The organism is Brevibacterium sp. HMSC07C04, assembly GCF_001815905.1.
In the GTDB taxonomy this organism is placed as follows: Bacteria; Actinomycetota; Actinomycetes; order Actinomycetales; family Brevibacteriaceae; genus Brevibacterium.
Window position 1 is genome coordinate 60,971 of sequence record NZ_KV823280.1, and the last position, 57,121, is coordinate 118,091.

Below are 57,121 nucleotides of genomic sequence, written 5' to 3' on the forward strand. Positions count from 1 at the left end.
CCACGTCAACGGCGATGACCCCGAAGCCGTCTTCCGTGCGGCCCGCCTGGCATTCGAATTCCGCCAGACGTTCCACCGCGACATCTTCATCGACCTCGTGTGCTACCGCCGCCGCGGGCACAACGAAGGCGACGACCCGTCGATGACCCAGCCGGTCATGTACTCGCTCATCGACAAGAAGGCCTCGGTGCGCAAGCTCTACACCGAATCCCTTGTCGGAAGGAAGTTCATCAGCGACGAACAGGTCTCCGAAGTCGTCAAGGACTACCAGAACAAACTCGAAGCCGCCTTCGAAGAGACGAAGGAAGCCGAGAAGTCCGCAGGTGCCGACGCCGGATTCCCGCAGAAGATCGACATCGCGCCAACCGACTTCGGCACGGAGATCGAAACCGCTGTGTCCAGCGACGTCATCGAAAAGATCGGCGACGCCCACGTCGACGTCCCCGAAGACTTCGAAGTTCACAAGAAGCTGCGCAGCCTTCTGAAGAAGCGTCAGGAAATGTCGCGTTCCGGCGGCATCGACTGGGGCTTCGCTGAGCTGCTGGCCTTCGGTTCGGTGCTCATGGAGGGCATCCCGGTCCGCATTGCCGGTCAGGACTCCCGCCGCGGGACCTTCACCCAGCGCCACGCTGTGCTGATCGACCACGACAACGGCAACGAATGGACTCCGCTTGCCAACCTCACCGATGATCAGGCTCGCTTCTGGGTCTACAACTCGCTGCTGAGCGAATATGCCGCCATGGGCTTCGAGTACGGCTACGCCGTTGAGAACAAGAAGGCCCTTGTGCTGTGGGAAGCTCAGTTCGGCGACTTCGCTCAGGGCGCGCAGTCGATCATCGACGAATACATCGCGTCTTCTGAACAGAAGTGGGAACAGCTCTCCGGTCTCGTTCTTCTTCTGCCCCACGGCTACGAAGGCCAGGGCCCGGACCACTCCTCGGCCCGCATTGAGCGCTTCCTCCAGCTGTGTGCAGAGAACAACATGACGGTTGCAAACCCGTCGAACGGCGCATCGCACTTCCACCTGCTGCGCCGCCACGCACACACCGAGAACAAGCGCCCCCTGGTGGTCTTCACGCCGAAGTCCATGCTGCGCCTCAAGGCTGCCGCAACAGATGTCGAGCAGTTCACCTCGGGCCGTTTCGAACCGGTCATTGCCGACACGACCGTCGATGCTTCGAAGGTCAACCGGGTGGTTCTTGTCTCCGGCAAGTTCTACTGGGACCTCGTGGCTGAGCGCTCCAAGCGCAACGACGAAACCACGGCTATTGTCCGCATGGAGCAGCTGTACCCGCTCGACACCGACGCGGTCAAGGAAGCACTCAGCGCCTACCCGGCCGATGCAGAAATCGTCTGGGCGCAGGAAGAGCCCGAAAACCAGGGCGCTTACCCGTTCATGGCCCTGCACTTGGACCCCGCGCTCGACGGTCGCACGCTGCGCCCCGTCGGCCGCGCATCGTCTGCAGCACCGGCTACCGGCCTGAAGAAGGTTCACGACTTCGAACAGGCCGAAGTCATCAAGCGGGTCTTCGATAAGTGACTCCGCACAGGAGCACATCGATCGTCGTGGCCGGTGACCATCTGGTTGCCGGCCACGGCGATGGTCGTGCCCTGGGATGGGTTGGCCGTGTGGCTGTCCGCACGCACCCAGTGCTCGAGGGGGCCAGATTCTATACTCTGGCTGCCCCGGGCGAAGATTCCGCGAAGTTTGCAGACCGCTGCATGGCCGAAGCCCCACTGCGCTTCGACGATGACGGTGACAATCGGCTGGTGCTCGCTCCAGGCTGCGGCGATATCGCCGCCGGAACTTCCACGGCGCGTTCCCGGCTGAATCTGGCTAATCTTCTCGACCAGGCTCTCAGCCGCGGGTACTCGGCTTTTGTCGTCGGCCCAACCCCCGCACGCGACCACGCCGACAACCGCAGGATTGAAGAACTCAACCGCGGATTTTCAGAAGTTGCCCTGCGCCGCAGCATCCCCTACGTGGATTGCTTCACTCCCCTGGCAGACCACGCTGTCTGGCAGCGGGAACTGGCGGCGTCAAACGACGGTCTGCCGCGCCAGGAGGGCTACGGACTGCTGTCGTGGCTCGTGCTCAACCGAGGATGGTTTGAATGGTTGGGCGTGGAGGACGCCGTCGTCTGATTCGAGGCGCTGCTCACTCTATTTGGCGTGGGAGCGGCAGTGTGAAAGAATACCGTAGTTGACCAGGAGGAGATCATTATGAGCAAGCGCGGACGTAAGCGCAAGGACCGCAGGAATAAGCCCGCTAACCACGGCAAGCGCCCCAACGCAGGTCGCTGATCCTCGGTCTCTACAGACGCAAGGGCGTGATGGTGTTCTTCACCATCACGCCCTTCTTTGTCTGCTTCAGGCTTTTATGAAACGCGAAGCCTGGTTCAGCTGTCTGATGCTCCGAGGTTCCCTGTCAAACCGCAGCATCACCCGGCACATCTCAGCTTTGCCAGCGTATCTGGGTGCTCTCGACTGTGATCCTGGCCCGGATTCGCTCGACGAGTCCTTCAGGTGCGACATCGCAGTTGCACGAACGGCGCACAAGCTTCTTCAGCATTGATTCGATCTGGTATTCATCCGAACATTCTTCACAGTCACGCAGATGAGCTTCGATTGCCCGACAGGCTTCGGGGCTGAGTTCACCGTCGAGGTACCCGTAGATGCGTTCCAGGCTTTCCATGCGACACGAACTCCAGCGGTTTGTCTCAGTCATTTCTTGACCTCCGTCTTCGCAGTGCCGATGCCTCGCTCAGCTGCGTAGTCGGTGAGCTTTTCACGCAGCTGGCGGCGTCCGCGGTGCAGTCGTGACATCACCGTGCCGATGGGCGTATCCATGATTTCGGCGATTTCTTTGTACGGGAGTCCCTCGACGTCCGCGTAGTAGACCACCATGCGGAAGTCGTCCTGCAGGCTGGCCAGCGCCTCTTTGACGTCGGAGTCAGGCATCTGGTCGAGCGCTTCGAGTTCTGCAGAACGGCCCTGATCCGAGGTGTGGCTGGCCGCTCGGTGCAGCTGCCAGTCCTGTATGTCGTCATCACTGGATTCCAGCGGCTGACGCTGCTTTTTCCTGTAGTTGTTGATGAACGTGTTCGTCAGGATCCGGTAGAGCCATGCTTTGAGATTGGTTCCCGGCTTGTACTGGTGGAAGGCCGCGTATGCCTTCAGATACGCCTCCTGCACGAGGTCTTCGGCATCTGCCGGATTGCGCGCCATGCGCATGGCGGCTGCATACAGCTGGTTGACATACTGCAGGGCGTCGGCTTCAAAGCGCGCTGCGCGCTCTTCGTCCGTTTCGCGTTCGAGGTCAATCGGTTCACTCATCACGGTCAATGCTACGTCCCCGCGATGTGCGCGCTCTGGGAAGCCATCCGCGGAAGCACCAGCGGAGCCTGTCGCTTCGGTTTGAGCTGGCGACCGTCGCTCCTGGCACAGCACCATGCGATCTCCTCTCGGTCTGTTCACTGGGCACAACGGCCGGTGCCGGGCAACTATTCCGCGGCAGCCTGACCGCAGGTTCGGCCGACTCTGCCGTTCGCGGTCGTGGGCGATATGCTTGAACTGCTCTCGAAAGAAAGGACGCAGCTTTGTCTCTTGTACGGCTTATTGCCCGCCCAATGCTTGCCACGTCGTTCATCGCCAACGGCGTCAGCCGGGCACGCCGCCCCCAGTCCGCTTCTATCGCCCCTCTGACCCGACTGCTGGACGAAAAGTTCGACGTCCAGGTCAGCCCCGAACTCGTTGCCCGCGGTGCCGGTGCTGCACAGATCGCAGCCGGCAGCCTGCTTGCCATTGGCAAAATGCCGCGCCTGTCGGCCGGTCTGCTGGTGAGCACCTACCTCATCGATGTCGTTGCCGAACAGCTCGACAGTGAGGCTGAGAAGAAGACCTCCCTGGTCACCAAGACTTCGCTGCTGGGCGGAGCCCTGCTGGCCGCTGTCGACACCGCCGGCCGCCCCAGCCTGGCATGGCGTGCCCGCCACGCTGCCGAGAGCGCGTGGGACAGCATTGAAAAGCAGTCCGCTAAGGCAATGGACGCAATTTCGCCGACATCCTGATGACTGACACCCGCACCACTTGGCCCGCACCCGCTGTTTCTCAGCCGGTGCGGGCTCGTGTTTCTGTCCCCGGTTCGAAATCTCTCACCAACCGTCTGCTTGTGCTGGCAGCCCTCGCCGAGGCGCCCTCAACTCTTCGGGCACCGCTGATCTCTCGCGATACCCAGCTGATGCTCGATGCGGTCACCGCTCTCGGCGGCTCTGCTGAGCTCGACGGCGACTCCGTGCGCATCACACCCATCCCGGGTGTTTCCAGCAGTGCTCCTGTCGAGGTCGCGTGCGGTCTGGCCGGGACTGTCATGCGCTTTGTTCCTTTTACGAGTGCTGCCGCCGGTGTTTCCGCCCGCTTTGACGGAGACGAACAGGCTCGCGTTCGCCCCATGGGCACCGTGATCACGGCACTGCGCGACCTCGGTGTTGCTGTCAGCTCCGATAACGAGGCCCTGCCGTTCACCATGACGGTCGACTCTGTGCCCCGGGGCGGATCCATCGACATCGACGCCAGCCGATCCAGCCAGTTCGTCTCCGGCCTGCTGCTGGCCGCACCGCGTTTTGCCAATGGCCTCACCGTGCGCCATACGGGCGCGTCCCTGCCTTCTGTTCCGCACATCGACATGACGATCGAAACGCTTCGCTTAGCCGGTGTCGCGGTCGACACCCCAAAGCCCAATGTGTGGAGCGTTCGCCCCGGCCCCATTGCGCCGCTGGACGTTACGGTGGAACCCGATCTGTCGAACGCCGCGACATTCCTCGCTGCCGCGCTGGTCACCGGCGGCGAAGTGACAGTGCCCCACTGGCCGGATCGCACAACGCAGGCAGGCGATGAGTTCCGCCGCATTGCGCAGGCATTCGGCGGTGAATGTGAACTCACCGGCGGCGAACTCACAGTCCGCGGCCCCAGGCAGCTGACACCCGTGGACCTCGATCTGTCCTCCGTCGGCGAACTCACCCCGGTGACAGCAGCAGTGGCAGCTGCAGTCGGCGGCACCTCGCGAATCACCGGAATCGGGCACCTGCGCGGGCACGAAACCGACAGGCTCAGCGCACTGGCGACCGAACTTTCGGGCTTAGGCGTCAAAGTAGAGGAAAGTGAGGATTCCCTTACGATCACCGGCCAGCCCTCCCACTCCGTCAGCCCACGCACAGACCGGGGCTGGAACACCTACGCGGATCACCGCATGGTCATGGCCGGAGCGGTCCTCGGGATGGTCACCCCGGGGCTTGTCATCAACGACCCCGACACCGTCGGCAAAACACTGCCCGCATTCACCCGAATGTGGGACGAGGCTTTCGGCTGATGGCGGGCCGCTACGCGCACTTCACAGAAGAGGACTATCGTCCTCGCCCCAACCGCAAGGGCAAAAGGCGGAGGACAAAAGAGCTGCCCAGCTATGACGGAGCGATAGGCGGGATGATCACATCGGTCGACCGGGGCCGCTACAGGGTTCAGCTCGACACGGGTGTTGACGTTACGGGCGTGCGCGCCTCGCACCTGCGGCGCACTCCCCTGGTACCGGGCGACCGTGTACGGCTGGTGGGCGATACTTCGGGAACCGAGGGAACTTTGGCCCGCATTGTCGTACTCGACGACCGCAAGACGATTCTGCGGCGCAGCGCAGACGACAATGACGACTCCGAACGGGTGATCGTCGCCAACGCCGACCAACTGGTCATTGTCACGGCGGCAGCTGACCCAGCTCCCTCGGAAGGGCTGATCGACCGGGCGATTGCTGCGGCCTTCAATGCGTCCATCGAACCGATCCTCGCGGTCACCAAGCTCGACCTTGCGCCGATTGACTCTCTGTGTGAACGATTCGCGGACACGGGCGTCCCCATCATCGCGTGCGGTTTCGATTCTTCTGGCAAGCCGAAGACGACTGAGCTGGCTGCCCGTCTGCACGGCAGAATCAGCGTTCTGCTGGGACATTCCGGGGTGGGCAAATCAACACTCATGAATGCGCTCGTCCCCGAGGCCGACCGTGCTGTCGGGCACGTCAACCAGGTGACCGGACGCGGCCGGCACACCAGCTCATCGGCCCTCGCCCTTCCGCTGCCCGACGGCGGATGGGTCATCGACACTCCCGGAGTGCGCTCCTTCGGCCTTGCCCACGTTGATGTTGACACTGTGATCACAGCATTTTCCGACCTCGCACCGGCGACCGCACACTGTCCGCGCGGGTGCGAACACCGGGCGGACTCCCCCGGCTGTGCGCTGGACAGGTGGGTCGCCGATGGCCGCGCCGGCCAAGGAGGGGCCGCGCGGCTGGACTCGCTTCGCCGCCTTCTGGACAGTCTCGGCACTGCTTAGGCCATTCGACTAGCCTGGTGGGCATGGACGACCTCGAACTTGCCCACTATTTGGCAGACAAGGCTGACGCGCTTTCGCTGCCGGCGTTCCGCGCTCAGGATTTCAGCGTCGCACAGAAACCGGACATGACCCCCGTAACTGATGTCGACCGCGCTGTTGAACACGCCCTGCGCGAAATCATCGTCGACAACCGCCCCGACGATTCGCTGTACGGGGAGGAATTCGGCGCATCTGGAGAAAGCTCGCGTCGTTGGATCATCGACCCCATCGACGGAACCAAGAACTTTGTCCGCGGAGTTCCCGTCTACGCAACACTCATCGGCCTGTACGAAGGTGCCACTCCCCTTCTGGGCATGGTGAGCGCTCCGGCACTCGGCCGCCGCTGGTGGGGTACTCCCGAAGGTGGGGCATTCTTGAGGTTCGACGGTGATGACCGCAGGATTTCGGTCTCCGAAGTCAGTGAACTGGCCGATGCGTCGCTGGCGTTCTCATCGCTGTCCGGTTGGCGCAACCTGGGCCGCCGCGACGCATTTATTTCATTGACGGACCAGGTGTGGCGCCTGCGCGGCTATGGTGACTTTTGGTCGTACATGCTCGTAGCAGAAGGGGCCGTCGACATTGCAGCGGAACCTGAGCTCGAACTGTACGATATGGCCGCCCTTGTTCCCATTGTGCAGGCTGCCGGCGGCGTCTTCACTGACGTCGACGGTCGTCCCGGGCCGTTTGGGCCCAACGCGGTCGCATCAAACGGACACCTGCACCGAGCCGCCTTGGAGAAACTCGCATGACACCTGAGCTCAGCCCGCTGCCCGAAGAGGTCAACCGCGCTGCCGGACTGCTGGATGCTAACGGCAATCCCACCGAAACGATCTTCGGCGTCATGACGAAGTTCGCGGCCGAACACGGTGCCGTCAACCTCGGGCAGGGAGCCCCTGGAATCCCCGCGCCGGAACGGCTGCTCGACGCGGTCGACCGCGCTATGCGCGGCGGCGACAACCAGTACCCGCCCGGGCAGGGCCGCCCTGATCTCATTGAAGCGGTGTGCGCGCAGCGGCAACGCGAATACGATCACAGGATTGAGCCCGATCAGGTGCTCATCACTGTGGGTGCCACTCAGGGACTGACGAGCGCGATCATGGCGCTGCTGCCCCGCGGTGGCAAACTTGTCACCTTTGAACCGTTCTTCGACTCCTACCCTGCGGCTGTTGCAATGGCCGGGGGCGCATTCGCCACAGTGCCGCTCCTGCCCGCTGAAGGCAGCTGGCAGCCGGACTGGGATGCTTTCGAACGCGAGGTCGAGGGTGCCTCGATCATTCTGGTCAATTCGCCCCACAACCCCACCGGCACCGTGTTCTCCGCTGAGGCTCTCGATCGCATCTATGACGCGGCGGAGCGCGCGGGCGCGTGGATCCTCACAGACGAGGTCTACGAGCACCTGGTGTTCGACGAACACGAATATCAGCCGTTTGCCGCCCGCTTCCCGGATTCTGAACGCATCGTCTCAGTGTCCTCTGCCGGAAAGGCGTTCAACATCACCGGCTGGAAGATCGGCTGGCTCATTGCAGCACCTCGCGTGCGTGCCGCTTGCCAGGCAATTCAGCAGTACATGACGTTCGCCGCGGGCAATCCGCTGCAGGCAGCACTTGCGCAGGCAATCGGCGAAGGCTGGTCCTTCCCACAGGAGAACCGCGACACTCTGCAGCACAACCGCGAAATCATCGTCAGAGCACTCGAAGATGTTCCCGGTCTGCGTGTCCACGCACCGCAGGCCGGCTACTTCCTGCTGGCTGACTTCTCGCAGCTGACGGACAAGGATGCGACGGAGGTCAATGACACACTCACCCGAAAGGTGGGCGTGACGGGCATTCCCGCACCCGCGCTGTGCCGCAAGGGCTCGGAAACCGCGAAGCGCTTCCGCAGCTTCATTCGCTTCAGCTTCTGCAAGTCAACCGAAGAGGTCGAAGACGCCGCCCAGCGCATTCGCAGCAACCTCGATGTGTTCCAAAATCTCTGAGGTTTGAAGTGGGCGCGGGTACGAGCTGCGCGGGCTTCTCCCCTCACCGCAGATGTACGCCTAAGCCGCGTACGTCCCGGCTCGTAGACCAGACTCACGCTGTAATGCAGATTTGCGCGCTAATCCAGCGCATTAACGCGCGAACCTGCATTACAGCGTGAGAACAGCTCGCCATGGCGATGACCAGGAACGTCTAGGGCCCCGGCACTTCTGTGCCGGGGCCCGGTCTGCTCACCCCTGCCGAGGTGCCACGCTCCCCTGCCTTCCACCTCGGGCGTTTTCCGGTGGCTGTGGGGGCAGGACGCGGTGTCGGTCAGACTGCGTCTGTTCCCCGCTCGCCTGTGCGCACGCGGATCACATCTTCAACTGGTGTGACCCAGACTTTTCCGTCCCCGATTTCTCCGGTGTGGGCCGTAGAGACGATTGCTTCGACAGCAGAATCCAGTAGTGGATCATCAACCAGCACTTCGATGCGGACCTTGTCTACGAAGTCGACTTCGTACTCAGCGCCGCGATACATCTCGGTGTGTCCCTGTTGCTGTCCGTAGCCCCGAACCTGCCAGGCCGTCATTCCGTGTATCCCCTGGGCTTCGAGCGCCTGTTTGATTTCAGATGCCTTGAACGGCTTTACGACTGCCGTGATGAGCTTCATGTGAACTCCCTACTGTGCTTTTCGATCCGTGGTGTTTGCCGCTCAAACGCTGCGCTCATAAGCGGATTCACCGTGACAGGTGATGTCAATGCCGGTGAACTCCTGCTTCGGCTGCACGCGCCAGCCCATGGTCGCCTTCAGAACCCAGGCGATGAGCGCAGTGAAGATGGCCGAAACCAGCATTGCGACGACCGCAATGAGGATCTGAACAGCGAACAGCTTGAGGCCTTCAACGCCACCTCCTGTCAGCAGTCCTCGATCGGTTGCAAGCAGTCCGACGCCGACTGTTCCCCACAGCGCGGCCACCAAGTGCACACCGACGACGTCAAGCGAATCGTCGAATCCGAACTTGAACTTCAAGCCGACTCCCCAAGCTCCCAGCAGACCGCCGATGAAGCCCAGAACGATTGCCGTCAGAGGTGTGAGGTCTCCCGCTGCCGGGGTGATTGTGACGAGACCCCGCAACAACACCGGAGGCCGCACCGAGTGAAGTCGGCTGACCTTCCGTGACTTTCTCGTAAGCGAGCCACCCGAGCATCGCCGCGCCGGTTGCGACAGTCGTGTTGATCCACGCCAGTCCAGCCGAACCACAGCAGCGCCGAGCCGAGCATGACAAACGGAACATTGTGTGGCCGGTGCGGAGACTTCATGAAGTTGTCGCGCTTACCCACGATGAGCGCAAGCACCAACGCGACAGTTCCCGCTGAGATATGAACAACCGTGCCGCCCGCGAAATCGATGGGTGCGACCGATGCCTCCTCACTCGCTGTTCCGAACAGCGCTGCCGACAGGCCGGATGCCGAATGCGACAGGAACCCTCCGCCCCACACCATGTGAGCAAGTGGAAAGTAGACGAAGGTGGCCCAAAGCGCCGCGAATGCTAACCAAGTGCCGAACTTCACGCGCTCCGCGAGAGCACCGGATATTAGAGAAACCGAAATAGCCGCAAATGTCAGCTGAAACCCAACGTCAACAATGTTGGCATATCCATTAGCACCTTCAATATAGTTTCCGCGCGAATCCAGAATAGAATCATTCAGACCAAAGAATTCGAATGGGTTTGCAAACAGACCGCCTATTGACTGGGAACCGTAGGACATCGACCAGCCCCACAGCACGTACACGATGCTCACGACGGCGACCGCACCGAAGCTCATGAGCATCATGTTCAAAACGGACTTCTGCCTTGACATACCGCCGTAGAACAGCGCCAATGCGGGAGTCATCAATAATACGAGAGAGGCTGCGATCAGCATCCAACTCGCGTTGCCCGATGCCGCCGCTGCCTGATCCGGAGTCATTGTTCTTCCTTCCTGTGCCGTCGACCGTCTTTCTGATCTCTCTGACCTCTTTCCCGGCGATCGACGGATTAACGCTACAACACATAACTCGGATATGTAATGGATTGCTGGCTTTACGGAGAGGCGTGAAGCTGTGAGCGGGCGCCCACTCCAACTGCTTTCACAAAGCTAGCTGAAATGTCCATTGAATATTTGAAGCCGGGTGATAGAATCCAAAAGATGCTTTCACCCCTCCGAGGGGTTCCGCGAATTGCGCAGGGATGCGCAGCCTTACGATCCACAGATCCCCACGCACCGACACTTCCCCTAAAAGACGCGGCTCACCAACCCATTCCGGCACAGCAGCGAGCTGCATAAGTGCCATTCGCTCAAAGATCCACGCGCCCACTATTCAAGATGCGCATATAAACAGGTATGCACATTTTGGCGGAGCCTCCCAACCCCAACAATCTTTGTATTTGCACACCCGCATTTGTCCGCGATTTCGGAACTCCTTCATGGCTCCCCTGGCTCAACCCCTCCCGGGACCACGCCTTATGCAGTACAGCAAACTGCATCTCGCCCTGTATCTCGGCACGGGCCTGTCACGTGCTTCCGCGGCGCAGCGGTCACGCCGGCGACGGAATTTCAGACGGCGACGCCGACAAATCGGACTGCCCCCCCCTGGCGACCATCCGCAGTAGGCTTCTCCAACAGAACAATCTTCTAGTCAGCTCGCTCGTCGACTCGCGGAGGACCACGATGCCCACCCCCTCATCTCAGCCCCTGCACGTACTCCTCGTAGCTGATCCAGGGCTGCCCAGCAGACGAGCGGCGTCTATCCAGGCCTCGTTGGAACGCTGCCTGCGCGAGGCGTATGGGGCCGCAACGACGCTGCAGACCTGCACCGATACGGTCTATCTGACGCCCGAAAGCGAGCTGGATTTAGACGCAGCTGAAGACCTTCGTGCTGACTACCCCGATGTCAGCGTCATCCTCATCCTCACAGAGATCCCCCGACACACCCAGGGTGCCCCTCTCATTGCCGAGGCCTACTCCGACCGCAGCCTCGCAGTTGTTTCCTGCCCCACACTCGGAGCGTGGGCCACCAAGCGTCGCATCATCAAAGTCATGATGGGCTCAGTCAACAAACTGGTTCCTTGGGGTCCCGAAACCACAACGCCCAGATTTTCTCTCCGATGGTCGAACTGGTCCCATAATGAAGATTCCGGCCATCAGTCCCTGCATGCCCACACCCTCACCGGAGGCCCGCGGCTGATCTTGGGAATGACGATTTCCAACGAACCCTGGCGCACAGCGCCAAAACTCTCAGGAGCTCTCGCCGCAGCATCTGCAACCGGAGCTTTCGGCATCTTCTACAGTTCGATCTGGCAGATGTCGACCTACCTGTCCACGCTCCGCCTGCTCTCAATCGGCGCTCTCGCCATCGTGGTAATGGTCGCCTGGTTGATCATCAGTCACAGACTCTGGGACCAACCGATCAACGAACGACTGGCCACAGTGGTCATGTACTACAACCTCTCCACCGTGCTCACACTCCTGGTCACTGTGTTCGCACTCTTCGCGACATTGGTCGTCCTCATTCTCCTGGGCGGCCTCGTCGTGATCGATCCGGAGTTTATGACCCAGCAGATTCAGCAAGACGCATCGTTGACCAACTATCTCGATATCGCATGGCTCAGCGCAGCCATGGGTGTGGTGGCCGGCGGCATCGGCGCCAATTTCGACACTGACACCGACGTGCGAAGGCTGACTCATGGTCAGCGGATGCGGCAGCGAATCTATACAGACAACAGCACAGACGACACGGTCGAGAACAGCTGAGCGATATCTGGCTGGGGCTGCGCGCCAGCTTGGGCGGCCCCGCCCTTGTTCCCGCTAAGACGACTGCCGTCCGCTGCCCAGCGCAACCCAGCCTCGCGCTCTAATGCAGATCCACGCGCAAATGCGCTGCATTAAAGCGTGAAAGCACATTAAAGCGAGCACCCATCGCAACGAACATCGGCGGGAAGCCAACACGGCCGCCGCGCCGCACTTCGTCCCGACAAGCACCGACGGCGGCGAACATATAGAGCCTTCAGCGCAGGAACCATGACCCGACGCATATGCAGCCCAAACACAAAAAATCCCGGGATACCTGTGCTAGGTATCCCGGGATTTTTACGTGGTGGCGGGGGAGGGATTCGAACCCTCGACCTCCGGGTTATGAGCCCGGCGAGCTACCGAACTGCTCCACCCCGCGGTGCGTGTTCAACTATACGGAACATTGCGGTGAACACCAAATTACAGGCATGTGATGTGCATCGCACCACCCTCGCTGAAGCGAGCGGGGCCACCGCGCCCGCTCCGACCACCTCACGGTCGCCGGAGCGAACGGAACGGACGCCGCTGAGGTCAATCCCCTGCGCCCTGTCCCGCACCGGCGTCTGCACCGTCAGCCTTCATGGCTTTGTCCAGTGCGTCACGCAGGCGATCCTGAGCCTTGCCGTACTCGTCCCAGTTGCCTTCCTTCATAGCATCGTCCGAGTCCTTCATGGCCTTGTCAGCTTCCTTCAGAGCCGCGTCAAGTCCGGAACCGCCTCCAGAGGCGTTCTTGTCGCCTCCATCCGAACCGTCAGCGGTGACGGACCCCTTTTCTTCGTCTGAAGCCTGACCGGACTGACCGTGGTCGCCTGCGGACACACCGGAGTCGCCCCCGAACACCTGGTCGAGCGCTTCGTCAAGAGTGGGCGCAAAGCCGATCTGCTCGCCGAATGCCACAAGGACTCGCTGCAGAACCGGATAGGAGGTTTCACCCTGCGAACGCACATAGACCGGCTGCACATAGAGCAGGCCACCGCCGATTGGCAGTGTGAGCAGGTTGCCGTTCTCCACCTTCGATTCGCCCTGACGCAGCAGGTTGAGGTTCTGCTGAATGGCCGGTTCGGTGTTGAAGTTGTTCTGCGCCTGACCGGGACCGGGCACGGTGGTGTTGCGCGGCAACTGCAGCAGGCGCAGCCGGCCGTACTCCTCGCTGACCTTGCCCTTTTCGCTGCCCGCGTCACCGCTGGCGGCGAAGTAGCCGGTGAGGTTGTTGCGCGTCTGCCCCTCAATGGGACGCGGAATGAAGCTCGAGGTCAACGAGAACGTGGGTTGATCCTGACCCGGCATCTGCAGGGTCATGTAGTACGGCGGCTGCATGAGCCGTTCCTCGCGGTCAACCGTCGGGTCGAGCGGAGTGGTCCAGAAGTCCTGCTTGGTGTAGAACGAGTTCGCATCCGGCACGTGGTACTGCGTGAGCAGCTGACGCTGAACCTTGAAGAGGTCTTCCGGGTAGCGGACGTGGCTCATGAGGTCACCGCTGATCTCCGAAATCGGCTTGAGCGCGTTCGGGAAGATCTTCGACCATGACTGCAGAAGCGGATCTTCTTCATCCCAGGCGTACATGTCAATAGAACCGTCGTACGCATCGACAGCAACCTTGACTGAGTTGCGAATGTAGTTGACCTTCTGCGGCGGAAGCGCAGCCACAGAACCCTGCCGCTGGGTGTTGGAGTCTTCCGTCACATTCTGGAGAACCTGCGGTGTTGAATACGGGTAGTTCGAGCTCGTGGTGTAGGCGTCGACGATCCACTTGATGCGGCCGTCGACCACGGTCGGATACGGATCGCCGTCCACTTCGAGGAACGGTGCGATCTTCTTGACGCGTTCGCGTGGCTGTCGGTTGAACAGAATCTGCGATTCCGGATTGACGGCATCCGAGAGGACGATCTGCTCGTCCTGGAACTTCACCGCGAAGGCCAGACGGTTGAACAGGCTGCCCACGTTCGGTCCGCCCTCACCCTGGAAGGTCGTGTAGACCTGAGCGCCGCCGTCCTTTTCATCGTCGGTCGGGTAGTCGATTTCGCGCTTCTCACCGTCCTCGGGTCCGCCGACAATCGAGTAGGTGGGCGACTGTTCGCCGAAGTAGACGCGCGGTTCGTATTCGCCGAGCTCGCCGGTTGGCGGGATGTTGGACTCAAGGAACGCCGGACGCCCGTCGGCTCCCTGTTTGTTGCCGTAGGCGGCAACAATTCCGAAGCCGTGCGTGTAGACAACCGCCTGGTTGAGCCACGAAGCAGAAGCCTGTGATTCCGGATTGAGTTCACGCACCGAAATCACGGTGTCCTGCTGTTTGCCGTCGATTTCATAGCGGTCGACGTCCAGCTGCTCGGGGAAGGAATAGAACGACCGCTGCTGCTGCAGCTGTCGGAACGTGTCCGACACCAGGTTCGGGTCCAGGAGTCGAATAGAAGCCGCAGTTTCGGCGTCAGCCCGAAGGGCACCTCGTTCGCCTTCTGTGGAGGGCTTGTACTGCTGCACTTCGACATCGTCAATGCCGTAGGCATCCCGCGTGGCATCAATGTTGCGCTGCAGGTAGTCCTTCTCAAGGCTCTGCTCACTCGGCTGCACCATGAACTGCTGCACTGCCGCGGGCAGGCCGATGATGGAAACAGCGCCGAGCACCAGCAGCATGACGACTGACACCACCGAAAGCTTCCACATGTCTCGGAAGGCATTGGCAGCAAGCAGGGCCGCAACGACCACGCCGGCAATGGCGATGATGAGCAGTGCCGGAATCGTGATGTTCACGGCGGTGTAGGTGGCACCGGCCATGAGACCGGATTCGTCCATCAGCCGAGTGTAGCGCTGCAGGAAGATGCGGCCAGCCTGAATAAGAACCAGGATCGCTGCCGTCACCGCCAGCTGCACGCGAGCTGCGCGGGTCAGCTGAATGCCCTTCTCTTCGCCGGGTCGGATCCCGCCGAAAAGGTAGTGGGCGACAGCTGCAGCGACAAGCGACAGCAGCGCCGCCATCGCCAGGAAGTCACCAACCACTTTCAGCATCGGCAAGGTGAACACGTAGAACGAAATGTCCAGACCGAATTCCGGGTCTGCTTTGCCAAACGGCGTGGGATTGAGGAAAAGGAGGACCTCTTTCCACGCACCACTCAACGACACTCCGCCGATACCGCCGATGACCAGGGGCATGACAATCGTCATGAGACGGCGCAGCGGTTCAATGGCTTCCCGATAGCGGTCGAGGTTTTCCTGCTGCGGAGTCTGCGGCACATAGACCGGACGCTTGCGGTACGCCAGCGTCAGCGGAAGAAAGACAGCAAGACCCATGACGATGAGTCCGACTGCGAACAGTGCAATCCGGGTGATCCACTCCTTGGTGAACACCGCCAGGTAGTCAACCTGGGAGAACCACAGGACATCCGTATAGATCTGCGCAAAGAGCACGTAGAGCGCCAGCAGGGCAATGACCGCGGCTATCGTCAGCACGAGGGGCGATGGGCCCTTTCGCTTCGCTGTTTCCTGACTGTTGGACACTGGGTTCCTTTCGAAGGCTCTCACTTGTCGGCGCTGCACGAAGGCAGGTCGGATGTTCGGTCTTCTGCAATGTCCTCCAGCGCGGTCCTCGCCGCGTGGAGATTGTCAATTCCTATGACCGTGATTTCACGGTTCTCGGCGGCTTCAAGCGCTTCGGGGCAGTTGCCGCGCGGAGACAGGAAATACTCGCTGCCCGCGTCGTCAGCGGCAGCTACCTTCTGGCGCGCTCCCCCAATGGGCTGGACTGTGCCGTCGGCCGTGATCGCTCCGGTTCCGGCGACCTTCTTGTCGCCTGCGAGCGGGCCTTCGGTCAGCTTGTCGATGATCGTCAGGGCGAACACGGTGCCCGCTGACGGCCCTCCGACGTTGTCGAGGTTGAACTTCACGTCAACGGGGAAATCGAAGTCCTGGTCGAGCAGGACTCCCATCCGGTGTTCGCCGTCGAGCATCGTCGGCTGGATCGTTTCGGTCCGCTGCTGCCCTTCGCTTTCGAGGCGGAGCTCCACTGGCTGGCCCTTTTCGACTTCGCCGTGAATTGTCTGCAGGGCGTCGGGCCCTTCGACTTCTTTGCCGTTGATGGCGAGCACAGTTTCGCCCTGGGTGACTTTGCCGCGCGCCGGCCCGTCTGCTGGATCTTCAGCCACCCGCATGCGCACCGTGTAGTCCATGCCCAGTTCGCTGAGTGCCGCGGCTGTCGCAACGTCCTGCGAACTGGTCATCTGCGCCGTGTTCGTCTGGCTGACCTGCTCTCCCGTGATTTCCAGCGGGTAGAGGGACTCGGTCGGCACGACCGTCTCTGTACCCTTGACCAGCCCGATGAATGCGCGCAGGGCGCTCATGTGTCGATCTGGGCCTCCCACCACGCCGACGGTGAGCATATTGAGCTGCCCGTCAGTGGGATAGGTCTGCGCACCCGTGATTTCAACGACGTCCTTGTCGGTGTCTTCGACTTTGCCGAGCGTATTGAACACCGGCCCCGGAGTTTCTACGATGTACGCCACGGGCACAACAGCGGCGATGAGCACGAACACGAACGCGAGAAAGCCCGAAAGAGCGAATGCGGAGATCCGCCTGCGGGGCTGGTGAGAGGGCCTGGCCACAGTGTCCTTTCGGTTTGTCGGCTTGCAGCATTCTAGTCGGTGCTGCAGCGCGACCACCATTTGGCATTACGTCCTCAGCGAAATGCGCACTCCCTGCGGCGCAGGGAAATCTTTTGAGCCCGGGCTTCGTTACTCTGAGAAGAACGATCAACCCTTGGGGGCCAACATGAGTGATGACAAAGACCGTCCAGATGACGACCCGATGAACAACATGTTCGGCATGTTCTTCAGCGGCGGGCAGGGACCTTTCAGCATGGATCCAGGCCAGCTGGGCTCGATGATGAGCCGCTTCCAATCGATGATGACCCCTCCCGATCCCGAAGACGCCGCTCTGCAGACAGCCGAAAGCGCCGTCCCCCAACCTGACCCGACCGTCACGAGCGAGACCAGCCAAGCCGCGGCAGACGCATTCCGACTTGCCGAACTGTGGCTGTCGAAGGTGACAGACGCCTCGTCAGAGGCTGCGAGTGTTGAAGCACTCAGCCGTCGAGGCTGGGTCAAGGAAACCATCGGCGGCTGGCTGTCGCTGGCCTCCCCCATTCAGGAGCGCACCGCCTCGGGACTGACCGAGAGCATTTCTGAGCAGATTCCCGAGGAGATGCGCGGCTTTCTCAGCAGCGCGCAGCCGATGCTCGCCTCCATGACCACCTCGATGTTCGCCTCTCAGCTGGGACAGGCCGCGGCGGCACTGTCCGGCTCCGTACTCACCGGCACGGAGTACGGCCTGCCGCTTGCAGCCAGCGGACGTCCGTCCATGGTCAGCGCGAACATCACCGGCTTCGCCGCCGAAATCGACGTCGACGTCAACGAGCTGCGCATCTACCTGGCCACACTGGAACTGGCGCACTACGCACTCTTTGCGCGCGCTGCGTGGCTGCGCAAGCACATTGAAGACGCCGTGCGCGCCTACGCCGCGACGGTGGAAGTCAACGGCAGCGCACTCGGCGGAATCGCACCGGACATGGATCCGCAGAAAATGCAGGAAGCGGCCGAACAGATGCAGAAGGAACTGTTCAAACCAGCCGACACGGCGGAGCGCCGAGCCGCCGAGCAGAATCTCCAGCGCCTGCTGTCGACGGTGGCCGGCTGGACTGATGTCGTCGCCTACGCCGCGGTTGAACCACTCGAGAAGCGCGACCAGATCCGCGAAGCACTGCGGGAGCGCTACAGCGCCCAGTCCGAAGCAGAAGCCGAATTCGCTTCGCTCATCGGCCTGAACATCCACCCGACCCGCCTCAACGATGCGGTTCAGCTGTTCACCTTCCTCGAACAGACAGAAGGCGCCGAAGCGCGCGACGCGGTGTTCAACCAGGCCGAGTCCCTGCCGTCTGCTGTTGATCTTGACGACCCACTGGGCTACCTGGAGCGCCGCAGCCCCGAAACCGGGGATGCCGATATTGACAACATGGATGAAGCACTCCAGCGGCTTCTGGACGAGGAGTCCGGCAAGAACGACTGAGCATCGGCGGCTTCTGCTGTACCGTGCTGAAGCCGAACTCAACGGAAGGGCGCTGTGGGCATACCCCCAGCGCCCTTCGCGTCAGCTGCGGACTTCAGCTGCCTGCCGCACGATCGTGCGTCAGCCGCACACCGCGGCCTCAGCGGCATCCTCGCCGTGAGCGAAGCCTGCGAGAAAGATCTCCGCATCAGCCGTTCGCGGGTGCCGGTTCGCCAGCGCCCGAAAAGCCGGCGAGTGGTCGAGGTGCCGCAAGTGCGCGAGTTCGTGAACAAGAACCGCTTCAAGCACCCAGCGAGGAACGTTCCGCAGACGGTCCGACACCCTGATGTCGCCCGTCAGGCCGCTGGCAGAGGCGAATCTGCGCCGCTGGTTGCCTGTCCAGCGCACCGAGCCCGGTTCGATTCCATCGCCGAAATACCGTTGGTTGAGCTCTTCTGCCAAGGCGCGAAGCTTGTCGTCACTTCGCGGAGCGTTAGCCCGCCGGCGCTGCGCACGCTCTAAGAGCTCGGCTATTCCAGCAAGGTTTGCAGTGACGTCAAAACGCTGGGGCACCGCAAGCTTCCAAGCGTCGCCCGCAGGCTGGAGCGTGTAGGTTTTCTTTCTGCGCGCAGAGCGCACAACCGTCATCTCGCCGCTGCGCAGCATCCGTTCAACTTCTGCCGCAGTCATGGTGCTCATCCAAGCAGAGGCCGCGTTCGAGAACAAAGTGACACCAAAAGACAACTGGTGTGATAGACACCACACTGTTAAATCCAACAGTTTCTCGAATTTTATGAATCAACACCCGAAAGCCTTGTGTTTCCGGGATTCCGCACCCTTTGCCAGCACCGTTATCCACATCAGTTTCCACAAGCCCGGGAGAAGTCTCCACAGAGAATCCGCACATGTCCACACTGCCGCCGGGAAATCGCTTTGACGGCACCCCACACAGCCCTCTAACTTTAGGAATGGACCCGCGGAAAACGCAGTGATCACGGGCAAGGGGAAGGCACGTGAAAACTGACGGCCCTGCGGGTCCGCCACCCGAGCAGGGCCTGCACAGTGACTTCGGCGCTCACCCGCCGACGGCCTCACAGTAGGCCCTGCTTGCGTTTTATCCACAGGTTTTCCACAGATGCGGAAAGCATCTTCCATCTTCTGAGCATGCCCCGTAGATTGACTGCACTACCGGAGGTGAAGATGCTCATAGTCGATCCGGCCGTTGCCGTCATCAGCCGAACACACGCGTGCGTTCAATTCGGAATCGATGCCCCCGTTATCCTGTCCGGACTCAGCGACAGCGAGTCCGCCCTGCTGGACGCCCTGCGCCTGGGCATTGAAGAACACGACCTCATATCCGAAGCCCAACAACTCGGAGTCGAAGCGGACCGAGCGCACGAACTGTGCAGACTCCTGACGGATGCAGGGGTGCTTGTCGTCACCCAGGTTCCCGGCGCATCTGCCCCGTGGCGCCTGCGCACCTGGGCAGCACAGAACTCGGCCGATCCCCTCGAGCTCGCCGCAAAGGTGCGCCGCTCCCCCGTCTACGCCATCGGCCCTTTCAAAGGCGAGTTCGCCTCGGCAGCTGAGGCTGCGGGAATGCGGGCCGCACCGGCGGACAGCAGCAATGACCCGCGAATCCACCCCGGCAGCCTGGTGATCCTCACTGCGGTGTGGATGCCGGACCTGCTCAGCGCCGATTCGCTGTATGCCCGCGACATCGACCACGTCCATGCTGTCATCGGCGACCACTTCGGAACTGTCGGCGGAGTCGTTGTTCCCGGCGCATCACCGTGCTCACACTGCGGCGTGCGCTGGGCCAAACAGCATGATCCCGGTTGGCTGGACGCCTGGAAGGCTGTTCATCGCAGCGGCCCGCGGGCTTCGCAGGCTGACCCTGCACTCGTAGCCATTACGGCCGCTCACACGGCATCCCGACTGCGCGCAGATCGCGCAGGGATGCCGGGCCTGCACAGAAAGCTGATCGTGTCAGATTGGGGAATCGAAGAAGACGATGTCGCGTTCCACCCCGACTGCCGGTGCCGTCAGGGTTCCGAAGCCACTCCGGAAGCGGCGGCCGTAATGTCCAGCAGCTCCGATCCGAACTGTGCGAGTTTGACCGACCCAAGCCCTGGAATAAGAGCCAGCTGATCCCTGTTGCCCGGCATCGCTTCGGCTAGAGCACTCAGCGTCGCCTGTGTCAGCACCATGTATTCGGGCACGCGGAGTTCTTCGGCTTTGGCGGCCCGCCACCGGCTGAGTTCGCTCAGCAGCCCGCTGTCTGCAGGAGACGCACAGCTGGCGCATCTGCCCATGCGCCGATCGGCAGGTTCCGAAAGTGCCTTTCCACACTGCCGACAGGCTCTGCTGACTACTGTGCTGCGCGGTGCATCTTCGCGGCGTACAGCCTGAGCCCCGCGCATTTCTGCAACAAAGCGCGACACTCTGCGCTGGGTGCGCGACCCCGACTGCCGCATGCGCGCCCATGACAGGTCGAGTGAATCCCGGGCACGGGTCACTGCAACATAGAACAGTCGGCGCTCTTCGGCTATGTCGCGCGGAGTCTGCGCATAGGAAATGGGCATGAGCCCCTCGGTGAGCCCAATGAGGTGTACGCAGCTCCACTCCAGGCCCTTCGCGGCGTGCACGCTGGCCAGCGTTACTCCGTCAACGGTCGGGGCGAACTGGTGTTCACGGCGGTCTTCGAGTTCTGCGCTGAACTGCGGCAGAGTAATGGGCAGCTGCGAGTTGCGCTGCATATCCGAGGCCAGCTGCACGAGCGAATTGAGCGATTCCCATTTTTCTCGCAGCGCACCCGTTGCCGAGGGAGGCTGGGCCTGCCATCCGATGCTGGAGAGCACCTCGGCGACTGCCGTATCGAGCCGCTCCGTGCGCCGTGCGGCAGCAGACGAGCGCAGAAGGACCATGGCTTCTTTGACTTCCCTGCGAGCAAAGAAGCGCTCTCCCCCGCGCAGCACGTAGCTGATACCGCGGGCTTCGAGGGCTTCCTCTACAGCTCTGCTCTGCCCGTTGGTGCGAAACAGCACGGCGATGTCAGATGCCCGCACGCCCTGCGCTATCTGCGCTTGAATCCTCTGGGCTGCCGCAGCGGCTTCCGAAGCGTCGTCAGCGTATTCCGAGGCGGAGGGCGGCTGACCGCCTTCGCGCACCGGCTGCAGTTGCAGGGCGCCGCTGCCGGTGTGAGAGAGGACCTTGTTGGCGGCCTCGACAATGGATGCGCGTGACCGATAGTTGCGCACCAGTTCGATGGTCGTGGTGCCTGCGAACCGCTGGGCGGTGCTGAGAAGGTAGTTCGATGTGGCTCCCGCGAAGGTGTAGATAGTCTGAGCGGGGTCCCCGACAACGCACAGAGAGTCTCGATCGCCCAGCCAGCGCATGAGCAGGTCGTACTGCAGGGGCGACACGTCTTGGAATTCGTCGACGACGAAGTGACGATACTGACTGTGCACCGTGGCAACGAGATCGGCACGCGTGCCCAGCACTCCCGAGAGCGTCAGCAGAACGTCCTCGAAGTCGAGCAGGCGCCGTTCTGTTTTGAGGTCGCTGTAGCCGCGCATGATGTCGACAATCGCCGAAGCGCTGAGCCCGCCGGGCAGTTCCCGACTGTGGGCCTGCTGGGCGTATTCGTCGATGCCCAGCAGACTGACAGCCGCGTACTCGATTTCCGCAGCTACGTCGCGGACGAGTTCGCGCTCGACCGTCAAGCCGAGGTTTCCCATAACGCGGGCAACGGAACCAGCTTTGTTGGGCATGAGTTCCGGGAACGGCCCTTCGGCGAACATCGGCCAGAAGTAGCGCAGCTGGCGCAGTGCCGCGGCGTGGAATGTGCGAGCCTGGGCGCCCGCAACACCGAGGGAGCGCAGCCGAGAGCGCATCTCACCCGCTGCTTTTGCCGTGAACGTCAGAGCCAGAGTCTGTTTGGGGTCACGTTGGCCGGTAAGCGCACCGTAGGCAATGCGGTGTGTCATGGCCCTGGTCTTGCCGGTGCCGGCCCCTGCCAGCACGACAAGAGGACCGCCGGAGTGTTCGGCTACTGCGCGCTGTTCGGTGTCGAGCGCTTCCAGCAGCTGTGCCGCTTTGGATGTCACAGCATTGGATGTCACAGCAGCTGTTCTCCGTTCATCCACGCGCTGATGATCTGTCCGGCAATGGAGACTTCGCCGGGCAGGGAAAGCGAGCCGTCAGCTGTTGCCGATGCGATGTCGTCACGGCTGAACCATTTGACGTCAGCGATTTCGCAGCCGTCGGCTGTGATCGTGGCCGACCGGGCTCGCGCTGCAAACCCGAGCATGAGCGAACAGGGAAACGGCCACGGCTGCGAGCCGAGATAGCGGATGGTGTCGCAGTCGATGTTGGATTCTTCCTGGACTTCGCGCCGCACTGCCTGTTCCAGAGTTTCTCCGGGTTCGACGAACCCGGCCAGAAGCGAATAGCGGCCTTCTGGCCACAGTGCGTTGTTGCCCAGCAGAATGCGCTCCGTTCCGCTGTCGTCAGTGTGCAGAACGGCTGTTATGACGGCCGGATCCGTGCGCGGGAAGTGCTCCGTTCCGGCTGCGGGATCGACGCGCACCCACCCGCCTGCCGAAGGCACCGTAGGGTCTCCAGTGCGCGGTGAATGCGTGTGGGTTCTGTGCCAGTTGTCGAGTGCCACGGCGGTGGTTGCCGCATCAATGTCAGCATCGCTGAGTTCTGCGGCAAGAGCGCGCAGGTCAACCCACGTGGGGTCGTCCATTGCGGCACCGGCCGCCGGGGCCAGCAGGAAGTCGTCGGCTGAGGCCGCGCTGTCGTCAAGAACAGCACTGTCGGCTGTTGAGCGGCCGGCGTCATCAAGCAGCAGCGCCACGAGGTCCGCGGCCCCGCTGCGGCCGATGTAGACCCGCGTGCCGGTCAGTTTGTCCCAGTGCGGCTTGAGATCGGCCAATGAGAACATGTGCAGACCTTCGCGGGACACGAGAAGACTGCCGCGGTGGCAGAAGAAGATCCGTGTGCCGCTGCGGGCCAGGACATCTGCAACGCTGCCGTCAGCGCCGCGGTCGGTGTGGTTGCGGTCTGTCCCAACACGGGACAGTGAGCGGGTCGGCAGCAGGTAGCGGTTCATGACCACCACGATAGCCGTCAGCACTGACACTGATCTGACACGCGCCTCGGCGAACCTGAAGAGCAGGTCCTGCCCGGGTAGATTGGGGGACGTGGACACTTTCGATCTTCGTGCAGTGGCAATCAGCACCGTCATGTTGGACGGTTTCAAGGCCAAGCGCTGGAAACGGCTCGATGACGAACGCGGCCCGCGCCTGTTGGTCAGTGACGATGACCGCACCGTCGTCGTAGCAGCCTTTGACCAGGCGGCGGCGATTGACGCCGAAGCGGAAAAACTCGCATCCGCTGTTCTGCGCTCTATTCTGCCGACAGAACGCAGCTTCGCCGTGCCCCGCGTTATTGAGTCGCGGACTTTCCGTCCGGGACAGTTCAGCGACGACGAATGCTGCATTGCGATTTCGCAGCCGCTTGAGGGCGCGCCCATGTCGACGGAGGATTTCCGCACGGCACCGAGTCACGTTGATTCTCTCGCCGAGTGTCTTGCGGTTCTGCACAGTGCGGAGACCGGTCCGATTGCCGATGCGGGGCTTGTGGTTCACGAGTCTCAGGAGGTTCGGGGCCTGCTGTGGGACCTCCTGGACCGAGGTGCCGCCACCGGCCAAGTGCCACCCGAACTGCTGGAGCGGTGGGAGACTGTTCTCGAAACTCCCGCCGTGTGGCATTTTCTGCCGGTTCCCCTGCACGGCGATCTCACGATCGATGCCCTGCGCACGAACGGAAAGTCCATTGTGACGGTCGCAGATTTCAGTTCCCTGCGCGTGGGCGACCCTGCCGTTGACCTCGAAGCGGTATCGCATCTGCTGGATCCCGAAGAGTTTGACCGTTTCCTCCGCGTGTACGCGGAACGTGTGCGCCATGACGACGCTGGTCTGCGCAGTCGTATTGACCTGCGCAGCGAAATGGCTGTTCTCGAACTTCTTCTGACCGCCGTCGATTCGGGTGAGAAAGCACAGATCAAAGAAGTAGAGGTTATGCTCGCTGACCTTGCCGCGCTCACTGCTCCGCAGGGCGGCAATGACGCTGCCGCGGACAGCGAAGCTGCACCCCAACCCGACGCCTCGCAGGAAGAGACCTCGCAGGCAGTCGACAAGGACAGTGACGCTGCGGCCGACGAAGCAGCTTCCGGCAACACCGCAGCAGTCGACGATCCATAGTCGGCGGGTGAACCCGACCGCCTGCGCCCGCTGTCCTTCGACGCTTCTGATGACGACGGTGATGCCACCGACGTCATTGACCGCTGACGGCTGCCACCAGCTGTTCCCACGTGAGCAGGCTCGGTTCGCTGCCGGGCGTGCCCGCCGCGGCGAAGCGCACGACGGTGTCGCTTCCCAAAAAGTAAAACGCCGCTGACACATCCCGGCCCGCAAACTGCGGCATGCGGGCGACGGCGTGGGCGTACATGGACAGCTGGACAGCACGATCTGTCATTTCGCGTTCACTGCGCGGCGCGGAGCCGGTCTTCCAATCAACGACTTCAAGCGCGCTTCCCAAGTCGAATACGGCATCGATTTTTCCGGAGATGACCTTCGGTCCGACCTTGAGTTCAAAGGGCAGTTCGACCGCAGCCGGCGTCCGCCTGGCAAACTCTGAGCTTTCGAACCTGTTTTTGAGCTTCTCCAGCCGTGCTCTTTCGTGTTCCCCCAGACGTCTGGGAGCATGGTCGTCCAGTTCGAGCAGACTGGACTGGCCGAACCTGTTCTCGACCCAGGCGTGAAACTCCGTGCCAAGGGCTGCCGCCGAAGAGGGCTTCTGCGGCATGGGCCTGCTGCGCTGCCGGTCGAATTCTTCGCGGTCTCCCACGAAGTCGACCAGGGCTGTCGTTGACAGCCGGCTCAGTTCTGCCGGTTCGCTGTGCGGTTCCGGTTCGAGCAGCGCCTGCGCGCTTCTGACCAGCGGTCCGATATCGGGCCTGTCGGCAAGTTCGTGCAGTTCGATCCCGGCAGCTGACCGGTAGACCGCGAGAAGTTCTTGCCTGTGCGAGCGTGTCTGATCGTCAATCGCCGGCGGCCATTCCACGCTCGTCGGGGGTCGGCTGACGCCGTCAACTGCTTCGGGCATCTGCACCTCCCGGCCGAGTGCTGCGCCGATCTCCTCCAAAAACGGCGACAGGGTGTTCGGCTTGGTACGGCTGGTGATTGCCGATGCGCCGAGCCACAGGTGTGACTCCGCGCGAGTGACCGCAACATAGGCGAGGCGACGCTCTTCCACCAGATGATCGTCTTTGATCTGCTCGCCGATGGGCCCTCCGAACAGCTCTTTCGCATCCGCTGCCGTGCTCAGATCCTGCCGCGTTGTGTCCAGGTCCACCAGGTGCTGCCGGTCTCCGCGGAGAGGGTATGGCAGTTCGGCGCCCGTCAGCCAGGCCTTTGTGCTCTTCGGGAGGGTCGGGAGGTCGCCGACGGTGTTGTCGGGAATGGCCACCGCACTGAATTCAAGCCCTTTGGACGCGTGGATCGTCATGATCTGGACAGAATCTGGGTCGGCTTCTTCTGCAGCTGCTTCGAGCGCTTCGCTTTCTTCTGCCACCATGAGCCAGGCGAGGAAGTCCGCAGCCGTTGCAGACGGGTGCTGTGCCCCGTAGTTCTGCGCCATCGTCTTCAGAGAATCGACGGCCCTGCGGTGGGGTTCGGGATTGGGCAGAGCTTCGATGTCCAAGTCGAGATTGAATACGCGGACGACGGAGCGCAGGGCTTCGACGGGTGAAGACGCACTGCGGCGGACCGCTCTGAGCCGCAGCGCCAGGGAGCGCAGGCGGCCGACCGCCGCCGTGGACAGTCCCGCCTGCTCTGCGAGATCGGCTGATGTGGTGTCGTCGACGAACTCGTCAATGCACTCAATGAGCGTTGGGACTGCTTCTTCGTCGAGTCCTTCACCGCGCATCCGGCAGAATCGGCTGAGTGCGCGTATGTCCTTAGCCCCCAGTGCGGTCTGCGGACCGCTGAGCAGTCGCATGACCTCGGTTGCCGCCGTAATGTCGACGGCCGATGCCAGGGCTGCAACCGCATCGGCGGTGTATGGGTTGTCGAGCGACCCGCGCGACCCGACGATCGCGTACGGCACTCCCGCTGCGCGCAGCGCGTCCGCAATGGGCCCGATGGACTTGCGAGCCCGAACCAGCACCGCGCGGCTGCCCGTCCGATCCTTCATCCACAGGGCCAGTTCTCGGTACTGGTCAAGGCCGTAGTCAACATCTGTGTTGCCCTCTGTCACACAGAAGGTGACGGTGCCGACCGCCGCCTGGTCTGACTGCGGCTCGGCGGGGCCGCCTGTCTTGGCGTGCGATTTGTGCTTCAGCGGCTCCGACGCGGTTTCGGAAATTGCTTTGAGCGGTTCTGACACGGCGTTGGCAGCATCGAGGATGAGCTGCGCGTTTCGGAAGGAAATGCTGAGCGTGTATTCCTGTGCCGGATGGCCGCGGAATCTGAACTGCTCTGGGAAGTCTCGAAGGCTTCCGGCCGAAGCCCCTCGCCAGGCGTAGATGGACTGCCGGTAGTCCCCGACCGCGGTCACTGCTTTGCCCGCAAACAGGGTCTGCAGAAGTTTGAACTGGCTGTCCGAGGTGTCCTGGTACTCGTCGAGCAGAATGATGTCCCAGCGGCCGCGCTCTTCGGTGAGGGCCTGTTCGTCGGCATTCATGATGGTGTAGGCCGATGCGACCTGGTCGGAGAACTGCATGCGCCCGGTTTCGCGCTTGTGTTCTTTCCACCGGCCGGCCAGCAGCGCGTACTGTTTTTTGCGCATCAGCGATTCGATGAGCTCCGATGTTCCGGCTTCGCGCACTGCTGCCACGGCTCGGTCGGTGAATTCAGGTGTCAGCGTGCGCATGCCCGCGGCTTCGCCGGCCAGCTGTTCAAGACGGGCGCCCAGGGCGTCTTTTTCTTCTTTGGGAATGCGTTTGCGGCGAACCGCGGCAGCGTGTTTGACCAGCTGCTCGGAGCCGACCGCGTGGGCCAAAGAGAGGTCCAGGTAGTCGATGACATCAGCGGATGTCTTGAGGTGTTCGTCAATCTGCGAGGCCAAGTGCAGTGCGTCTTTGATGACTGTGGCGCGTGATTTTTCAGAGGGAATATCTGCGTCGGTCGCTTGGTCGACGAGCGAACCGAACTCCTGGATGGCTTCGGCGTCGTCCAGAATGGCGGTGCCGTCTTCGATTCCAACGGCCAGGCCGTACTGGCTGACGAGTGCGGCGGCATAGGAGTTGTAGGTCTGGACGGTCGGCCCGAACAGTGCATCCAGCGGGTCAGATGCGCCCACTGTGCCGCGCTGCCCTTCTGCCGCGCGGGTCTGCCTCTCGACGTTCCACCGCTCTGCGCCGTCGCGGCAGGATGCTGCGTGGACTTCGAATGCGCGGATGAAGTCATTGATGCGCTTGGCGAGTTCACCAACTGCTTTGCGGGTGAAAGTGAGTGCAAGAATGCGGTCCTTGGCGACGTAGCCGTTGGCCACGAGCCACAGCACGCGCTGGGCGATAACCGCGGTCTTGCCCGAACCAGCACCTGCGATGACGACTGCCGGGGCGTCGACGGGGCTTTCGATGATCCTCTTCTGTTCGGCCGTGGGCATCGGTTTGGTGCCGTCTTTGAGAGGCGTCCCGACAATCTGGGCTAGGTCTTCGGCTGAATACTGCGGCGGGGTTTGGTTCACGATTCGTCCTCTCCGGTCTGGACGGCGGGGCACGAGCGCTTGACCGGGCAATAGCGGCAGGCCTGGGCACTAGGTGTGGCTGGGAACTGGGCCGAGCGAATGCCGGCTGCGGTTGGCCGCACGCTGTCGGCCAGGAATGCACGTCGTGTTTCTTCACTCATGGCGTCTTGGGTGCGCACGTTCGATGTTCCACGCGCCCCGGCAGCTTTGCGGGGATACATGAGCATGCCGCCCCCGGCGCCGTTGCCGAAGTCCTGCAGCGGAGCCGAAGCGGTTTCCTCCGCTATGCGGGCCCCGGGCAGACCCATGGCTGCCTGATAGGCGGCCAGCTGCGGATCGGCTTGCGCGTCTTCTTTGGATTTCGGGGTTTTTCCGGTCTTGAAGTCGACAATGTGCAGCCGGCCCTCGCTGTCGCGTTCCAGTCGGTCGATGCGCCCGCGAATCAGCCAGCCTTCGCGGCTGTCGGCGACAAGGGTCTTTTCGGCGCCCATAAACCGGTAGCCGTCGCTGCGTCTGCTCACGAGGAAGTCGTTGAGGTTGCCCACCATGTCGAGCCCTTCGGCGTACTGTCTGTCGCGCTCCCATCGTGAGGCGAACTCAAGATGCTCAAAGCCCTCTTCGAATGCCGCTTTCAGCTCTGTGTAACCGCCGTGCGGATGTCTTTCGGCCAGAGAGTGTATGAGGGTTCCCAGCCGCTGGGCGTTTGTCGACGGCAGTGCGCCGGCGTGGCGCGACAGCAGCCATTTGAGCGGACACTCCAAGAACATTTCGAGGGTTGACGGTGAGATCGTCACGGGGGCGTCATCGGCTGCTGCGGGATCGACGGTGGACCGTTCGCGCCATGCACTCCACGTATGAGGCGACGCGGCTTCTACACCGGCTTCGGCGAGGCCCGCCAAAAGCAGCGCCCACGGTGCAGAGTCGTCTCTGCTGTTTTCAAACCGGCCGCGCGCAAATCCCACCAGCTGGCGCATTGACGCCGGCCCCACGGTCGCGTGGTCGGATACAGGGCTGAGAACACGGGGTTCGGGGGCCGGCTGTGTGCCCTCACGGCCGAACTGGGCGGCGGCTTTCTGCGTGTGCTCGAAGAACACTGACGGCAGGATTTCACCGTCATTGACGGCAAGAACCACCGCCGTGGAGCGGGCCCGGGACAGCGCTGCTAGGAACATGCGGCCTTCGTCGCGGACCGTGGCCTTCTGCAGTTCACGGTAGCTGGGGGCGCTGTCGAGGGCCGCGAAAGCATCGATGCCACCGCCGCCTTCGTCACCATCGGCGATGCGCCACACACCGGCGGCTAGGTCTTCGTCGAGACGCTGTTGGAGGAAAACGGATCCCCGGACCCTGGTGTTGGGCCACGTGCCCTCTTGGACATCGGCGATGATGACGTGTTCGAAATCGCGATGTGCCACCGCGGCCGGTGTGGACACAATGACTTCGCGGCTCTGTCCGGAGTGCGCCAGGGAGTCCTGGGCAACCGCCTGGCCGAGAACTGTCACCGCAAAGCTTTCGGCGTCGACTTCTCTCCGGTCGGTGAACTTCTGTGCCAGCGTCTGCAGTCGGATGACGGCGTCGAGGTCCGCGTTGCGTTCGTCTTCTGGATCAGATTCCGCACGCCGCTGCCAGTCATCGGCAACACCGAAGGCCTCCCAGACCTCCCATACGGCCGCTTCGGGTTCGAGCCTGCGCACCCGGTCTGCCGCAATCAGCACGTCTGCGAGCATGCGCACCGTCCGGGGCGCGCTCGATGCAGCGTCTGGGCCGTGCACACCTGTCGGCGCGTCGGCGCTTTCAGCATGTGCTGCTGCAGCGGCCGCCAGAAGAGCACCCAGACTGCGGTCACCGCCGTCGTCCCTGCTGTCAGTGCGCATCAGCGCTCGACGCAGACTTCCCGCGCCGACAACGTCGAGCTCCCCGTAGGGGCCGGTGGCGATGTCTTCGCACAGGCGTTCGCGTTCACCCGGTTCGCAGCTGTCCCCAAGGGCCAGCAGACGAAGAATGTGGGCGGTTGCCGGCTGCGAACTCAGCGGCTGAACCTGCTTCTGCACCGGTATTCCGTGGGCTGCGAGCTCTGCCGCGAGCGCGGACGCAGACCCGGATGAGCGTGACAGCACAGCGCAGTCGTCCCATTGTGCGCCGTCGTCGTGCCACGTGCGGATGAGGGAGGCCGCCAAGCGCGCTTGGTCGGACTGGGTGCTGACGGCACTGGCACACACGGTTGACGCTCCGGCGGCAAAATCTTCGGCTGAAGCTGGAACGTGCCGGCGGTGCAGATCAGACGAAATGATGCGGGCCAGGGAATCGTAGGCGCGGCGCACACCACCTGCACCGCGGTGCACACGGGATGCTCCGTCGAGAGTGAAGGTCTGCGCGCCGGCTGCAAGCGATTGGAACAGCCTGCCGCCGGCACCGCGAAATCCCTGCACGGTCGTGTCGGGAGATGTCCACAGTCCTATCGTGGCGCCTTTGGATTCGAGCGCCAGCAGGAAGTCAAGCGCGGTGTCCGGGAAGTCCTGTGCTGAGTCAAGCAGAATGTGCGCCGGCAGGGGTTCAGAGGAGAAAGACCACTTCTGACCGGCCCTCGTGCCGTCGGCTGTGACGACTGCGGCTGCGCGGGCGAAGACCGCAGCGGTGTCGACTCCGCCGAAACCGGGGACCGCCAGGAGGTTTTCGTAGTCTTTGAGCACGACAGCCAGGGCCTGCCACTGCGCAAGTCCTCGCTGTCTGCCCAGCCGTTCGAGCTGGGCTGGTGTCACGCCGTAGCCCATGACGGCGTTGAGAGCGTCGCGCAGCTGACGGCGAAAGCCTGCGGTTGTCAGGAGTTCGGCGCTGAATCCGCCTGGCCACCGGGGGCCCGAAACCCGCCCGGATTCATAGCCTTCGAGAACTGAGGCGAGAAGATATTCCTGGTCCGCACCGGAAATGAAGTCAAGAGGCCGGCCGAAAACGGCGGCAGAGTGCGCTGAGACGAGCGAAAAGGCGTAGGAGTGGACTGACCGGGCGGCTGGTGCGGAGCGAATGCCGTCACCCGTCGGCAGGCGATCGCGCAGTGCATCTGCGTGCTCTCGGCTGGGCGTGAGCGCAAGAACGGACGGTTCTCCCCCGCGCTTGGCCAGCACGGAGTAGGAATCGATCAGCTGCGCGGTCTTTCCCGTGCCCGGACCGCCGAAGACCGCGGTCCGCTGTCCGGCGAGCAGAGTTTCTGCAGCGCAGTTTCCTGCGGCTTCGTTTGTCCTCATACTGCTATTCGACCACGAAGCACTGACACGAGTCGCGTGCGTGTCGAACAGCTGTCAGCCGCCGTCCAGGGGCTCAGCCCGAACCCGGCAACCACGCCGGGCCCATCCGCGTGCTTTGAAAAGCACTAGAATGATCTGTCATTCACCCCGCACCGGATCCTGTCCCGCACCCGCCGCCAGATAAGAGCTACAGCATGCCGCCGACACCTCGTATGAGACGCGCTCAGCGCCGCGCGCAGATCATCAGCGTTGCCACTTGCCAGTTTGCGCAAGAGGGCTACCACGCAACATCGATGGACTCGATTGCCGCGAGCATAGGGGTGTCCAAACCGGTCCTGTACCAGCACTTCGAATCTAAGCTCGACCTTTTCCTTACGGTCCTCGACGAGGCTATCGAGAAGCTCAAGCGGATGCTCGCCGCTTTGCTCGAAAGCGGTCACGACCGACGCGAGCGCGTGCATTCGACCATTAAGAGCTTCTTCATGTTCGCGGTTGAAGACCGCGAGGCCTTTGATGTGCTCATCCGCGCCGACAACGAAAACGACGAAAGCCGCAGGCATTGGCGTGACGCGCTGGACAGCTTTGCCGACACCGTCAGCCGGTCTATCCGCCGCGACACGACTGTCACGCAGGCCGAAGCGAACATCCTCGGCCACGCCCTTGTCGGGATGGCGAAGCAGGCGGCTTTCGAATGGTCGCGCAACCGCGACTACGATCCTTATGAAAGTGCTCGTCTGGTCGGCATCCTCGCCTTTGACGGGCTGTCGGCCATTGAGGACCCCCAGGTGGATCTGCGCCTGGGGGAATAAGCTCAGCCTCGTGAGAGGTTGCCCTTGCCAACCGCGAACCCGCCAAGGAGGCGCTATGGAAATCAAAATCGGCATCACGCAGTCCACGCGTGAGATCACCGTCGAATCCGATCTTGACGCTCAACAGCTCAAAGAGCTCGTCGATTCCGCGCTGACGAACCGCACCCCTCTCGTACTGGAGGACGGTCAGCGCCGCGTTGTCGTGCCGGCCGATTCCATCGCCTATGTTGATTCCGGTCCGTCCACTCAGGGCAGGGTCGGCTTCGGCATCAGCTGATCGGCACAGAAAAAGGGGGAGGCTGTGGGCCTCCCCCCCTTTTTTGAGTTCGCACCGGCGTCCATCGCACGAGGCGCCGGGCCCCTCCCGCGTTCACGCCGGGGTGAACGCGGGCTCAGGCGGTGAGCCCGAGGTCCGACATGCGCTTGGAGTGTCCTGCGAGCAGCCGCTGCAGAAGAGGTTCGTCAGGCTTTTTGAACACCGTGTCCGGAATCGCTGCGAATTCGCGAATGCGGGTGAGCGATTCGGCGACGAGCTTGCGTCCCCACAGTGCCAGGCGGCTGCCGATCACCTCGTCGCCTGCAACAACAGAGTGCAGGCATTCCCGGAGATAGTCGGCCGAGCGTGTATCATCGAACACGGAATCGACGACCTCTCGACTCTTGGGGTCAAGAGCTGTGAGGGCGCTTCGGCAGTACTCGGTCATGATCCCGTCGTAGACGTAGACCTTCATGACGGATTCGTACCAGTCTTTGGGTCGAGTGCGTTCCCGGAAAGCGCGGAACGAACCCGCCTGGCTTTCCATGAGGCTCGTCAGATCCCCGCCCAAGTCCGCCACCCGCGACGCCAGCCGCTCGAAGTGTTCGAGCGAATGCCCCGCAAGACGCGCAAGGCCGATGGATTCGCGGATGCTTGGCGCGTGCTGTGAGTCCGTTGATGTGAGTTCAAACGTCGAAAGTGCGTGGAAGGCCAAAACGGACAGCGTTGCCGCGTGGACTTCTTCAGGCGTGTTGGAGTCGGGCATGGCCCTAGCCTAACCGCCGCGAGTGCGTTCGCCGCACCGGATAGACAATAGGAAAAATGTGACTGAACAGAAGACTTTTGCTGACTTCGGGGTTTCCGGCCCCATTGTCGCGGCTCTTGCCGATCACGGCATCACCGAGCCCTTCCCCATCCAATCGATGACCCTGCCGATCGCGCTCGGCGGGGCAGACATCATCGGCCAGGCGCAGACGGGCACCGGCAAGACCCTCGGCTTCGGCCTGCCGCTGCTGCAGCGCCTCGACGCCCCGGTCCGTCCGGAGTTCGCTCCGGCGGAAAGCCCTGCCCCGCTGGTTCCCGAAGCCGGTCGTGCCCCGCGCGGTCTCGTTGTTGCGCCGACGCGTGAGCTCGCCCAGCAGGTCGCCGGTGAGCTTGCGACCGCTGCGGCCAAGCTGCAGGTCAAGGTCGTCACCATCTACGGCGGTCGGGACTACGAACCGCAGATTGAATCGCTCAAGGCCGGCGCCGATGTCGTCGTCGGAACTCCGGGCCGCCTGCTGGACCTGTACGGCCGCCGGATTCTCAAGCTCAGCGAAATCACGACCGTGGTTCTCGACGAGGCCGACGAAATGCTCGACCTGGGCTTCCTGCCGGATGTCGAGCGGATCATCTCCGCCCTGCCGGACAATCGTCAGACGATGCTGTTCTCGGCGACTATGCCGGGTGCGGTTGTCACCATGGCTCGTCGCTACATGAGTCAGCCCACTCACATTCGCGCGGTCAATGAGCAGTCGGCTCACGAAAAGACTGCGAACATCAAGCAGTTCGCCTATCGTGCACACGCCATGGACAAGGCTGAGCTTGTCGGCCGCGTCCTGCAGTCAGAGGGCCGCGGCCGAACCATCATCTTCGCCAAAACCAAGCGCACCGCCGACCGTCTGGCCGAAGAGCTCACGGATCGCGGTTTCAACGCCCGTCCGCTGCACGGAGATCTCAACCAGCAGGCGCGAGAGCGCGCTCTGAAGAACTTCCGCACCGGCAAAACCGACATTCTGGTCGCCACCGATGTCGCTGCCCGCGGCATCGACGTTGAGGATGTCACCCACGTCATCAACTACCAGTGCCCGGATGACGAAAGCACCTACATTCACCGGGTGGGCCGCACTGGTCGTGCCGGCAGCACCGGCATCGCGATCACACTCGTCGACTGGGACGACATTCCGCGCTGGAACATGATCGCGCGCACTCTGGAGCAGGACCTCGAAGCCAAGGAAACCTACTCCACGTCCTCTCACCTGTTTGAAGAGCAGAACATTCCCAAGGGCACCAAGGGGCGCCTGCCGCGGGCTCAGGCTGCGCGGTCTGAAGGTTCGGGCGGACGCTCTGGACGCGGCGGTGACAAGAGAAGACCAGCACGCGGCGAGCGCCGTCGCGATGACAGCAGACCTCGGCGCCCGCGTCGCCGCACCCGCGGGGGCAAGAGCGTCGAGCAGGGTTCAGTCGCGCAGAAGTCCGATTCAGCGCAGCAGCCGAAGAACTCTGGTGGAGATGCCCCGAAACCTCGTCGCCGTCGCCGTCGCACCCGGGGTGGAGCTTCCGAAGGCTGACCAGCTTCAGAAAGTGCCGAACGGCTCAGGCTTCGAGGATCTCGACTCCGCGAGCTCGTTCGGCGATTCTTTCCAGCTGCTCCGGTTCGGTGGTGTTCTCCCCGAGCCGGTTCGGCTTTCCCGCGCCGTGGTAGTCGGATGATCCCGTGACGATGAGGTCGTGCTTCGCAGCCATGCGCCGCAGTCGGCGTCGGCCTTCGGGTGGGTTGTCCCTGTGTTCGATTTCCAGGCCGTCCAGCCCTGCCTCAATGAGTTCGCGAATAGCCGCATCGCCGAGTACGCGGCCGCGAGCTGATGCCAGCGGATGAGCGAACACGGCGACTCCCCCGGCGTCGTGAACCATGTGCACCGCGTCGATCGCGGAGATCGCTGGGATCGGAACGTAGTACGGTCCGCGCGGCGAAAGCAGATGGGCGAACGCCGCGGTCCGGTCGGCTGCGAATCCGCCTGCCACGAGTGCATCGGCAATGTGCGGCCGCCCTATTGTAGTTTCGGGGCCTACGACTGCCAGAAGATCGTCCCAGTTCAGCGGGAAGTCTCTGCTGAGCAGTTCGACCATGCGCCGGCCCCTTTCCAGGCGGGCTCTGCGCATATCGGCAATCGCGGCAGCAAGCTCTGTGCCCTCGGGATTGTGCAGATAGCTCAGCAGGTGCACTGTCACCCCGTCGTGTTTGCACGAGACTTCCATACCGCGCACCAGGCTGATGCCCTCCCGCTTGGCAGCCGTGGCCGCCTCGGCCCATCCGCGGACCGTGTCGTGATCTGTGAGCCCCACGGTCGTCAAACCGGCCTGCGCGGCTTCTTTCAGCAGTTCGCCAGGCGGCTGTGTGCCGTCGGAGAAGCTCGAGTGGGTGTGCAGATCGATCGACATGCCACACAGTCTACTGAGGCGACTGACACGACAGGGCTGGCGACTATGCTGGTGGCATGACTACTGATCAGGCTCTTGAAGACCGTGTCAACAACCGTTCCCGCAGGCCGAACTCAAAAGCATTCCGCGATTTTGTAGCTCAGGGGTGGGAGCGCACTCCCGTTCCCGCCGAAGCCCTCGAAGCGTCCCGCTTCACCCCCGCCCGCCGCGAAGCAGTCTCCCAGGCGTTTCCCGGCGAAAGGGTTGTCGTGCCGGCCGGAAGTCTCAAGGTCCGGTCCAATGACACCGACTATCCTTTCCGCCCGCACTCGGCGTTCATTCATCTGACCGGGCTGCACGCTGATCTCGAACCGGACTCGGTGCTGGTGTTCGAACCGACCGAAAACGGCCACGATGTCACGTTCTACTTCAGCCCGCGTGCAGGAGCGGACACAGAAGAGTTCTTTTCGGACTCACGCTACGGCGAATACTGGGTCGGCAAGCGCCCGGAGCTGGAAACCATGGAGACCATGACAGGCGTGTCCTGCCGGCCCGTCTCCGAAGCCGCCGATTCGATCACGAAAGACCTCGGAAGCACGTCGGTGCGTCTGCTGCGCGGTGCTGACACCAGCCTTGAAGCCCAGGTTGATTCCGCTCGACGGGCAGTCCAGGCCGACCTCGAGGCCAGCCAGGCCGGTGACGACGAACTCGCCCAGTTCCTGTCTGAGCTGCGCCTGATCAAGGACGACTACGAGATCAGCGAAGTCCGCCGGGCAATCGCCATCACCCGCGACGGGTTCGACCACATCATCGACAGCCTCGACGAAGCCGTAGGCCACCACCGCGGCGAGAGGGTCATCGAAACCGCATTCTGGAAGGCCGCCCGCACCGAGGGCAACAACGTCGGCTACGAAACGATCGCCGCTGCCGGCAACAACGCCTGCACCCTCCACTGGACGAAGAACACCGGCAAGGTCAACCCCGGTGATCTTCTGCTGGTAGACGCCGGGGCAGAAGCCGACAGCCTGTACACGGCCGACATCACCCGCACCATCCCGATCGGCGGTCGCTTCACGGATGTCCAGGCGCGCATCTACGACGCGGTCCTTGAAGCTGCCGATGCCGCCTTTGCCCTCGCCGGTGAGCACGTCAACCGGCCCGTGAAGTTCGCGGAGATTCACGACGCCGCTATGCGCGTCATCGCGCATCGGCTGGAAGAGTGGGGGCTTCTGCCCGTTTCGGCTGAGGAATCGCTCAAACCGGAAGGGCAGCAGCACCGCCGGTGGATGGTCCACGGCACCAGCCACCACCTGGGTCTGGACGTTCACGACTGCGCTCAGGCGCGTGCTGACATGTATCTGGGAGCTGATCTCAAGCCGGGCATGATCTTCACGATTGAGCCGGGGCTGTACTTCAAGGAAGAGGATCTGCTGCTGCCCGAAGAGTACCGCGGCATCGGCGTGCGGATCGAAGACGACATTCTCGTCACCGACGACGGCGTGGAAAACCTGTCAGTCGGCTTCCCGCGAACCCGCGAAGAAATCGAAGCCTGGGTGCAGGGGCGCAGCTGAGTGGAACCGGGCCGTCTGCTTCCCGGGGTCGGTCCCGAGCACATCGGTGTGCGGGTCGGCACGTGCGCTGTGGAATCTCTCAGCGGTGTCACGGCTCTCATTCCGCCCGCGGGAAGCACGGTCGGGGTTGATTCCCGAGGTGGGGGTCCGGCCACGCACGAAACCGACATCGCCCGGCCGGGAACTCTGCCGTTCGGTGCTGACGGGATTGTGCTGACCGGCGGCAGTGCTCTGGGACTGGCCTGCGCCCGAGGAGTGCAGGACCGCCTGGTGGAGGCTGGTGTGGGCACACCGGTTGCGGGCACCCGGGTGCCGATTGTTCCCGCTGCCGCGATCTTCGACATCGGCCGGGGCGGTCCGCCTTCTCCCCCATCGGCTCCGGATGGCTATCGGGCGGCGGACAATGCGCTGAATCGCCCGGCTGCCACCGCTGCCGCCCTGTGTGAGTTCCGCGGCAGCGCAGGTGCCGGCATCGGCGCGTGGACAGGCCGGGGCTTCTGCCGAGGCGGAATGGGCTGTGCGTCCATTCTCACCGCCGACGGGCAGTGGGTAAGTGCGGTCGTCATCGCAAACCCGATGGGCACCGTGTTTGAGCCTGGCGGCAGACTGGCCGCCGCGGGTGTGCTCAGCGCCTACGGACTGCAGCTGCCGTCGGCTGATCCGGAAGAGACCTCCCGCATGAGCGAACGTGCTCGACAGCGTCAAGAACAGGCGCCGACGAACACGACGATTGCCGTCATCTGCACTGATGCTTCTCTGACAGACTCACAGACAACCCGGCTGGCGGCATCCGCCCACGCCGGCATCGCCCGGGCCGTGTGGCCCTCACACACCATGTTCGACGGTGATACCGTCTTCGCTCTCAGCACCGGCCAGCGTCCGGGCAGCTCAGCGGCTGGCGCCGCCGGGGATTGCGCGGCTTCAGTCGAAATGCTCACGCGGCTCAATATCGCAGCAGCCGATGCTCTGTCGGCTGCAATCGTCGATGCGGTGCTCACCGCAGGCGGTCAGCACTGCCGACCTGCCAGCGCTGATCTTCCACCGGCGCTCGCCGATGTCTTTCCGCAGCTGTACAGCTCATGGAGCCGACACGCGCGACAGCGCCTGGACACGGTGCTGGCGGTGGCGGACACCGCGAAGCCGCGCTGAATGGCGGCGAAGTAGAATAGCCAGTCGAATATCGTCGTCAGAGGAAGGCCGGTCAGTGACATCTCCCAACAGGGACGCGGTCTATGAAGCCCTCAAAGGCGTCATAGACCCTGAAATCCGCCGCAGCATCGTCGAACTGGGTATGCTCGACGAGTTCACCATCGCGCAAGACGGCACCGTCGACGTCCGGGTTCTGCTGACAGTAGCCGGCTGTCCGCTCAAGGACACCATCATCAGCGACACCACGAAGGCCGTGCAGGCCGTTGACGGTGTCACTGCGGTCAACGTGGAGCTGGGCACCATGACACCCGAGCAGCGCCAGGAGATGCGCGAAAAGCTCCAGGGCCCCGGCGCCTCGCGCCCCATCCCCTTCAACGAACCGAACTCGCTCACCCGCGTCTACGCGGTGGCCTCCGGCAAGGGCGGCGTGGGGAAGTCCTCCGTGACCGCCAACCTCGCTGTCGCCCTGGCCCAGCAGGGCCTGTCCGTGGGTGTTGTGGACGCTGACATCTACGGCTTTTCCATCCCCGGCATGCTGGGACTGTCCGGCAACCCCACGCGCGTGGACGACATGATCATCCCGCAGGTGGCGCACAACGTAAAGGTCATGTCGATCGGTATGTTCGTCCCGCCGTCACAGCCTGTCGTGTGGCGCGGCCCCATGCTGCACCGCGCTCTGCAGCAGTTCCTCACCGACGTGTTCTGGGGCGACCTCGACATTCTGCTGCTTGACCTGCCGCCGGGTACGGGCGACATTGCCATTTCGGTGGGCCAGCTGCTGCCCACTTCGGAACTTCTGGTGGTCACCACTCCGCAGCAGGCGGCCGCTCAGGTTGCCGCACGCGCCGGCACGGTGGCCACGCAGACCCGCCAGCGCATTGCCGGTGTTGTTGAGAACATGTCCTGGCTCGAACTGCCCTCGGGTGAGCGCATGGAGATCTTCGGTTCCGGAGGCGGAACCGAGGTTGCCGAACAGCTGACCCGCACCACGGGGGCTAAAGTTCCCCTCTTGGGCCAGATTCCCCTGGACGAACCGGTTCGCTCCGGCGCAGACGCCGGGGCACCGGCGGTTCTGTCGCACCCAGACTCCCCCGCCTCGGTCACGCTGCGCGCAATTGCCCAGCAGCTCAGCCGCCGTTCGCGAGGCCTCGCCGGTCGTTCGCTGGGACTGTCGCCGGCCTGAGCGCTGCAGACAGCTGAAGAAGAGGGGCGTGCGAGGTGTTGAACCTTCGCACGCCCCTCTTCTGGTTTCACAACAGTGGGTCGGCTGTCAGGTGGCTTCCGTATCGAACGGCGCCGGTTTCGATGTGTCGCGCTGGCTGGCCTGTTCGGAGTACCTCTGCAGCGGTGAGAGCCGCATGGGCTCAAGGGGGCGATCGTCAGCAGGTTCAGGCTCATCGTCTTCCATGAGGGCTTCACGCACGATCCGGCGCGGGTCGTACTGGCGAGGATCGAACTTCTGCCAGTCGACGTCTTTGAAGTCATCGCCCATTTCGTCCTGCACGCTGTCGCGCAGGCTGACTATCTGCCGACGCAGGGTCTTCACGAAATCACGCAGCTGGGCGGCGTACTCCGGCATGCGCTGGGGTCCTACGACAATGAGAACAACAAGCACGATGATGATGAACTCAGTCCCGTTGATCCCGAACATGCACACCATTCTAAGCCGTGGCAACCACCGCCTTCCGCCGAGGTCAAGCACGCGCTTGGGCCTGTGACTATGCTTATCTCACGGGGTTTTGCAAGCCCGAAGCGAGCGAATGCTGAACAGGAGGAGCGATTGTCCAGGAACTGGGCGGCTGACAGCCACTACGCTTCTCGGTTCAACACCGCGACAGCTGCGGAAGAAGCTGCGCGCACAATCGCGGCCGACTACCAGAGTGCACCGCTTGGCGCCACATCGGCCAGACTGGTGACGATGCTCGTCAAGCTGACGGGTGCCAAGAACGTCGTCGAGCTCGGCACGGGCACCGGAGCTTCAACCTTGGCGATACTCGCCGGACTCGGGCCCGGCGGAATGCTCACCAGCGTCGACATCGACCGTGAGCGGCAGTCGGTCGCCGCTGAACTGGCCGAGGTCGCCGGTTTCAAAGCCCACCGGATCCGGTTCATTCAGGGCTTCGCAGAATCTGTTCTCAGCCGACTCTCACCGGGTGGCTACGACTTCGTCTTCGTTGACACCGACCCCGCGGGCTTTCCGGAGATCGTGCCGCAGGCATTGACGAAAGTGCGCAGCGGTGGGCTGCTGGTAGTCAATGACGCTCTGGGGTCGGGAACCGTCGCTGACCCTGCGACCCGCGACGCCACCTCGACTGCTCTGCGCCGTGTTCTGGCCGATCTTCAAGATTCCCCCAACCGCGTACTCCTGCCCGTTGATGCGGGACTGCTTGCGGTGCGGCACTGATCCCAGAACGAAAAATCCCGCCCTCCCCACCGGGAGAACGGGATTTGCGAAGCGATGATCAGCCGTCAAGAGCTCCGGCAAGGACACCCTTGAGATCCTGAGCTTCGTCCTGGCTGATTTCAATTACCAGACGACCGCCGCCTTCGACGGGCAGGCGAAGGACATAGCCGCGTCCCTCTTTCGTCACTTCAAGAGGGCCGTCACCAGTGCGAGGCTTCTGAGCTGCCATTCCAAATCCTTTCGCCGAACACAGTTATCAGCCATTATCCAACACTTTGTAGGGTTTCGCACATAACGAGACCATCTTCGTCATACGCGCACCGATCACGGCGGGAAGCCCGTTGGCGGGACAAGACGCCATAGAAGCGATATCCACAGCAGCTGCAGAATCGTGAAGCCGATGAGCGCAGTGGCCAAAGCGGTGCGGGATCGACTGCGCGCCTGCACCATCGCCAGTCCGAACATCGGCAGGATCAGGCGCAGGGTTGAAGTCTGCGGAGTGAAGAACATCAGCAGATACACGGCGTAGCCGAACAGGAACTGCTTCTGCGTCCGGCCGATCAGCTCACCGCTCGGTCCGAGTGTTCCCCACACGAACAGCACGATCAGCAGTGCCAGCGCAATCGGCCCCCACCAGCCCAGGTAGCGGGTCGATGCGGTCAGCCACTGCGTGAAGACCTCCGTGTGTCCCGTCCACGCGGCCTCGGTCTTCCTGTACGCGTCGAACTCTCCTGTGAGCATCCAGGCGCCCAGCGGCTGCAGCACTGCAAAGAAGCACGACAGCACACCCAGCGTCCACGACGTGACGGCTTCGCGCACCGGATACGGCTCTGTTCTTCGTCGACGAATCCGGTCCAGCAGGTGGATGAGCATGAAGAACGAAAACGCCACCCCTATGGGCCTGGCGAGGTCCATGAGCAGAACGGCCGGAATGGCCAGCACATAGCGACGAGCGTCAACGCACAGCAGGGCCAGGGCCAAGAAGAAGATGCCGGCGGCTTCCGAATAGCCCGTCGAGAACACGGCCGCCGCGGGAAAGAAGAAGACGAGCGCCGTCCCGGCGAGAGCGCGGACACCATCTGCGTGCCGACGGAACAGATACAGAATGGCGATCGCTGCGGCAAGCCCGAAGATGTGCGACACGATCGGCGAGAGGATCTTGTAGTCAATGCCCGTAAGGTCGCGCAGCCAGCCGACGATCGTGGGGTGCAGCGGATAGAAGGCCCACTGGTTCTGCTTGACTTCGCCGCTGTCATTGAGCGGAAGGACTCGCGGATAGCCTTCATCGGCAATTCGGCGGTACCAGTCAGCATCCCAAAACCCCAGAAACTCATAGAGAGTCGGCGGTTTGTTCTCCGACCAGAACGTGGGCGCCTGGAAGCGCATGACAATGCTGAACAGCAGCAGTGACACCGCACGGCTGACGGCATACACAAGCGCGGCCTGCGCCCACACCGGCAGCCGCAGCAGCGACGAAGTCAGCTGCTCGGCGGAAAACCACGACGTGCGTTCCCGCGCTGCTTCACTGTTCGCTTGAGACACCGTCTGCTTCTTCGAGTTCTTCTATGCGTGCAACAAGGATCTCGATGGCCCGATCGACCTGATCCCGGCGGTAGCCGCCGACGGCCGGTGAGAACCGCATCTGGGCGATATCAGCCGCGGATGCATCCTGCGAGGGCAGAGCTGCTTCGGGTTGACTCATACCGGAGTCGAAAATGCCGAAGGCGCCGGCGGCAGCCGCTGCGAACATGATGAGAGCAGCGCACACTCCAATGATCATCCAGGCCATGGGCCTATCCTCTCACAGGTGCTCAGCGCAGGCCCCGCTGTGCGCGCACCGGCGGCCGCAGACCGCGTATGCCCACAACCACATCAACCGCCTGACGGGTTTCTGCCGGGTCGTGCGTGCGGATGACGGCGGCGCCTGCATCAACCGCCAGCGCGGTGGCGGCAATCGTGGCAGCCAGGCGATCGTTCGGCCCCTGCGAGCCCACGAGCTCGCCCACGAAGTCTTTGCGCGAGATCGCGAGCATCACAGCGCTCTCCCCGGCCGTGAGCATGCCGAGGTCCCGCATAACAGCAGCCGACTGATAGGTGTTCTTTCCGAAGTCTGGTGTCGGGTCAAGAATGATGGCCCGCTCGGGTACGCCTGCCGCCAGCGCCTTTGTGCGCAGCTGCGCAAGCCCCGCCATGACCGTGGGCATGACCTCAGCCGAAGACAGTCCCAACTGATTGCGATGCGCGTCCGTCCGCGGCGTCAGGCCGCCGGTGTGGGAGCAGACCAAGCCGGCCTTCGCCTCGGCGGCGGCGTATGCGACGTCCGGATCAGCACCCGCCCACGTGTCGTTGATCAGGCCAGCACCGGCCTGAACGGCAGCGCGGGCTACCGGCGCCCGGTAGGTATCACACGAGATGAGCACATCCGGGTGCTCCTCGGCCAAAGCAGAGATCACCGGTGTGACCAGAGCAATCTCCTCGGCTTCAGACACGGCCGGCCCGCGACCGGCACGCACTCCCCCGATGTCGAGGATCCGGGCGCCTTCGCCGACGGCTGGCTCGGCGCTGCGCAGAGCATCATCGACGGTTGCGGCAGACGTGTAGAAAGAATCCGTCGACCGGTTGATGACGGCCATGATGACCGGCTGCAGCGGCCCTGCCTCAACCCCGCGAACTCGGAACGTCACGGACGAAAACGACCGGTGGGAATCGGCTTGTCAGCGGATTCGTGAATAAAGGCTATGGCTTCATCGACCGAATCGGTCAGGTGGAACAGTTCAGCATCACCTGGCGAAATCGTGCCGCGTTCAACGAGCGCGGTGCGAATCCAATCGACGAGACCCGACCAGAAATCCGTGCCCATGAGCACCACCGGGTAGCGGTTCTTCTTGCGGGTCTGGACAAGTGTGAGGGCCTCAAACAGCTCATCGAGGGTTCCAAAGCCGCCGGCCAGCACAATTGCTGCCGAGGAGTACTTCATGAACATCGTCTTGCGCACGAAGAAGTAGCGGAAGTTGATGCCGATGCCCACGTAGGGGTTGAGCCCCGATTCGAACGGCAGCTCGATGCCCAGCCCCACCGATGTCCCGCCGGCTTCGGCCGCGCCCTTGTTGCCGCCCTCCATGATTCCGGGCCCGCCTCCGGTGACAACAGCATAGCCCTCGGCCACGAGTCTGCGGCCGAGCTCTTCGGCCAGGGCGTACTCCTCTGTTCCTTCGTTCAGGCGCGCAGAGCCGAAGATCGACACCGCCGTCGGCAGTCCTGCCAGCGAACTGAACCCCTCGATGAACTCCGCGTGGATCCGCATGGTCCGCCACGGGTCTTCGTGTACCCACTCCGAATCCGGGCGGTTGTCCAGCAGCCTCTGGTCAGCGGTTGTCTCCGGTACGTGCTGGCTGCGCAGGTGCAGTGACCCCTTCGTGTAGAAGAGTTCGTCGTTCGAAATATCAGAGCTGGTCATAGTGTCCTTTCACGAAAAAGGCGGGGCGGGCACAGTGCCCCACCCCGCCTTCGCCCAGCCGTCAGTGCGACGGGTAGGTCCGATGCTTTTCGCCGGTGTAGATCTGGCGCGGACGGCCGATGCGGGTGGTGTCGTCACCGCGCATTTCAATCCACTGGGCAATCCAGCCGGGCAGACGGCCCATGGCGAAGATCACCGTGAACATGTCCGTGGGGAATCCAAGGGCCTTGTAGATCAGGCCGGTGTAGAAGTCGACGTTCGGGTACAGTTTGCGGCTGACGAAGTAGTCGTCGTCAAGGGCAACCTTCTCCAGCGCAGTTGCCAGATCAAGCAGGTCGTCGTTGCCGCCCTGTTCTTCGATGATGTCGTGTGCGGTGTGCTTGATGATGGCAGCGCGCGGGTCGTAGTTCTTGTAGACCCGGTGGCCAAAGCCCATCAGCCGCACGCCGCGCTCTTTGTTCTTGACCCGCTCCATGTAGCTTTCAGCGCCGTCGTCGGACTGCGAAATCTCTTCGAGCATTTCCAGCACTGCGGAGTTCGCGCCGCCGTGCAGCGGACCGGCAAGTGCGTTGATGCCGGCGACAATCGACTGGTAGAGGTTGGCCTCCGACGAACCGACCAGGCGCACCGAAGATGTCGAGCAGTTCTGTTCGTGGTCTGCGTGCAGGATGAACAGCAGGTCAAGTGCCTTGCGGACATTCTCACTGTCGGCGAATTCTTCGCCGGTGACGCCGAAGTTGCTGCGGAAGAAGTTGCCGACGAGGCCGTACTGCGGTTCGGGGCGGACGACTGAGTCAACGCCGAAGCGGCGACGGTGGGCAAGAGCGGTCAGAACCGGCATGGCTCCGAGCAGGCGAACGGCAGCTTCTTCCATCTGTGCGTCGTCGTAGACGTCGATGGTGTCCTGGTTGAAGGTGCCCAGAGCCGAAACGGCGGTTGAGAGGATCGACATGGGGTGGGCGTCTTCTGGCATGGCCGCGACGATGTCGTAGACGCCCTGGGGAACTTCCACGTGCTGGGCGATGCGGTCTTCGAAGGCTTTCAGCTGTTCAGCAGTGGGCAGTTCGCCCTTGATGAGGAGGTAGGCGACTTCGACGAATGATGCGTTCTCGGCGAGGTCTTCGATGGCATAGCCGCGGTAGCGCAGGATGCCTTCAGCCCCGTCGATGAAGGTGATGGCGGAAGTTGACGGGGCGGTGTTGCCGAAGCCGGGGTCAAACGTCACACGGTCGCTTTCGGTCAGGAGCTTGCTGATGTTCAGCCCCTCAGTACCGGCTGTTGACCCGATGCCTTCGAGTTCGAGCTCATGGTCATCTACCCGAAGGAAGCCGTCCGCCGCCATTGATTCTCCTCTGTTCGAACTTCGCACTCTCTGTTCCGCTGTGGTTGAGAGACATGAAGAAGATTACCCAATTGTGGGAAAAACAGTAAATCGCTGAGAGTTCACTCAACGTGTGATATTTGAGCTTCCGCGCAGTCGTTGCGCTGCCGCGCAGATCCTGTCGTCCGGTGCTGTCAGGGCAAGCCGGACGTGCTGCCCGCCCTCTGGTCCGTAGATGAAGCCGGGGCCGGCCATAATGCCCAGTCCAGCCAGCCACTCCAGCGTTGCCATGCAGTCTTCGCCGCGGGTTGCCCACAGGTACAGGCCCGCTTCCGAATGGTCGATGCGCAGCCCAGCCTGTTCGACGGCAGGGCGCAGAATCTCACGGCGGCGCCGGTAGGCTTCACGCTGCTGTTTCCAGTGCGCATCGTCGTTCAGTGCGGCAACCATCGCGGCCTGAACGGGCGCGGGAACAATCATGCCCTGATGCTTGCGCGTGGTGGTCAGCTCGCGGATGAGCACCCGGTCGCCCGTGACGAATGACGCTCGGTATCCGGCGAGGTTTGACTGCTTCGACAGCGAGTAAACACTCAGCACACCGCTGCGGTCATCCCCGATGACGTCCGGGTCCAGCACTGACGGGGTCGGCCTTTCGCCCCTCCAGTTGAGAGCTGCGTAGCATTCATCCCCGGCCACCACAGTGCCGTGGCGACGCGCTTCTGCAACGACCGCCCGCAGCTCTTCCAGCGAATCAATGCGACCGGTGGGATTGCTCGGCGAATTGAGCCACAGCAGTCCCACGCCTTCCAGCGATGCTCCCGCGGCAATGTCGGCAGCATTGATGCGCACGCATTCGACACCGGCCAGGCGCGCACCGATTTCGTACGTGGGGTACGCCTGGGACGGGCAGGCCACACGCAGTCCCAGTCGAGCGAGCCCCAGCAGGCTCGGCAGGGCGGCAACGAACTCTTTCGACCCGACGGTCGGCAGGATTTCACTGTCCGGGTCAAGTTCGATTCCCCGCACGCGCTTGGACCAGCTGGCAATCGCTTCGCGCAGCTGTGCCGTGCCGTCGACTGTGGGGTAGCCCGGAGCGTCTGCCGCGGCCCGCAGGGCCTCCTGCACGAGTTCCGGTGTGGGATCGATGGGCGTGCCGATCGAAATGTCGACGATGCCACCGGGGTGTGCTTCGGCTGTCTGCCGTACGGCGGCCAGGCGGTCCCACGGGTAGGCCTCCAGGTGAAGGCCGTAGCGTTCGTAGGTCACTCGTCGTGTTCCTGTTTGGGAAGTGCTGCGACGATCGGGTGGTCGTAGCCGACATTGCCGACTCCGGCGGCACCGCCGGGAGAGCCGAGGTCGTTGAAGAAGTCGACATTGGCCGTGTAGTACTCCGCCCACTCTTCTGGAACATCGTCTTCGTAGTAGATGGCCTCAACGGGGCAGACCGGTTCGCAGGCGCCGCAGTCCACACATTCGTCGGGGTGGATGTAGAGCATCCGCTCGCCTTCGTAGATGCAGTCAACGGGACATTCGTCGACGCAGGCGAGGTCCTTGAGGTCAACACAGGGCTGGGCAATGATGTAGGTCACTGGGGCTCCTTCTGCTGAGCGTGCGGTGACACGCTCCCGGCTGAATTCGTCTGGTCCAAGACTACTCCCCCGCTAAGGTGGTGACGTTTCCAGTCTCGGTCGCCATCGGAGGTCAGAAGAGTGTTCGAACCGCAGCCGGGCATGCGCGTGGTCATCCGCTACAGCGACGGCGGACAGCTGACAGACGCTCTCGGGAGTGTTCTCGCCGCAGATGCTGACTCCGTGACGGTCGACTCCAAGCGCGGCCCCGTGCGGATTGATCGGTCCTCAATTGAGCTCGCCCACGAAATCCCACCGGCGCCTCAGCGCCCCGGCCCTGTCCACTCCACGGTGTCGACAGCGGATCTGCGCCGCATTTCAGCGCAGGTGTGGCTGCCGGGTGAAACCGTGTGGCTCAACCGGGACGCGGTTGCCGAAGAGCTCAGCTCTGATGAGGGTGCGCAGTCGGCAGTGGAGTCCGGGTGGCTTCTGCGCGCCGCTCCCGGGGCCGATGCGCGGGCGAACTCCGCCCTCGTGCTCACCGACCCTCAGTTCCCCGCGGAAGAGGCCCTGGGGGCCGTTCAGAAGTGGTACGCCGACCGAGACCTTCACCCTGCCCTGCAGATCTTCTCAGCTGGAGCACAAGGCGAACTCGACTCCGCCTCGGCCCAGGTGTCCCAGCTGCTGCGACCGGCAGGTTTCACCCCCAGCGACACCTGGATCACGATGACAGCTCCGGCCCGCGAAGCCGCTGGTGCCGCCCAGCCGCCGCAGGGGCTCGAGATCGTGCAGTCCGACAGGGCCCACGCGGTGCACTTGTCAGCGTGGGGTCATGACGACACCGAGGACATGCGCGCGCTTGTCCACAGTGCACCGCAGGTGATTATTCTCTCAGCCGTCGCAGTGCACCCTGATGGGTCGAAGTCGCTTGTGGGTGCTGTGCGGCTGGCTGTTGCCAGCAAGTGGGGCTGGTTGGACAATCTGGTTGTCAATCCGCAGCTTCGCCGCCGCGGTGCCGGGAGGGCCCTCGTGCAGGCTGCCGCCCGCTTGGCTGCGGTTCAGGGCATTCGGTCTCTCGGCTGCGATGTTCCCGCGGCAAACGAAGATGCGACGGCGCTGCTGTCCAGTTTGGGCTTTGCGGAGCACCACCGCTTCTGGTTCGCAGTGCAGAACGACGCGGCGCAGAACCAGGGAGCCTAGTCGCACTCAATCCGATTGACCGGCGAGTACACGGTCGTGAACTGATCCTTGCTCACTTTGCCGGTCTCAATGTTCTTCATCGTGCGATAGATCGTGATCGACCAGCCGCCCCTGGGCGATTGCGGTTTGCAGCTCGGCCCGGACTTCTTCACGGTGGACGGACTCGTGTGGGCAAAGCGGCCCGATTTTCCGGCTTCGACTTCGAGAGTCTTCTCACCCTTGATTTCAGCATTGACCTTGCCGTCGGACACCGACATGTGAAGCACGACTGGTTTGTCCGAGGTGTTGGTGAAGGCCATGTCGATCGAATGCCAGTCGAGCGTGGCTTCGCGACCCTCCGGGTAGCGCGAAATATAGCGCGAGTGGGCTTTGTGCTCGTCCAGCTGCATACCGGAGAAGAACGCGGCGTTGAACAGCGTCGTCGACACCTGCGAAACGCCGCCGCCGTAGTCGTCTTTCATCTCTCCACCCGAGATCACACCGGCTTTGCGATAGCCGTTGGCGGCGGTGCGCTTCCCGAGTGCTTTGTTGAGGCTGAACTGCTCACCCGGCTGAACAACGGTGCCGTCGACCTTTCCGGACGCGACTTTGAGGTTCGTGTCTCGACCCGCCTGTGACGAGTACGGGGTGGAGAACTTGCCGATCGTCTCCATCTTCATGTTCTTGGCATCGTCTGTCGTAAATGACGCCTTCTTCGCAGTCAGGGGAACCTCGGCCCTGCGGTCGTCAGCTGACAGGGCGGCGTCGACGGCTTTCTGCACATCAGCGTCCTTTGCCGAAATCCCGTCCTTCGAAGGCACCACCGACATCTTGCCGTCGGAGAACTCAAAGCTGGCGTTCTGGGCTTCTTCGCCCACACCGTCGTTTTCCTCAAACAGCGCTGTCTTCAGCGCCTTGCCGTCGAGTTCCAGAGCGAGTTCGGAGTCTCTGGGAACAAAGGAAGCCGCCTGGGCAATTGCCTTGGGTGAGAGCTTGAGTTCTTCACCGGACTTTTCGCCGGCTGCCTCCAAGATCACCGGGGATGCGACGGCCGGTTCGGCAATATCCGTTTTTGCCCGCTGTGCTTCAGCATCGGTGATGTCGGGCTCAACGGCCTCCGCCTCCGCGCTCAGGGGTTTACCGTCCTGTGCGGGCCACTGGGTCTCAACGGCATCGACAATGTCCGCTGCTGTGACCTCGCGCCCGTTTTTGCCCTCGGTGATTTCCGGCTTGTCCCCGGAGAAGGCCAGCTCGGCGTTCTTCGGAGTCACGCTGAGGTCTTCAGCCAAAGATTCCGCCGTCGTGTCGAGCGCCTGGCTGTCGACCTCAATGGCCAGTGATTTGTGGTTTGGCCTTCCGGTCAGGCCGCGAAAGATGTCAACTGGGTTGAACCGGGCGCCGGTGAGCGCATCGACCGTGTTTTCGGCCGAATAGTCCAGCGAAACATCAGCCGGTGAGAACTCGGCCTCCGTGCCCTCCCCCGCACTGAGCAGGACGGGTGCTTCAGAACGCTCCGCAAGCCCTTCGTCGAGAGCCTTCACGGCTTCCTCGCGGCTCATCGAGCCGATATCGATTCCAGCCACGTGAGTTCCGGCGGGAACAGCCCGGCCCGTCCAAAAAGCCAAAGCCACATAGCCGATGACAACAACCGCGGCAGCCGTCAGGGTGGCCCGCAGAGCTTTTGACATATCAGAGCTTTCGGTTTGTGCGCAGACTCGGCAGGGTGAATGACAAGACGGCGGCGATGATCATGGGTCCGAAAAGCCAGGCCACGGATCGCAGAGTCCCAGTGACCAGGACACTGCCGCCGGGAAGCAGGGCCGGCTGTGAGCCGATGAACGCCGTCAGGCTCATGGTCACCGCGCTGAGCACGAGTGCCGCAGTTGAGCGGTTGGCTTCGGCGACGTACCACAGCACGCAGCCGGCCAGAGCCAGTGCCAAAAGCAGTCCCCACGGCACAATGACCGCCTGTCCGGCAAGATCGAACAGGGACGCTCCCAGATGCTGAAATGTGCCGAGAGCACCGGCGATGAACCCGAGGAAGACACTTGAGAACACCATCGCTGCAGGAGTGGGCGGCTCTGGGTGGTCATCCTCAACCAGGAACTCGAGGATGTCGGCACCGGATGCACCGCGGGGGGCTGTGAAGTATTCGGTGTCCAGCAGCACGGTGCCGATGTTGTTCGACAGGGCGTAGAAATCCCCGGCAACCTGCAGCTGAGTGGCGTGGGCTGCCATCGCGCGGGCTTTGCGGGCGCGCTGAGCGCTGATGTCCTGGCTGAGAACAACAGGGTCTTCGGCCGGGATCGTGGGGACTTTTTGGGCGGCTTCGAAGCCGGTGAGGTCGAAGCCGGGACGGTCCACGTTGAACATCTGGTCGACGGCATCCTGGGGTGTGTCGACGTAGATGATCCGCGCCCGATGTTTGCGTTTGAGCTTCGACATCGCGCGCAGTGTTGCTTCGTGCACGCGCACGTGGTCCGGATGGCCGTATCCCCCGCCTGCCGGGTAGGTCACGACGAGGCGCGGCCGACGGTCTTCGATGACTGCTGCAATATATGCGGCGACGTCATCGACTTTCGCTGCGCACAGCGATTCGGGCGGGGTGTCCGCTGGCACCTGCGCATGGCCGTCAGGACCCCATTCCATTCCCGAGTCCTCAAAGCGGCGTTCTGGCAGCTGACCGGCCCCGCCGGTGGGAGTGCCGAGAAACGCCCAGTCGTCCACGCCGAGGACTCTCATCGCATCGGCAAGCTCGCCCTCCCTGTGGGCGGCCAGCGCTTCGCGGCGGCCTTCCAGGGTGCTTGACAGCGGACCGATGACCTCACCGCCCTCCCCGCGGGTGGCGGTGAGGACCGTGAGGGGCACCTGAGCTTCGCGCAGTCTGGCAATGGTGCCGCCGGTGAGGATAGATTCGTCGTCCGGATGGGCGTGGACGAAGAGGACTCCGTCCATCAGGAATCCCGGCGACGGCGGGCGTTGGCCGCCTTGCGCCGCTCAGCCTGGTCGAGGATGACCTTCCGCAGGCGAATGGCGCCGGGAGTCACTTCGACGCATTCGTCTTCCGCGGCGAATTCAAGGGACTCTTCGAGCGTGAGTCTGCGCGAGGGGGCCAGGTGTTCGAAGCTGTCGGCGCTGGCTGCGCGCATATTCGTGAGCTTCTTTTCCTTGGTGATGTTGACGTCCATGTCTTCGTTGCGGCTGTTCTCGCCGACGATCTGGCCCTCGTAGACCTCCGAGGTGGGTTCGACAATGAACGAACCGCGCTCCTGCAGGGCGATCATGGCGTACGGGGTTGCCGCACCCGCGCGGTCGGCGACGAGCGAACCGGTGTTGCGGAACTCGATTTCACCGGCCCACGGCATGTAGCCGGCGCTGATGGAGTTGGCAATGCCCGCACCGTGGGTTTCGGTGAGGAACCGCGTGCGGAAGCCGATGAGACCGCGTGCCGGGACCCGGAACTCGATGCGGACCCAGCCGGTGCCGTGGTTTGTCATCGACTCCATCTGGCCCTTGCGGCTGGCCAGCAGCTGGGTGACCGCCCCGAGGTTCTCTTCGGGCACATCGACCGTGAGCAGCTCGACGGGTTCGTGCAGGGTGCCGTCGATCGTCTTGGTGACGACCTGCGGTTTGCCGACGGTCAGTTCGAAGCCTTCGCGGCGCATCTGCTCGACCAGCACGGCCAGGGCGAGTTCGCCTCGGCCCTGGACTTCCCAAGCGTCGGGGCGCTCGGTGGGCAGCACCTTGAGGCTGACGTTGCCGACCAGTTCCTGGTCGAGGCGGTCCTTGACCATGCGGGCGGTGACCTTGGTGTTCTTTTCGCGGCCGGCCATGGGCGAGGTGTTGGTGCCGACTGTCATGGAGATCGCCGGATCGTCGATGTGGATGGGCGGCAGCGGGCGCGGATCGTCAAGGTCGGTGATGGTGTCGCCGATCATGACGTCTGGGATGCCCGCGATTGCGAAGATGTCACCGGCTCCGCCTTCTTCGACTGGCACGCGCTCCAGACCGCGGGTTTCCAGCAGTTCGGTGATTTTGACCTGTTTGAGGTCGCCTTCCTTGTTGATCCAGCCGACCTGGGCGCCCTTGCGCAGCACGCCGCCGTAGATCTTCACGAGTGCCAGACGACCCAGGAACGGCGATGCGTCGAGGTTCGTCACGTGGGCCTGCAGCACGCCGTCGTCGGTGACGGTCGGGGCTGGAATGTTCTCCATGATGGCCGCAAAGAGCGGTTCGAGGTCGGTGCCTGCTGGCACTTCGCCGTCTGCGGGCTGTTCGGCCGAGGCGATTCCAGCGCGGGCTGAGGCGAAGATGGTGGGCACGTCGAGAACGGCGTCGACATCGATGTCGGGGTCTTCTTCGGAAAGGTCGCTGGCCAGTCCCAGCAGGAGGTCCTGGGCTTCTTCAACAACACCGTCAATGCGGGCATCCCCGCGGTCGGTCTTGTTGATCAGCAGGATCACCGGGAGTTTGGCCGCAAGGGCCTTGCGCAGCACAAAGCGGGTCTGCGGCAGCGGACCTTCCGAAGCATCGACCAGGAGCACAACCCCGTCGACCATTGACAGGCCGCGTTCGACTTCACCTCCGAAGTCGGCGTGGCCGGGGGTGTCGATCACGTTGATGGTGACGGGCTCACCGGGTGCTGACGGGCCGTTGTAGATGATCGAGGTGTTCTTCGCCAGGATCGTGATGCCCTTTTCACGTTCCAGGTCGCCGGAGTCCATCACGCGGTCCTGGACCTCGCCGTGGTCCCCGAACGCGCCGCCCTGTTTGAGCATCGCGTTGACCAGCGTGGTCTTTCCGTGGTCGACGTGCGCCACGATCGCTACGTTGCGGAGGTTGTTTTTGCGTGATGTCTCAGCTGCCATCAATTCACTTTCTTCTCAGAAGATCCGGGCGCACTGCGTGGGCCCAACCCCTAATTATAAGGCTGTGCCCGGCGCATTCGGGCGGTGTTCACCAGCCGCGCTCCTGCCACTCATCCAGATGTGGTCGCTCCGCGCCGATTGTGGTCGGCGCACCGTGGCCCGGCAGCACTGCCGTGTTGTCGGGCAGCGCGTCGAAGATCCTAGAGCGCAGGTCGGCCATGAGGCTCGCAAAGTCCTCGGCGGACCAGGTTTTGCCGGGCCCGCCGGGAAACAGAGAGTCCCCGGAAATGAGCACGGTGTCCTCGCCGTCGCGGATGATGAGCGCAATAGAACCGGGTGTGTGCCCGCGCAGGTGGGCGATTTCAATGGCAACGTCGCCGACGGTGATGATGTCTCCGTGGTGCAGGCGCTCGGTGATGACGACGCCCGTTTCTTCCTCAATGGCCGCCGCGTCGTATTCTCCTGCCGCGGATTCGGCGCCGGTGGCTGCGAGCGCGTCGCGCAGAGCGCGGATGTGGTCCCAGTGGCGATGTGTTGTGAGCACGCGCTCCACGGGCTCATCCCCTATGAACTGCCTGATGGCGGGCCAGTCGTCCGCCGCGTCGACCAGCAGACGGGCTCCGCTGTCGCGGTCGGTGACCATGTAGACGTTGTTCTCCATATCCGAAACCGCAGTCCAGCGGATCTCGAGCGAAGGGGTGTTGATCGTGTTTTCGGTCATCTCAGCCTCCCTGACGCACCGGGAAAGGCCCGATGCTGCTGTTATCGTTGAGTCCCAGTCCATCACAGAGAGGGTGTCGTGTTCGAGTCTTCTGCTGTTGCGTGGGCAGTGCTGCTGATATCCGGCGCGTTCGAAGCCATGTGGGCTGCGGCTATGGGTGAATCGTCGTGGTCAATGCGCAAGCGGATCATTGTGTTCAGCATCGGCACGATTGTGTCGATGGGCGGCCTCTACGCGGGCCTGATGGTGATTCCCGTCGGTGCAGGCTACGCCGCGTGGGTTGGGGTCGGCGCAGTCGCCGCTCTTGTCTATTCGGCTCTGCGCGGTCGCGAACAGCTCACACTGAAGCGGCTTTTCTTCGTTTTTGTCCTCATTGCCGGAATCGTGGGCCTGGGGGTGTTCTCGTGAACCGCTTTGCACCCAACACCCGTGCCGGAGCGTGGATTGTTCTGCTGGTCTCCGGAGCGTGTGAGGCCCTGTGGGCACACGCCCTGAGCAGCGGACTGCGAAGCTTCGGCTGGATTCTGCTGTTCTATGCGGGACTTCTGGTGTCTCTGACGGGTCTGCGCTTGGCAATGCGGATCATCCCGATGGGTACCGCCTATGCCATGTGGACGGGGATCGGCGCGGCAACAACCGCCGTGTGGGCGGCTGCTGCCGGTGAGCCGTTTCCCCTGCTCAAGATCGCAAGTCTGGTCCTTGTGGTGATCGGTGTTGCCGGTCTGGAGCTCACCAGCGGCCACGCACGTACTGTGGCGGATACGGAATCCCCCGAGGACTGAGCCCGAGTTCGCAGGCTGCGCGCAGCGGCCACGACGGTTCGCGCAGCGCCGCCCGCCCGATGAGAACGGCGTCTGCCTGGCCCGTGGCAAGTATGGTATGCGCCTGTGCTGGGTCGGTGATGAGGCCGACCGCCGCCGTCGGCACTCCGGCCTGGCGGATTCTCTGCGCAAAGCCGATCTGATAGCCCGGCCCTGCGGGGATGTCAGCCGGAGTGTTCCCACCCCCGGACACGTCGATGAGATCGCACCCCTCTTCGTGCAGAACGCGCGAAAGTTCAACAGCCTCGTCAATCCCGAAACCGCCGTCGACCCATTCCTCAGCGGAGATGCGCACGAGCACGGGAAAGTCTTCCGGCACCCGAGCACGCACCGCGGCCAGCACGTCGCGCAGCAGCTTCCACCGGCCGGTGCCTGAACCGTATTCGTCGTCGCGGTCATTCGACAGCGGGCTGAGGAAGGAATGGATCAGGTAGCCGTGTGCGCCGTGGATTTCGACGGTGTCGAATCCGGCAGCGACGGCTCTTTCGGCGGCCGCACCAAAAGCTTCGACGACGTCCCTGATGTCTTCGGCACTCATGGCAGTCGGTTCGGCAAGCCCCGGGTAGGCGAGGTCACTGGGTCCAAGTGTCGGCCATCCTCCGGCTTCCTTGGACACCGTCCCCTTTTCTTCCCCGGGGAACGGCCGGTGCGTGCTCGCCTTCCGACCGGCGTGCGCCAGCTGAATCCCAATGGCCGCTCCCTGAGCGTGAGCGAAGTCGACAATGGGCTTCCACGCCTGGGCCTGTTCGTCGTTCCAGATGCCTGCGTCCTGCGGTGAGATCCGTCCTTCGGGAACAACGGCGGAAGCCTCGGTGATGATGAGGCCGAAGCCGCCTGCGGCACGCGCGCCGAGGTGCATCAGATGCCACTGACCCGGCACTCCGTCGCGGTTTTCGCACGAGTACTGGCACATGGGTGGCAGCCACACGCGGTTGCGCACGGTGAGTCCGCGCAGGGTCATGGGACTGAACAGCTGTGTCATGGGTCCTCACAGGTGGGTGCGGAAGAACTTGCCCAGGTGTTCGGCGGCGAGTTCGGGGTGTTCGATCATGAACACGTGTCCGGCATCGGGAATGGTGACATGCGTGCCGTTCTGCGCCGTCTCAGCCAACTGCACCATGGACTCCGGTGTGTTGACGACGTCCTGGGCTGCCGATATCCACAGCGTGGGCACCGCAATGTCGGCGGTGCGCTCGGAGAGGTCGTAGTCGGCGAGCGCCTCACAGCACGCGATGTAGGCCTCAGCCGGTGTTGTCAGAAGCTGGTGGGCGGCCATGTGGCCCGCGGCGATGTCGTCATCGAGGAAGCCTGCCGCAAACCACAGGTCGAGTGTGTCCGGCACGGACGGGGCGATGCCGTCTTTGCGCACGCCTGCGATCCTGTCGTGCCAGTCCTGCGGCTGACCGAACTTCGCCGCGGTTGCCACGGGAGCTGCCGCGCGCACCCGGTCGGAGTGATTGAGCGCCAGTTCCTGCGCTACCCCACCGGAGATCGAACAGCCTGCGTAGCCGAAGGAGTCGGCACCGAGTTCGTCGGCAACCGCAACGACGCCTCGGGCCATGGAGGCAACTGACACCGGCTCTTCAGCAGAGAAGTCCCGTCCAGCATCGGCGCCGTGACCGGGCAGTTCCGTGAGAACCACCCGGAAGTCATCGGCAAGCCGTGCTGCGACAGATGCCCACACGGAAGCGTGTGTGCCCAGGGGCGGGCCGAAGATGAGCAGCGGGAGGTCTTCTGATTCGGGGTTGAGAACGGAGTAGGTCAGTGTAGTCATATCAGCTCCAACGGTGAGTGTTCGTTATTTCTTCCTGCGAAGCACACGGCGGTCAGCCGAATGATCCGCCTGATTTCTCCAGATAGCACTGCGGGCAGAGCGACTCATAGGTGACATCAGCCCCCTCGATCGCCACCTGCGAACCGGCGAAGACGAAATCGCCGTCGGCCTTGCGCCCGTTGAACATGGCCTTCTTTCCGCACCGACAGATGGTTTTGAGCTCTTCGAGGGTGTGGGCGATCTCCAACAGCCTGCGCGAACCTGGGAACGCCTGCGTGCGGAAGTCTGTGCGCAGGCCGTAGCACATGACAGGAACGTTTTGGCCCACCGCGATTCGCATGAGGCCCTCAACCTGTTCAGCGGTGAGGAATTGGGCTTCGTCCACCAGAAGGCAGGAAACCGGCTGCACCGGCTGGTCGACGTGGGTGATGAGGGCGGAGGGATCGGCGTACTCGGCGGCTTCGCGGAAAACGGTCTCGACATCGTCGTCTTCGCGCACGAGGATGTCGACGGTGCGACAGACTCCCAGACGCGAAATGATCTTGTCCGCACCCTTTGTGTCGACGTGCGGCTTGGCCAGCAGAATCCGCTGTCCTCGCTCTTCGTAGTTGAACGCAGCCTGCAGGAGTGCTGTCGACTTTCCGGAGTTCATCGCTCCGTGCCGAAAATACAGTTTGGCCACCCTGTCCGTCCTTCCTTCGCGAACGGCAACAGGATACCGGCACCGGCAGCGGCGCCCAGCTGATGCGAGGGCCGCCGGAGGGCGAACCCGCGGATAGATAGAATGGCCCCCGTCAATCCCAT

The 57,121-nt window shown here is 63.0% G+C and carries 50 protein-coding genes, 1 tRNA gene and 1 pseudogene (1 of these 52 only partly in view); 22 read left to right on the forward strand and 30 right to left on the reverse strand.

Annotated features, from left to right (window positions below; all coding sequences use genetic code 11):
- The 3 genes from HMPREF3162_RS09445 to HMPREF3162_RS12165 all read left to right on the forward strand — a co-directional run.
- Positions 1-1,540, forward strand: partial view of a multifunctional oxoglutarate decarboxylase/oxoglutarate dehydrogenase thiamine pyrophosphate-binding subunit/dihydrolipoyllysine-residue succinyltransferase subunit gene (locus HMPREF3162_RS09445; RefSeq protein WP_070777670.1) — the 3' portion only. The gene continues 2,177 nt to the left of window position 1, outside the view; 1,540 of the gene's 3,717 nt are visible here — the last part of the coding sequence; its start codon lies off the left edge, out of view; it ends in the stop codon at positions 1,538-1,540.
- Between the two features lie 26 nt (positions 1,541-1,566).
- A complete protein-coding gene (locus HMPREF3162_RS09450; RefSeq protein ID WP_370919384.1) occupies positions 1,567-2,145 on the forward strand; it encodes a GDSL-type esterase/lipase family protein in 579 nt (192 codons plus the stop codon).
- A gap of 78 nt (positions 2,146-2,223) precedes the next feature.
- On the forward strand, positions 2,224-2,304 hold the full coding sequence (locus HMPREF3162_RS12165) for a 50S ribosomal protein bL37 (protein ID WP_370919328.1): 81 nt from the start codon (positions 2,224-2,226) through the stop codon (positions 2,302-2,304).
- Between the two features lie 151 nt (positions 2,305-2,455).
- On the opposite strand, the gene rsrA is transcribed toward HMPREF3162_RS12165, so the two are convergent.
- Together rsrA and HMPREF3162_RS09460 are read right to left on the reverse strand one after the other, a co-directional pair.
- A complete protein-coding gene (gene rsrA / locus HMPREF3162_RS09455; RefSeq protein WP_070573865.1) occupies positions 2,456-2,728 on the reverse strand; it encodes a mycothiol system anti-sigma-R factor in 273 nt (90 codons plus the stop codon).
- Positions 2,725-3,336 (reverse strand): sigma-70 family RNA polymerase sigma factor, encoded by a 612-nt coding sequence (locus HMPREF3162_RS09460; RefSeq protein WP_070777671.1) that lies wholly within the window; start codon positions 3,334-3,336, stop codon positions 2,725-2,727. The genes rsrA and HMPREF3162_RS09460 overlap by 4 nt, the downstream gene beginning before the upstream one ends.
- 263 nt (positions 3,337-3,599) lie before the next feature.
- Here HMPREF3162_RS09460 and HMPREF3162_RS09465 point away from each other — a divergent pair, with 263 nt between their 5' ends.
- The 5 genes from HMPREF3162_RS09465 to HMPREF3162_RS09485 are packed head-to-tail and all read left to right on the forward strand — an operon-like array spanning position 3,600 to position 8,392.
- Complete coding sequence (locus tag HMPREF3162_RS09465) at positions 3,600-4,070, forward strand: DoxX family membrane protein (protein WP_083304108.1); 471 nt, start codon at positions 3,600-3,602, stop codon at positions 4,068-4,070.
- Entirely contained in the window at positions 4,070-5,368 is a 1,299-nt protein-coding gene (gene aroA, locus HMPREF3162_RS09470) for a 3-phosphoshikimate 1-carboxyvinyltransferase (protein WP_070777672.1), read from the forward strand. Before HMPREF3162_RS09465 ends, aroA begins: the two co-directional genes overlap by 1 nt.
- Entirely contained in the window at positions 5,368-6,378 is a 1,011-nt protein-coding gene (rsgA, locus tag HMPREF3162_RS09475) for a ribosome small subunit-dependent GTPase A (RefSeq protein ID WP_070573870.1), read from the forward strand. The genes aroA and rsgA overlap by 1 nt, the downstream gene beginning before the upstream one ends.
- 23 nt (positions 6,379-6,401) lie before the next feature.
- Positions 6,402-7,166: a histidinol-phosphatase gene (gene hisN / locus HMPREF3162_RS09480; protein ID WP_070573872.1), complete on the forward strand. Its 765-nt coding sequence runs from the start codon at positions 6,402-6,404 to the stop codon at positions 7,164-7,166.
- A complete protein-coding gene (locus tag HMPREF3162_RS09485) occupies positions 7,163-8,392 on the forward strand; it encodes an aminotransferase class I/II-fold pyridoxal phosphate-dependent enzyme (protein ID WP_070777673.1) in 1,230 nt (409 codons plus the stop codon). Before hisN ends, HMPREF3162_RS09485 begins: the two co-directional genes overlap by 4 nt.
- A gap of 313 nt (positions 8,393-8,705) precedes the next feature.
- Here the strand turns inward: HMPREF3162_RS09485 and HMPREF3162_RS09490 are convergent, their stop codons facing one another.
- Both HMPREF3162_RS09490 and HMPREF3162_RS09495 read right to left on the reverse strand, forming a co-directional pair.
- On the reverse strand, positions 8,706-9,044 hold the full coding sequence (locus tag HMPREF3162_RS09490) for a P-II family nitrogen regulator (RefSeq protein WP_070573876.1): 339 nt from the start codon (positions 9,042-9,044) through the stop codon (positions 8,706-8,708).
- Positions 9,045-9,086: 42 nt separating this feature from the next.
- A pseudogene (locus tag HMPREF3162_RS09495) lies at positions 9,087-10,300 on the reverse strand (ammonium transporter).
- Positions 10,301-11,086: 786 nt separating this feature from the next.
- On the opposite strand from HMPREF3162_RS09495, the gene HMPREF3162_RS09500 reads away from it, so the two are divergent.
- Positions 11,087-12,169 carry a hypothetical protein gene (locus HMPREF3162_RS09500; RefSeq protein WP_070573878.1) on the forward strand — a complete coding sequence of 361 codons (1,083 nt, stop codon included), beginning with the start codon at positions 11,087-11,089 and terminating at the stop codon, positions 12,167-12,169.
- A gap of 341 nt (positions 12,170-12,510) precedes the next feature.
- Here HMPREF3162_RS09500 and HMPREF3162_RS09505 read toward each other — a convergent pair.
- The 3 genes from HMPREF3162_RS09505 to HMPREF3162_RS09515 all read right to left on the reverse strand — a co-directional run bounded on the left by HMPREF3162_RS09505 (position 12,511) and on the right by HMPREF3162_RS09515 (position 16,800).
- A tRNA-Met gene (locus HMPREF3162_RS09505) sits at positions 12,511-12,587 on the reverse strand.
- Positions 12,588-12,739: 152 nt separating this feature from the next.
- Positions 12,740-15,700 (reverse strand): UPF0182 family membrane protein, encoded by a 2,961-nt coding sequence (locus HMPREF3162_RS09510; RefSeq protein WP_070573880.1) that lies wholly within the window; start codon positions 15,698-15,700, stop codon positions 12,740-12,742.
- A 20-nt stretch (positions 15,701-15,720) separates the two neighbouring features.
- Positions 15,721-16,800, reverse strand: coding sequence for a YlbL family protein (locus tag HMPREF3162_RS09515; RefSeq protein WP_176745889.1), 1,080 nt, complete (start codon positions 16,798-16,800; stop codon positions 15,721-15,723).
- A gap of 166 nt (positions 16,801-16,966) precedes the next feature.
- On the opposite strand from HMPREF3162_RS09515, the gene HMPREF3162_RS09520 reads away from it, so the two are divergent.
- Complete coding sequence (locus HMPREF3162_RS09520; protein ID WP_070777674.1) at positions 16,967-18,259, forward strand: zinc-dependent metalloprotease; 1,293 nt, start codon at positions 16,967-16,969, stop codon at positions 18,257-18,259.
- A gap of 120 nt (positions 18,260-18,379) precedes the next feature.
- Here HMPREF3162_RS09520 and HMPREF3162_RS09525 read toward each other — a convergent pair whose 3' ends face one another.
- Positions 18,380-18,928 carry a M48 metallopeptidase family protein gene (locus tag HMPREF3162_RS09525; RefSeq protein WP_226829139.1) on the reverse strand — a complete coding sequence of 183 codons (549 nt, stop codon included), beginning with the start codon at positions 18,926-18,928 and terminating at the stop codon, positions 18,380-18,382.
- 504 nt (positions 18,929-19,432) lie between these two features.
- On the opposite strand from HMPREF3162_RS09525, the gene HMPREF3162_RS09530 reads away from it, so the two are divergent.
- Positions 19,433-20,389: a hypothetical protein gene (locus HMPREF3162_RS09530; RefSeq protein ID WP_151952232.1), complete on the forward strand. Its 957-nt coding sequence runs from the start codon at positions 19,433-19,435 to the stop codon at positions 20,387-20,389.
- Here the strand turns inward: HMPREF3162_RS09530 and HMPREF3162_RS09535 are convergent.
- Together HMPREF3162_RS09535 and nudC are read right to left on the reverse strand one after the other, a co-directional pair.
- Positions 20,284-22,362 (reverse strand): ATP-dependent DNA helicase UvrD2, encoded by a 2,079-nt coding sequence (locus HMPREF3162_RS09535; RefSeq protein ID WP_256278264.1) that lies wholly within the window; start codon positions 22,360-22,362, stop codon positions 20,284-20,286. The genes HMPREF3162_RS09530 and HMPREF3162_RS09535 overlap by 106 nt on opposite strands.
- Positions 22,359-23,357: an NAD(+) diphosphatase gene (gene nudC / locus HMPREF3162_RS09540; protein WP_070574053.1), complete on the reverse strand. Its 999-nt coding sequence runs from the start codon at positions 23,355-23,357 to the stop codon at positions 22,359-22,361. Before nudC ends, HMPREF3162_RS09535 begins: the two co-directional genes overlap by 4 nt.
- 91 nt (positions 23,358-23,448) lie before the next feature.
- On the opposite strand from nudC, the gene HMPREF3162_RS09545 reads away from it, so the two are divergent.
- The gene (locus HMPREF3162_RS09545) at positions 23,449-24,510 is read left to right on the forward strand and encodes a phosphotransferase (RefSeq protein ID WP_070573889.1); all 1,062 of its coding nucleotides are present in this window, start codon (positions 23,449-23,451) and stop codon (positions 24,508-24,510) included.
- Between the two features lie 73 nt (positions 24,511-24,583).
- Here the strand turns inward: HMPREF3162_RS09545 and HMPREF3162_RS09550 are convergent, their stop codons facing one another.
- Both HMPREF3162_RS09550 and HMPREF3162_RS09555 read right to left on the reverse strand, forming a co-directional pair.
- Positions 24,584-28,000, reverse strand: a complete 3,417-nt coding sequence (locus HMPREF3162_RS09550) for an ATP-dependent DNA helicase (protein ID WP_070777675.1) — start codon at positions 27,998-28,000, stop codon at positions 24,584-24,586.
- Positions 27,997-31,239, reverse strand: coding sequence for a PD-(D/E)XK nuclease family protein (locus HMPREF3162_RS09555; protein ID WP_070573892.1), 3,243 nt, complete (start codon positions 31,237-31,239; stop codon positions 27,997-27,999). Before HMPREF3162_RS09555 ends, HMPREF3162_RS09550 begins: the two co-directional genes overlap by 4 nt.
- Before the next feature lie 212 nt (positions 31,240-31,451).
- Here HMPREF3162_RS09555 and HMPREF3162_RS09560 point away from each other — a divergent pair, with 212 nt between their 5' ends.
- Both HMPREF3162_RS09560 and HMPREF3162_RS11820 read left to right on the forward strand, forming a co-directional pair.
- Positions 31,452-32,048 carry a TetR/AcrR family transcriptional regulator gene (locus HMPREF3162_RS09560; RefSeq protein ID WP_070573894.1) on the forward strand — a complete coding sequence of 199 codons (597 nt, stop codon included), beginning with the start codon at positions 31,452-31,454 and terminating at the stop codon, positions 32,046-32,048.
- Positions 32,049-32,103: 55 nt separating this feature from the next.
- Positions 32,104-32,325: a DUF3107 domain-containing protein gene (locus HMPREF3162_RS11820; protein ID WP_070573896.1), complete on the forward strand. Its 222-nt coding sequence runs from the start codon at positions 32,104-32,106 to the stop codon at positions 32,323-32,325.
- A gap of 115 nt (positions 32,326-32,440) precedes the next feature.
- Here the strand turns inward: HMPREF3162_RS11820 and HMPREF3162_RS09570 are convergent, their stop codons facing one another.
- Complete coding sequence (locus tag HMPREF3162_RS09570; RefSeq protein ID WP_070573898.1) at positions 32,441-33,070, reverse strand: ferritin-like fold-containing protein; 630 nt, start codon at positions 33,068-33,070, stop codon at positions 32,441-32,443.
- Positions 33,071-33,128: 58 nt separating this feature from the next.
- Between HMPREF3162_RS09570 and HMPREF3162_RS09575 the strand changes: the two genes are divergently transcribed.
- Positions 33,129-34,634 carry a DEAD/DEAH box helicase gene (locus HMPREF3162_RS09575; RefSeq protein WP_070573900.1) on the forward strand — a complete coding sequence of 502 codons (1,506 nt, stop codon included), beginning with the start codon at positions 33,129-33,131 and terminating at the stop codon, positions 34,632-34,634.
- 25 nt (positions 34,635-34,659) lie between these two features.
- Here the strand turns inward: HMPREF3162_RS09575 and HMPREF3162_RS09580 are convergent, their stop codons facing one another.
- A complete protein-coding gene (locus tag HMPREF3162_RS09580) occupies positions 34,660-35,505 on the reverse strand; it encodes a PHP domain-containing protein (RefSeq protein WP_070573901.1) in 846 nt (281 codons plus the stop codon).
- Between the two features lie 56 nt (positions 35,506-35,561).
- Here HMPREF3162_RS09580 and HMPREF3162_RS09585 point away from each other — a divergent pair, with 56 nt between their 5' ends.
- The 3 genes from HMPREF3162_RS09585 to HMPREF3162_RS09595 are packed head-to-tail and all read left to right on the forward strand — an operon-like array spanning position 35,562 to position 39,387.
- A complete protein-coding gene (locus HMPREF3162_RS09585) occupies positions 35,562-37,055 on the forward strand; it encodes an aminopeptidase P family protein (protein WP_070573903.1) in 1,494 nt (497 codons plus the stop codon).
- On the forward strand, positions 37,056-38,204 hold the full coding sequence (locus HMPREF3162_RS09590) for a P1 family peptidase (protein WP_070777676.1): 1,149 nt from the start codon (positions 37,056-37,058) through the stop codon (positions 38,202-38,204).
- 55 nt (positions 38,205-38,259) lie between these two features.
- A complete protein-coding gene (locus tag HMPREF3162_RS09595) occupies positions 38,260-39,387 on the forward strand; it encodes an Mrp/NBP35 family ATP-binding protein (RefSeq protein WP_070573907.1) in 1,128 nt (375 codons plus the stop codon).
- Positions 39,388-39,474: 87 nt separating this feature from the next.
- Here HMPREF3162_RS09595 and HMPREF3162_RS09600 read toward each other — a convergent pair whose 3' ends face one another.
- Complete coding sequence (locus HMPREF3162_RS09600) at positions 39,475-39,855, reverse strand: twin-arginine translocase TatA/TatE family subunit (protein ID WP_070573909.1); 381 nt, start codon at positions 39,853-39,855, stop codon at positions 39,475-39,477.
- A 129-nt stretch (positions 39,856-39,984) separates the two neighbouring features.
- On the opposite strand from HMPREF3162_RS09600, the gene HMPREF3162_RS09605 reads away from it, so the two are divergent.
- On the forward strand, positions 39,985-40,608 hold the full coding sequence (locus tag HMPREF3162_RS09605) for an O-methyltransferase (RefSeq protein WP_176745890.1): 624 nt from the start codon (positions 39,985-39,987) through the stop codon (positions 40,606-40,608).
- Positions 40,609-40,666: 58 nt separating this feature from the next.
- Here the strand turns inward: HMPREF3162_RS09605 and HMPREF3162_RS09610 are convergent, their stop codons facing one another.
- The 8 genes from HMPREF3162_RS09610 to fdxA form a co-directional block, all read right to left on the reverse strand.
- Positions 40,667-40,837, reverse strand: coding sequence for a DUF3117 domain-containing protein (locus HMPREF3162_RS09610; RefSeq protein WP_070573915.1), 171 nt, complete (start codon positions 40,835-40,837; stop codon positions 40,667-40,669).
- A 95-nt stretch (positions 40,838-40,932) separates the two neighbouring features.
- Positions 40,933-42,150 (reverse strand): hypothetical protein, encoded by a 1,218-nt coding sequence (locus HMPREF3162_RS09615; protein WP_070573917.1) that lies wholly within the window; start codon positions 42,148-42,150, stop codon positions 40,933-40,935.
- Positions 42,131-42,397: a DivIVA domain-containing protein gene (locus HMPREF3162_RS09620; RefSeq protein ID WP_070573918.1), complete on the reverse strand. Its 267-nt coding sequence runs from the start codon at positions 42,395-42,397 to the stop codon at positions 42,131-42,133. Before HMPREF3162_RS09620 ends, HMPREF3162_RS09615 begins: the two co-directional genes overlap by 20 nt.
- Before the next feature lie 22 nt (positions 42,398-42,419).
- Complete coding sequence (gene folP / locus HMPREF3162_RS09625) at positions 42,420-43,292, reverse strand: dihydropteroate synthase (RefSeq protein WP_070573920.1); 873 nt, start codon at positions 43,290-43,292, stop codon at positions 42,420-42,422.
- Positions 43,289-44,065: an LOG family protein gene (locus HMPREF3162_RS09630; protein WP_070573922.1), complete on the reverse strand. Its 777-nt coding sequence runs from the start codon at positions 44,063-44,065 to the stop codon at positions 43,289-43,291. The genes folP and HMPREF3162_RS09630 overlap by 4 nt, the downstream gene beginning before the upstream one ends.
- 61 nt (positions 44,066-44,126) lie before the next feature.
- On the reverse strand, positions 44,127-45,407 hold the full coding sequence (locus tag HMPREF3162_RS09635) for a citrate synthase (protein ID WP_070573924.1): 1,281 nt from the start codon (positions 45,405-45,407) through the stop codon (positions 44,127-44,129).
- Positions 45,408-45,512: 105 nt separating this feature from the next.
- Positions 45,513-46,652 carry a succinyldiaminopimelate transaminase gene (gene dapC / locus HMPREF3162_RS09640; protein WP_070573926.1) on the reverse strand — a complete coding sequence of 380 codons (1,140 nt, stop codon included), beginning with the start codon at positions 46,650-46,652 and terminating at the stop codon, positions 45,513-45,515.
- Positions 46,649-46,975 (reverse strand): ferredoxin, encoded by a 327-nt coding sequence (fdxA, locus tag HMPREF3162_RS09645; protein ID WP_061942434.1) that lies wholly within the window; start codon positions 46,973-46,975, stop codon positions 46,649-46,651. Before fdxA ends, dapC begins: the two co-directional genes overlap by 4 nt.
- 120 nt (positions 46,976-47,095) lie before the next feature.
- Here fdxA and HMPREF3162_RS09650 point away from each other — a divergent pair, with 120 nt between their 5' ends.
- Positions 47,096-48,154 (forward strand): GNAT family N-acetyltransferase, encoded by a 1,059-nt coding sequence (locus HMPREF3162_RS09650; protein ID WP_070777677.1) that lies wholly within the window; start codon positions 47,096-47,098, stop codon positions 48,152-48,154.
- On the opposite strand, the gene HMPREF3162_RS09655 is transcribed toward HMPREF3162_RS09650, so the two are convergent.
- The 4 genes from HMPREF3162_RS09655 to HMPREF3162_RS09670 form a co-directional block, all read right to left on the reverse strand.
- Entirely contained in the window at positions 48,151-49,821 is a 1,671-nt protein-coding gene (locus HMPREF3162_RS09655) for a VanW family protein (RefSeq protein WP_070573930.1), read from the reverse strand. The genes HMPREF3162_RS09650 and HMPREF3162_RS09655 overlap by 4 nt on opposite strands.
- 1 nt (position 49,822) lies before the next feature.
- Positions 49,823-51,088, reverse strand: coding sequence for a PIG-L family deacetylase (locus tag HMPREF3162_RS09660; protein WP_070573932.1), 1,266 nt, complete (start codon positions 51,086-51,088; stop codon positions 49,823-49,825).
- The gene (gene typA / locus HMPREF3162_RS09665; RefSeq protein ID WP_070573934.1) at positions 51,088-53,001 is read right to left on the reverse strand and encodes a translational GTPase TypA; all 1,914 of its coding nucleotides are present in this window, start codon (positions 52,999-53,001) and stop codon (positions 51,088-51,090) included. The genes HMPREF3162_RS09660 and typA overlap by 1 nt, the downstream gene beginning before the upstream one ends.
- 88 nt (positions 53,002-53,089) lie before the next feature.
- On the reverse strand, positions 53,090-53,722 hold the full coding sequence (locus tag HMPREF3162_RS09670) for an MBL fold metallo-hydrolase (RefSeq protein WP_070777678.1): 633 nt from the start codon (positions 53,720-53,722) through the stop codon (positions 53,090-53,092).
- A gap of 78 nt (positions 53,723-53,800) precedes the next feature.
- Here HMPREF3162_RS09670 and HMPREF3162_RS09675 point away from each other — a divergent pair, with 78 nt between their 5' ends.
- Positions 53,801-54,130, forward strand: coding sequence for a DMT family transporter (locus HMPREF3162_RS09675; RefSeq protein ID WP_083304112.1), 330 nt, complete (start codon positions 53,801-53,803; stop codon positions 54,128-54,130).
- Entirely contained in the window at positions 54,127-54,504 is a 378-nt protein-coding gene (locus tag HMPREF3162_RS09680; protein WP_070573938.1) for a DMT family transporter, read from the forward strand. The genes HMPREF3162_RS09675 and HMPREF3162_RS09680 overlap by 4 nt, the downstream gene beginning before the upstream one ends.
- Here the strand turns inward: HMPREF3162_RS09680 and HMPREF3162_RS09685 are convergent.
- Genes HMPREF3162_RS09685 through HMPREF3162_RS09695 form a run of 3 tightly spaced genes read right to left on the reverse strand, consistent with a single transcriptional unit; the run spans position 54,452 to position 56,999 of the window.
- A complete protein-coding gene (locus HMPREF3162_RS09685) occupies positions 54,452-55,525 on the reverse strand; it encodes an NADH:flavin oxidoreductase/NADH oxidase (RefSeq protein ID WP_070573940.1) in 1,074 nt (357 codons plus the stop codon). The genes HMPREF3162_RS09680 and HMPREF3162_RS09685 overlap by 53 nt on opposite strands.
- Before the next feature lie 6 nt (positions 55,526-55,531).
- Positions 55,532-56,317, reverse strand: coding sequence for an alpha/beta fold hydrolase (locus tag HMPREF3162_RS09690; protein ID WP_070573942.1), 786 nt, complete (start codon positions 56,315-56,317; stop codon positions 55,532-55,534).
- A 52-nt stretch (positions 56,318-56,369) separates the two neighbouring features.
- Positions 56,370-56,999 (reverse strand): thymidine kinase, encoded by a 630-nt coding sequence (locus HMPREF3162_RS09695; RefSeq protein ID WP_070573944.1) that lies wholly within the window; start codon positions 56,997-56,999, stop codon positions 56,370-56,372.
- Positions 57,000-57,121: the final 122 nt, after the last annotated feature.

Excerpts from the sequence above, each read along its gene's own strand:
- HMPREF3162_RS12165 (WP_370919328.1), top strand. The coding sequence starts at position 2,224 with ATGAGCAAGCGCGGACGTAAGCGCAAGGACCGCAGGAATAAGCCCGCT.
- rsrA (WP_070573865.1), bottom strand. The coding sequence starts at position 2,728 with ATGACTGAGACAAACCGCTGGAGTTCGTGTCGCATGGAAAGCCTGGAA.
- HMPREF3162_RS09460 (WP_070777671.1), bottom strand. The coding sequence starts at position 3,336 with ATGAGTGAACCGATTGACCTCGAACGCGAAACGGACGAAGAGCGCGCA.
- aroA (WP_070777672.1), top strand. The coding sequence starts at position 4,070 with ATGACTGACACCCGCACCACTTGGCCCGCACCCGCTGTTTCTCAGCCG.
- rsgA (WP_070573870.1), top strand. The coding sequence starts at position 5,368 with ATGGCGGGCCGCTACGCGCACTTCACAGAAGAGGACTATCGTCCTCGC.
- hisN (WP_070573872.1), top strand. The coding sequence starts at position 6,402 with ATGGACGACCTCGAACTTGCCCACTATTTGGCAGACAAGGCTGACGCG.
- HMPREF3162_RS09485 (WP_070777673.1), top strand. The coding sequence starts at position 7,163 with ATGACACCTGAGCTCAGCCCGCTGCCCGAAGAGGTCAACCGCGCTGCC.
- HMPREF3162_RS09490 (WP_070573876.1), bottom strand. The coding sequence starts at position 9,044 with ATGAAGCTCATCACGGCAGTCGTAAAGCCGTTCAAGGCATCTGAAATC.
- HMPREF3162_RS09500 (WP_070573878.1), top strand. The coding sequence starts at position 11,087 with ATGCCCACCCCCTCATCTCAGCCCCTGCACGTACTCCTCGTAGCTGAT.
- HMPREF3162_RS09520 (WP_070777674.1), top strand. The coding sequence starts at position 16,967 with ATGAGTGATGACAAAGACCGTCCAGATGACGACCCGATGAACAACATG.
- HMPREF3162_RS09525 (WP_226829139.1), bottom strand. The coding sequence starts at position 18,928 with ATGACTGCGGCAGAAGTTGAACGGATGCTGCGCAGCGGCGAGATGACG.
- nudC (WP_070574053.1), bottom strand. The coding sequence starts at position 23,357 with ATGAACCGCTACCTGCTGCCGACCCGCTCACTGTCCCGTGTTGGGACA.
- HMPREF3162_RS09555 (WP_070573892.1), bottom strand. The coding sequence starts at position 31,239 with ATGAGGACAAACGAAGCCGCAGGAAACTGCGCTGCAGAAACTCTGCTC.
- HMPREF3162_RS09560 (WP_070573894.1), top strand. The coding sequence starts at position 31,452 with ATGAGACGCGCTCAGCGCCGCGCGCAGATCATCAGCGTTGCCACTTGC.
- HMPREF3162_RS11820 (WP_070573896.1), top strand. The coding sequence starts at position 32,104 with ATGGAAATCAAAATCGGCATCACGCAGTCCACGCGTGAGATCACCGTC.
- HMPREF3162_RS09570 (WP_070573898.1), bottom strand. The coding sequence starts at position 33,070 with ATGCCCGACTCCAACACGCCTGAAGAAGTCCACGCGGCAACGCTGTCC.
- HMPREF3162_RS09580 (WP_070573901.1), bottom strand. The coding sequence starts at position 35,505 with ATGTCGATCGATCTGCACACCCACTCGAGCTTCTCCGACGGCACACAG.
- HMPREF3162_RS09585 (WP_070573903.1), top strand. The coding sequence starts at position 35,562 with ATGACTACTGATCAGGCTCTTGAAGACCGTGTCAACAACCGTTCCCGC.
- HMPREF3162_RS09600 (WP_070573909.1), bottom strand. The coding sequence starts at position 39,855 with ATGTTCGGGATCAACGGGACTGAGTTCATCATCATCGTGCTTGTTGTT.
- HMPREF3162_RS09610 (WP_070573915.1), bottom strand. The coding sequence starts at position 40,837 with ATGGCAGCTCAGAAGCCTCGCACTGGTGACGGCCCTCTTGAAGTGACG.
- HMPREF3162_RS09620 (WP_070573918.1), bottom strand. The coding sequence starts at position 42,397 with ATGGCCTGGATGATCATTGGAGTGTGCGCTGCTCTCATCATGTTCGCA.
- HMPREF3162_RS09630 (WP_070573922.1), bottom strand. The coding sequence starts at position 44,065 with ATGACCAGCTCTGATATTTCGAACGACGAACTCTTCTACACGAAGGGG.
- HMPREF3162_RS09635 (WP_070573924.1), bottom strand. The coding sequence starts at position 45,407 with ATGGCGGCGGACGGCTTCCTTCGGGTAGATGACCATGAGCTCGAACTC.
- HMPREF3162_RS09655 (WP_070573930.1), bottom strand. The coding sequence starts at position 49,821 with ATGTCAAAAGCTCTGCGGGCCACCCTGACGGCTGCCGCGGTTGTTGTC.
- HMPREF3162_RS09660 (WP_070573932.1), bottom strand. The coding sequence starts at position 51,088 with ATGGACGGAGTCCTCTTCGTCCACGCCCATCCGGACGACGAATCTATC.
- typA (WP_070573934.1), bottom strand. The coding sequence starts at position 53,001 with ATGGCAGCTGAGACATCACGCAAAAACAACCTCCGCAACGTAGCGATC.
- HMPREF3162_RS09670 (WP_070777678.1), bottom strand. The coding sequence starts at position 53,722 with ATGACCGAAAACACGATCAACACCCCTTCGCTCGAGATCCGCTGGACT.
- HMPREF3162_RS09685 (WP_070573940.1), bottom strand. The coding sequence starts at position 55,525 with ATGACACAGCTGTTCAGTCCCATGACCCTGCGCGGACTCACCGTGCGC.
- HMPREF3162_RS09690 (WP_070573942.1), bottom strand. The coding sequence starts at position 56,317 with ATGACTACACTGACCTACTCCGTTCTCAACCCCGAATCAGAAGACCTC.